This window comes from Stenotrophomonas sp. 05L413 (genome assembly GCF_056397945.1).
The window spans coordinates 54,989-111,958 of the sequence record NZ_JBFTOL010000001.1; the positions used below are offsets into that span (position 1 = coordinate 54,989).

The window sequence follows — 56,970 nt, forward strand, 5'->3', positions numbered from 1 at the left end:
CCGGCACCGGACCGGTGAACGGCACCCTGCGTGCCCAGGTGTGCTTCGAGGAGAGCGGGCTGTGCGAGCTGGTCCAGCACGAGATCGCCGCGCGTTGAGCGCGGCACCGCCATGTCCCGCCCTGTCCGCTCCCTTGCCCTGCTGGCCGCGCTGATCGGCGTTGCGGTACTGGCGCCGGTGTTCTCCGCCGATGCCCCGACCTACGACGGCGATCTCTCCGACAACCCACGCGCCCAGCTGGGCCGCCAGTTGTTCTTCGATCCCATCCTGTCGCGCGACCGCACGGTGTCGTGCGCCAGCTGCCACCAGCCTGCCCGCGCATTCGCCGATGACCGTGCGCTCAGCCTGGGCGTGGAAGGCCGTGTGGGCACCCGCAACACCCCCAGCGTGATGAACAGTGCCGGGCGCACCCGTTTCTTCTGGGATGGCCGCAGCGAAACCCTGGAAGAGCAGGCCCTGGCGCCGATCGCCAACCCGCTGGAAATGGACCTGCCGGTGGACCAGGCAGTGGCCCGGCTGCTTGCAGACCCGGCGTGGGTCGCGCGCTTCCAGGCGACCTACAACGCCGCACCCAGCCCGCGCACGCTGGGCCGGGCGCTGGGCGCCTACCAGAAGACCCTCAATACCGTGGACAGTCCCTACGACCGTTATGCACTCGGCCAGGAAGACGCGATCAGCGACGCGGCCAAGCGCGGCCGCCTGCTGTTCATCACCAAGGCCCAGTGCGTGAGCTGCCACGCCGGCGAGGATTTCACCTCGGACCGTTTCAAGAACATCGGCATCTACAACGGCCGCGAGTTCAATGACGAGGGCCGCGGCGGCATCACCGGCGATCCGACGCAGAAGGGCGAGTTCAAGGTGCCCGGCCTGCGCAACGTCGCACTGACCGCGCCGTACATGCACAACGGCATGTTCAAGACCCTGCGCGAGGTGATCGTGTACTACGACGACCCCGGCAAGGTGATCCCCGATTCGATCGGCCGCGATGCACAGCTGCGCGATCCGCTGCACCTGACCGAAGCGGAGATCGACGATATCGAACAGTTCCTGCACACCTTGACCGATGACCGCTTCGCGTCGCGTGCGACGTCTTCGATGGCCTCCCCTCCATGACCTCTCCTGCTTCGCATCTGCCGGCGCTGCTGGCCAGCGTACTGATGCTCGCGCTGCCCCTGGCATCGCACGCAGCCCCGCCAACACCCCCCGCATCCGCCGGCCAGGCCGCACCCGCCCTGCACTGGACCGATCTGGACGGCGCCCCGGCGGCGCTGGCGCAATGGCGCGGCCGCCCGGTGCTGCTCAACTACTGGGCCAGCTGGTGCGGGCCCTGCCTGAAGGAGCTGCCGGACCTGCAGCATTTCTCGCAGGCGCAGGCACCGCTGCCGAACGGCGTGCAGGTGGTCGGCATCGCACTGGACGACATCGAGGCTGCCAACGCCCTGCGCGCCCAGCTTCAGCTCACCTATCGGCAACTGGTGGAGAGCGACGGCCCGCCCGGCAGCGCCGCCACGTTCGGCAACCGCATCGGCACGCTGCCCTTTTCGGTGTTGATCGATGCGCAGGGTACGGTCCTGCAGGTCCACAACGGACCGCTGCTTCCGGCCGAGCTCGAGCGCTGGGCCGCTGCCGCGAGGGGGGCGCCGTGATCCACGCCCGGCGCATCGCCGCCGCGGCCGAACGCTGTTGTCCGGGTGCGCTGCCTCACCGCGCCTGATCCGGCGCTACCGCCGTTGCCTGCCCGCCGCATGCCCCTGCGCATCGGCCTTTCTTCTCCCTGGGGATCCTCCATGCTGTCCACGCACCATCGCCTGCCGTTGGCCCTTGCCATCGTTTCCGCGCTCTCCCTGCCCCTTGCCGCCCACGCAGCGCCGGAGACGGATGCCAGTGCCATCACCGCTACCAGCACCGCCACGCTCGATACGGTCACCGTGACCGGCACCCGCGCCCAAGGCCGCACCGTGCGCGAAAGCGCAGCACCGATCGATGTGCTGTCGGCCGAAGACATCCGCGCGGCCAACGCGACCAGCCTGCTGGATGTGCTCAACACCACCGTGCCCAGCTTCAACCTGCCGCTGGAAACCGGCGATCTGAACAGCATGGTGCGCGCCGGACAGCTGCGTGGCCTCAACGCCAGCCACGTGCTGGTGCTGGTGGATGGCAAACGCCGCCACGCCACCGCACTGCTGGGCGCCGGTGGTTTCGGCGGCGCCGCACCGGCCGATCTCGCCCTGATCCCCACCGGTGCGATCGAGCGCATCGAAGTGCTGCGCGATGGCGCCTCGGCGATCTACGGCTCGGACGCCATCGCCGGGGTGATCAATATCGTCACCAACAAGGCAGCGCGTGGCGGCAACGTCTCCTACCGCGATGGCACCTACTTCGCCGGCGATGGCCGTTCGCGCGTGGTGCAGGCCGATGTCGGCTTCGGCATCGGCGATGGCGGCTATCTGCATCTGGCCGCACAGCTGGATGATCAGCACGCCACCGACTACACCAGCCCCGCACGCGATACCTTCCTGTATTACTTCCCGCGCAACGCGGCCGGCACGGCGATCCGGCCCGGTGGCAACCAGGCCAGCAACCCGACGCTGCCCGCCGGTGCCACGCCGGATCCGCGCGAAGCCACCCGCGACAACAACGCCTGGCGCAACCGCGGCATCCGCGCGTTCCGCACCAAGACCGCCACCGCCAATGCCAGCCTGCCCCTGGCGGCGACGGTAGAGGCCTACGGGCTGCTGACGCTCGCCCAGCGCGATGCATGGGCACCGCAGAACTTCCGCCAGCCGCTTCGCAACGAAGTGGTGCGGGCCATCGATCCGGATGGCTTCGCACCCACCGAGCACATCGACGAGAACGATGCCGCGCTGACGCTGGGCGTCCGCGGCCAGGCCGGCGAGTGGGATTGGGACCTCAGCAGCGGCTACGGGCGCGATGCGATGGACATCAACCTGCACAACAGCATCAACCCCACTTATGGGCTGGACAGCCAGACCGACTTCTATATCGGCGACCTGCGCTACAGCGCCTGGACCCACAACCTGGATGTGCGCCGCCGGCTGCAGACCGCGTGGCTGGCCGCGCCGCTGGAGCTCAGCGCGGGTGCGGAGTACCGCGATGAGCGCTATCGGATCGGCGCGGGCGATGTGCAGTCCTACACCCATGGCGGGCAGCGGGTGCTGGACGGCCCCTACGCCGGCACGGTGCTGGGCATCGGCCTGGGCGGCTCGCAGGCGCTGCCCGGCTACCGGCCGGAAGACGCGGTGGATGTCAGCCGCAACAGCGGCGCGGTGTACGTCGGCGTCGCGGCCGACCTGGGCGCACGCTGGCGGGTGGACCTGGCGGGCCGGCACGAGCGTTACTCGGATTTCGGCAGCGAGACCACCGGTCGCCTGTCCACCCGCTTTGCCCTGCATCCCCGGCTCGCCCTGCGCGGCACGATCAGCAACGGCTTCCAGGCCCCTTCGCTGGCTGCGCAGGCGTACCGCAACACCTCCAATGGCAATTTCTACACCGACCACATCCTGCAGGCCGGCTCGCCGCAGGCCATCGCGCTGGGCGCGCAGCCGTTGCGCCCGGAAACCTCGCGCAGCCTCAGCCTGGGCGTCGTGGCCGAGCCCTGGCCGGGCGCGTCGCTGACCGTGGATGCCTACCGCATCGATGTGGATGACCGCATCGCACTGTCCACCACCTTCCGCGAGGGGCTGTATCCCGGCTCCGGTGCGCTGGTCACCGCGGTGGGCCTCGGCGCGCAGGATGGGGTGCGCTACTTCATCAATGCCGCCGATACGCGCACCGAAGGTGTGGAGGCCACGCTCGAAGGCCGCTTCGATCTTGGTCGCGGCGGCGCCCTGCGCTGGACCCTGGCCAGCAGCCACACCCGCGCGGAGATCACCGGGCTGGCCCCCACACCCGCGGTGCTGGCCGCCTTCAATGTGCCGGTGTTCAGCACCGGATCGCAGAACGAGTTGCTTTACAAGGCGCCGAAGTCCCGGCAGGTGCTGGGCCTTGACTGGAGCTTGGGCCGCTACCGCGTCGGCCTGCGCCAGAGCCGCTACGGGGACATCCAACGCTATGGATCGCCGACCACGGTGGCCAGCAGTGGGCCTTATGCGGGCCAGGCCGAGATCGCCTACGACATCGGCGGCCTCTGGATCACCGATCTGCAACTGGGCGCCACCCTGCCCGGCGGCTGGGACGTGGCACTGAACGCCAACAACGTGTTCGACCGCAAGGTCACGAAACTGCCCGAGCCGCTGCTGGCGGCGAACGAGTACTACCGCTACGCCAATGGGGGTCCGATCGATGGCTCCGGTGGGCTCTGGTCAGCCACCCTCCGTTACCGCTGGGACTGATCCGCGCGCAGCGCAAGGAACACCGTCGCATCCTCACAAATCAGGACGATCGCCTATGCAAAAATAAGGGAACTGTGGCACACCGCGTCGCAGGTGACGGTGTGTGCTCCTGAAAGACCAGGTGCCGCCGTGCCCTTTGGGCGGTGTCCAGCACTGGTAAAGATCAGGAGTCAATGAATGTCCTCGAGGAATTCCGGCGCAAGCGCCTTGGATCTGTCCAGCTGTGCGCGTGAGCCGATCCGTACCCCCGGCGCGATCCAGCCCTACGGATTGATCTTGGTCCTCGACCACCCGACATTGACCGTCAACGCCCGCGCCGTCGCGCGGCCGGAGCTCATCGAGACGCTCGGCGATCCGCTCGGGCAATCCCTTGACACCGTGCTCGGCGGCACGCTGGCCCACTGCAGGCCGCTGCTGGTGGCGCTGGAGCAAGGTGCTTCGCACTTCCTCGGCGCGCTTCCGGTCGGCATGGCCGGCCACCACCCTACGGTGGCGCACCGCATCGGGGATGACGTCATCATCGAGCTGGAAGCCCCGGTGCCGGGCGAGCCAGGCTCGCTGGAAGACCTCTATCCCTCGATCCGCCGCTTCATGGCCGCGATCGAGCGGGCGCCCACCACGCAGGCCCTAAGTGAGATCGCCGCGGTGCATATCCGCGAGCTGACCGGCTTCGACCGCACGATGATCTACCAGTTCGACCCGGACTGGAACGGCGCGGTCGTGGCCGAGGACCGCAACAGCGTGTTGCCCTCCTACCTGGATCTGCGCTTCCCGGAATCGGACATTCCCGCGCAGGCGCGTGAGCTGTACCGGCAGAACCGGATCCGGCTGATCGCTGACAGCCACTACACCCCGGTACCGCTGGTGCGCGTGCCCGCGATCGCCGAGGCGCCGCCCACCGACCTCGGCCCGGCCATGCTGCGCAGCGTCTCCCCGGTGCACCTGCAGTACATGCGCAACATGGGCACCGGTGCATCGATGTCGGTCTCGGTGCTGTGCGAGGGCGAACTGTGGGGCCTGATCTCCTGCCATAACCGGCGCGCGCGCCGGGTGCCGTACCACGTGCGCACGGCCTGCGAGTTCATTGGCCAGATCCTGTCGCTGCAGATTTCGCTGAAGCAGCGCGCGGTGCAGGTCGAAGAACGCATTGCACGCCGCGCCATCCAGGTGCGGCTGCTCGGCCGGATGGCCGGCGATACCGACTTCATGGCCGCGCTGGGCCGCGATCAACGCAGCCTGCTCGCGCTGACCCAATCGGCCGGTGCGGCGATCGTGCACCGTGGCGAATGCATCCTGCACGGCGACTGCCCGAGCCAGCGCCAGGTGATGCAGCTGGTCCAGTGGTTGACCGCCCAGCCTATCGAGGGCGACATCTTCTGCACCGACACGCTCCCGCAGCAATGGAAGCACGCCGAAGCCTTCGCCGGCGTCGCCAGTGGCGTGCTGGCCATCTCCATCTCGCAGATCCACGACAGCTTCGTGATCTGGTTCCGGCCGGAGGTGGTCCGCACCGTCCGCTGGGGCGGTGATCCGCGCAAGGAAGAAAGCGAGCAGCCGCTGTCGCCGCGCACCTCCTTCGAAGGCTGGAAGCAGACGGTGCGCGAGCAGTCGCTGCCCTGGAACGAGGTCGACCGTGATGCCGCGCTGGAACTGCGCACCGCGATCGTGGACATCGTGCTGCGCAAGGCCGAGGAGATGGCGGCGTTGAATGAACAGTTGCTCCGCAGCAACAAGGAGCTCGAAGCGTTCTCCTATTCGGTCAGTCATGACCTGCGCGCACCATTCCGCCACATCGTGGGCTACTCCGAACTGCTGTGGTCGTCGGCCGGCGAGCGATTGAACGATTCAGAAAAGAGATTCCTCGAGACCATCGTGGAGTCGGCAAAATCGGCAGGGACGCTGGTGGATGATCTGCTCAGCTTCTCGCAGATGGGCCGCTCCACGATGGGCCAGATCGCGATGGACATGACCGCCTTGGCCGACGACGTGCGCCACAAGCTGGACATGGAATACACCGGCCGTGCCATCGCCTGGGAGATCAGGACGCTGCCCAGGGTACTGGCCGACCCCGGCATGCTGCGGCTGGTCTGGCAGAACCTGCTGTCCAACGCGATCAAGTTCACCCGTGACACGCCCGAGCCACGCATCGAGGTGGGCCACCAACGCAATGACACGGAGGACATCTTCTTCGTGAAAGACAACGGCTGCGGTTTCGACATGCGCTATGTGGACAAGCTGTTCGGCGTGTTCCAGCGGCTGCATCACGTCGATGAGTACGAAGGCACCGGCATCGGCCTGGCCAACGTGCACCGCATCATCACCCGCCATGGCGGCCGCACCTGGGCCGAAGGCCAGGTCGGCGCCGGCGCCACCTTCTATTTCACCATTCCCTTTGCTGATGGAGACCACCTATGAGAGATCTGCGACCGATCCTGCTCGTAGAAGACAACCCGAAAGACGCCGAATTGACGATGGCGGCGCTTGCGCGCTGCCAGCTGCTCAACGATGTGACTCATGTGCGCGACGGCGTGGAAGCGCTGGAGTATCTCCGCTGCCAGGGTCCCTATGCAGGCGCCATGCACGGCGGCCCGGTGGTGGTGCTGCTGGATTTGAAACTGCCCAAGCTCAACGGCCTGGAAGTCCTCAAGGAAATCCGCAACGACCGCGCCCTGAGCAGCACCCCGGTGGTGATGCTGACCTCCTCGCGGGAAGAACAGGATCTGATCCGCAGCTACGAACTGGGCGTGAACGCCTTCGTGGTCAAGCCGGTGGATTTCAAGGAGTTCCTCGAGGCGATCCAGGGGCTGGGCATGTTCTGGGGCATCACCAATCAGCCGCCACCGCACGGCACCCTGTTCGGTGGGAAGAGTACAAACGATGGCTGAGGCCGCCACAACAAAGACCATCAGGATCCTGATGGTCGAAGACAGTGCACTGGATGCAGAGCTGATCACCGCGCAGCTGCGCCGCGCCGGGCTCCCGTTCACGGCCGAACGCACCTGGTCGCACCAAGGCATGCTCGATGCCCTGACCACCGCCTCGTTCGATGTGATCCTGGCCGACCACGTGCTGCCAGGCTTCGATGGCGACGCTGCCCTCGCCCTGGCCAGCGAGATCGCCCCCGGGATTCCTTTCATCTTCGTTTCCGGCACGCTTACCGAAGAACTCGCCGTGCAGGCGCTCAAGCGCGGCGCGCGCGACTATGTAGTCAAATCGCGCCTGCAGCGCCTGCCCGATGCCGTGGTCCGGGGCATCCATGAAGCCCAGGAGCGCCGCCGGCTGCTGCGTATCGAGGCCGAACTGCACGACAGCCACCAGCGGCTGAAGCTGATCACCGATTCGCTGCCCGCGCTGATCGCCTACTTCGGCCATGACCACCGCTACCGTTTCGCCAACAACGCCTATGTCGAGTGGCACGGCCGCACGCCGGAGAGCCTGATCGGCCGACATACCCGCGAGGTCGTCGGCGAGGACACCTTCAACAGCATCCAGCAGCACCTGGAGCGGGTCCTGCTCGGCGAAAAGGTGAGCTTCGACCTGCTCTCGCTGCGCAGCGACGGTACGCCCCGCCACGCACAGGTGGACTGCGTGCCCGAGCTGGCGCCGGATGGCGCGGTGCTGGGCTATTACGCCATGGCGCGCGACATCAGCGAGCTCAAGCATGCGCAGTCGCTGCTCAAGGCCAGCAACGAATCCCTGGAACGCCAGGTCGATGAGCGGACGTCCGCGCTGCACCGCAGTGAAAGCCGCCTGCAGGCGCTGTTCGAATCCAGTTTCCAGCACCAGAACCTGCTGACCCTGGATGGCCACATCATCGACACCAATTCGGCGTCGCTGGCGGCCATCCTCGCCGACAAGCAGGACGTGCGCGGCAGCCTTTATTGCGAATCGGCCTGGTTCGCCGACACGCCCGGCGTTCCCGGCGTGGTCTGCACGGCCATCCTGGAGGCTGCGGCGGGCACGGCGTCGCGCCACGAACTGGAACTGCGCCTGCCAACCGGCAAGCGCACGTTCGATTTCTCCTTCCGCCCCCTGTTCGACCATCAGGCACGGATCACCGCCGTCGTCTCCGAGGCCGTGGAAACCACCGCGCGGCGGCAGGCTGAAGAAGCGCTGCGGCACAGCCAGAAAATCGAGGCGGTGGGCCAGCTGACCGGTGGCATCGCGCATGATTTCAACAACATCCTGACCGTCATCGCCGGCAACATCGAGTACGCCAAGATGCTGACCGACCGGCTCGGCGACACGGCAGGCAATTCCTCACGCGCGCTAGACAACGCGATGAAGGGCGTCATGCGTGCGGCCAACGTCACCCAGCGCCTGCTCGCCTTCTCGCGTCGGCAGCCGCTGAAGAACCTGCCGGTGGATCTGAACGAAGAAATGCGCGGCATGCAGGACATGCTCAAACGGTCGCTGGGCGAGCTGGTGCAGATCGACATGGTGCACAGCCCGGATATCTGGTGCGTGGAGATCGATCCGAGCCAGCTGGAAGCCTCGATCCTCAACCTGGCGGTGAATGCACGCGATGCCATGCCCGAGGGCGGCCGCCTGACGATCGAGATGGACAACATCCACCTGGACAAGGATTACGCGGCGCAGCACCCGGACGTTCCGCCCGGCCAGTACGCCATGGTGCGCGTCCGCGACAGCGGCCAGGGCATGCCGCCGGAGGTCATGGCGCGGGTGTTCGAGCCGTTCTTCACCACCAAGGAGGTTGGCCGTGGCACCGGGTTGGGCCTGTCGATGGTGTATGGCTTCGCCAAGCAATCCGGCGGGCACGTTCTGCTCGATTCCACCGAGGGCAGCGGCACCACGATCACTCTGCTGTTCCCGCGCTCGGCCTCCGCCCTGCCGAGCGTGCGCCCGGCCGATGCACAGGCGCTGGACGCCTTCGAGGTCGAGGCGGAAACGACCGTGCTGGTCGCCGAGGACAACGACGATGTGCGCGCTTACACCGTCGATACCCTGCGCCAGCTGGGCTATCGCGTGCTCGAGGCGCATGACGGCCCCTCGGCGCTGCGGCTGCTGGATCGCACCGACGTCAGCGTGGACCTGCTGTTCTCCGACATCGTGATGCCGGGCATGTCCGGCTGGGCCCTGGCCAAGCACGCACTGGTCCGCAAGCCCGGCCTGCGGGTGCTGTTCACCTCGGGTTATCCGCGCGATATCGACGCAAGCGGCACCGTTGGCCGCACCATCGCCCTGTTGGCCAAGCCCTTCACCCGCAGCGATCTGGCGCGGTCCATCCGCACTGCCCTGTTGGATGAAAGCCCCACCCAGAGCGGCAGCGCCTTGAACTGAGGCCATGCCAGGCGGTGCCGTGACGGGCACCCGCCCCCGGTCATGACATGGGGCTGGCACGCGATGCACGGCCGGCTAACACGCACCGTCGCTAAGGTGGAGAGCCGCACCGGTGGCTGCACGCCACGAGGATCTCCACCCGCAATGACTGCCGCACGAACCCACCCACGATGCCGCGTGCTTCTCGTCGAAGACGATGCGCCCATCCGGGAGATGACCAAGGACATCCTCAACGACGATGGCTTCGATGTCCTCGACGTCGGCGATGCCGAGGCCGCACTGGGTTGCCTCAGGCACGACGGCCCGTTCGACCTGCTGGTGTCCGATGTCGGCCTGCCCGGCATGGACGGTCGCGATCTGGCCACGATCGCCACGACCCTGCACCCGGCCATGCCGATCCTGTTGGTGACCGGCTACGCGGGGCCCGCCGGGGCCCGGCCCGACTTCCGCGGCGAGGAGATCAAACTGCTGCGCAAGCCATTCACGCTCAAGCAACTGGTGACCTCGGTCAGGTCCCTGCTCTGACAGCAGCTGGCCTGGCTACGACGGGTTCCTGATCGCCAACAGCGCGCGGGCGCGTCGCTCCAGTTCGGCGGTCGTGAAGGGCTTGGTCAGCACTTCCATGCCGTCCTCCAGCTGGCCCGCGCCCACCGCTGCCGACGCCGCGTAGCCGGTGATGAACAACACCGGCAACGCGGGACGCACCTGGCGGCCGGCGTCAGCGACCTGACGGCCATTGAGCCCACCGGTCAGCCCCACATCGGTGATCAGCAGGTCGATCGTCTCGTCGGAGCGCAGCAGGTCGATGGCCTGGCCTCCTTCCGGTGCCTGCAACACCCTATAACCCGCGCCGCCAAGGACCTCGGTCAACAGCGCGCGGATCGCTTCCTCGTCTTCCACCACCAGAATGGTGCCGACGCTGGGCGCTGAACGCGCCGGCAGATCCTGTGAGGGTTCTTGGGCGGCGTCCGCAGGGGTCTCGCCGACGAAGCGCGGCAAGTAGAGTTCCACCGTGGTGCCGTGGCCAACCTGGGAATCGATCCGCACCTGCCCGCCGGATTGGCGGGTGAAGCCATAGATCATCGACAGCCCCAGGCCGGTCCCCTGCCCGATCGGCTTGGTGGTGAAGAACGGCTCGAATACTTTTTCGATCACCGCCGCCTCCATGCCGGTCCCCGCGTCCTTGACGGCCAGCCGGACGTAATCGCCCGGCGGCGTATCCAGCGCCGCCGCGCCCTCGCCACGCAGGCTCACGTTGGCCGCGCTGATCAGCAGCGGGCCACCCTGAGGCATCGCGTCGCGGGCATTGATGCACAGATTCAGCAGCGCATTTTCCATCTGCGGCACATCCACCAGTACCGCCCAGGGATCGGACGCCAACTGCGTGGAGATCGCGATCGAAGGCCCCAGCGTGCGCGAAATGATATCCAGCATGCCGCGCACCATCGCATCAGCCACCACCGGCGTGGGCGCGAGCGTCTGCCGGCGGGAGAACGCCAGCAAGCGCTGGGTGAGCGCCGTGGCACGCGACGCGCTGGACTGCGCCATCTCCAGGTAGCGGCCGATGTCGTCATACCGCCCCTGATCGATCCGCAGCTCCAGCAGCTCCAGCCCCACCGAGATGGCGGTCAGCAGGTTGTTGAAGTCATGCGCCAGGCCACCGGTCAACTGACCCACGGCCTCCATCTTCTGACTCTGCCGCAGCCGCTCCTCGGCCACCTGCAACGCGGCGCTGCGGGTCTGCACGCGCTCTTCCAGGGTCAAGGTCAACTCGCGCAGCTGCTCTTCGGCCTGACGCCGCTCGGTCACATCCGAGGCGGTGCCGAACCACTCGGTGATCTCACCGGCGCTGTCCAGCAAGGGCACCGCACGCATCTGCACCCAACGCACACTGCCATCGGCCAGCAGGCTGCGGTGCTCCAGTTCCAGCGGCAGCCGCTGCGCCATCGCACGCGCAATGGCCTGCTCAAGCAGGGCACGATCATCGGGGTGTACGTAGCGTTCTCGCCAGTCGGTGACCGCAGGCAGGCTCTCGTCCGGTGCCACCGGCCCGGTCGCCAGGATCTGACGCATCTCGCGCCAGTCCGCGGTGACCGCATACAGCGACTGCGAGGAGGCGCTCACCAGCGCGCCGAGGCGGCGCTCGCTATGGGCCAGTGCATCGCTGGCGCGGCGCTCCTGGGTGCGGTCGCCCAGTACCTTGACGAAGCCCAGCACGGCGCCATCTTCATCGCGCAGCACGGTCATCGCCCCGCTGGCCCAGAAGCGCTCGCCGGACCTGCGCGCCAGCCAGCGCTCACCACTGACCCCACCCGAGGCCATCGAGACGCCCTGGTTGTGCCGCAACCGCTTGGCCTGGATATCGTCAGCGGTGTAGATCACCTCCACGTTCTGACCCAGCATCTCCGCCTCGGTCCAGCCGAAGATGTGCTCGGCCCCGGCATTCCACAGGGTCACCTTGCCCTGCAGGTCCGAGGCGACGATCGCGTAATCGCTGGCACTGTCGATGATCTGGCGATTGCGCGCCTCCACCTGCCGCATCGTGCGCTGCAGCTCGATGTGGGAGGTGACATCCAGGCCCTGAACGAATACGCCTGCCGTGCTGCCATCCTCACCGGCCACAGGCTGGAAGACGATATCCAGCATGCGCCGGGCCGAGGACGGATCGGACGGGAACGGCGCGTCGTACACCACCTCGCTGCCGATATACGGTGTGCCGGTGCGGTACACCTCATCCAACAGCGGCATGAAACCCTGGTCGACGATTTCCGGCAGCGCCTCCCGGATCGACTTGCCCAGCACATGGCGATTGCCCACCAGCCGTTGGTAACCCGGATTGGCCAGCTCGACCCGATGCTCAGGCCCGCTGAGGAAGGCCATGAACATCGGCGACTTGTCGAACAGCGCGATGAGCCGCTCGTTCTCCTTGGCCAGGCGCTGCTGGGCCACGATGATGCTGGTCACCTCGTTGGTCACGCAGAACGCGCCACCGACCCTGCCATCGTCGAGGAAGATCGGCGAAAACGAGAACGTCCACCAGGTCTCTTCAGGCACGCCCTGACGGCTCATCGCCACCGGCAGGTTCTCGTAGCGGGAGGATTCACCGGCAAAGGCGTTCTCGATCGGCGCGCGTACGGCATCCCAGGCATCGCCCCACAGCTCCCTCAACGGCGCGCCGAGCGCGCCCTCCAGGCGGGGCCCCAGAATCGGGCTGTAGGCATCGTTGAAGAAGAACGTCAGGTCATCGCCCCAGACCACGTACATGCTTTCGGGCGAGGCCAGGATCAGATTGACCGCATTGCGCAGCGCGCCCGGCCAGGTCTCGATCGGCCCCACCGGGGTCGCCTGCCAATCCAGTGCACGGACCTGCTCGGCCATCGGCCCGGTGCTGCCGGGAAAGCGCCCCGCCACTGCGCTCATGCGCACCGCTCCAGAACCACCGGGGCGCGCGTGCCGCGCAGCTGCGCGGCAGACCAGGGAAGGATGGACATCATCGGGGCACCGAACCTTGAACTGAAGGCATTGCAGGAGCTGGGGGAACGGCAGGCAGCGGGGGCCAGCCGGAAGGCGGAAAGCAATGTAAGCCAAGCGGGGCAAATCCGTGTCAAGGCCGGCAGGCGGTGCCAGCGCCTGGATCGATGTGCACGCGCCCGGGACGCACCGTTGGCGATGATGCGCGCACCTCCCCACCCCACCACTGCCATGGCCAAGCCAACGGGCTCCCGTCTCGTCATCTATGCCGCCCTCGCCGGCAACCTGGCCATTGCCATCGCCAAGTTCGTCGCCGCCGGCATCTCCGGCAGCTCGGCCATGCTCAGCGAGGGCGTCCACTCGCTGGTGGACACCATCAACGAGTTGCTGCTGTTGTACGGCCTGCGCCGTGCCGAGCAGAAGCCGGATACGCTCCATCCCTTCGGCTACGGGCGCGAGCTGTACTTCTGGAGTTTCATCGTGGCGCTGCTGGTGTTCGCAGCCGGTGCCGGTGTATCGGCCTATGAAGGCATCCAGCACATCCGCACCCCCGAGCCGGCCACCAACCACCTGATCAGTTACGTGGTGCTGGGCATCTCCTTTGTGTTCGAAGGCACCTCGTGGTGGATCGCGCTGCGCGAATTCCGCGCCACCAAGGGGGCGATGGGTTACTTCGAGGCGTTCCGTCGCAGCAAGGACCCCTCCACCTTCACCGTGCTGCTGGAAGATAGCGCCGCCCTGCTCGGCTTGGGTTTTGCGCTGGTCGGCCTGCTTGCCGCGCAGTTGCTGGACATGCCGGTCCTGGATGGCGTGGCGTCGCTGTGCATCGCCGGCGTGCTGGCGGTCACCGCCTTCCTGCTCGCCCGCGAGACCAAGGGCCTGCTGGTCGGTGAGCCCGCGCACCCGGCCGTCGCCAAACGCATTCTTGCCGTCGCCACCCACGATGCGGACCTGCGCCGCGCCAATGGCGTGACCACGATGCAGATGGGCCCGGACCAGGTGGTCGCGATGCTGAGTGCGGAGTTCGAGGACGATCGCACCACCCCGCAGATCGAGGCCTGCATCACGCGCATTGAAAAGGCGGTGAAAGCCGAGTACCCCGAGCTGGTCGCGCTGTTCGTGAAACCGCAGACGCCGGAGGTGTTCCAGGCGCGGCGGGCAGCGTTGGGGGAACCCCATCCCGACACGTGACCCCCGTGCAACGCGTGCAACATCGCAGGCGCTGCGCACGATGCCGTCACGGATGACGTTGGATGCTCAGCTGCCATGCGCCGCTTCGCACAAGCCATCGCGGATAGCGAGTCACTCCCCGCCGGCCTTCCTGCTGAGTTGGCGCGGACGCTGGCGGCCGCGCCGGACCACTACAACATCGCCAAGGGTGGCGTGGCCACGGTGCTCGCGCGCGACCATGACGGCTCCATCGCCGTGGCCGACATGGTGTGGGGCCTGGTGCCGCGTTGGTCCAAGGAGCCGGCCACGCCGTATACCACGGTGACCGCACGGCTTGACCGCGCGCCACGCAGCCGCATCTACGCGCAGGCCTGGGCGCAGCGCCCGTGCGTGCTGCCCATGACCGGCTACTACAAATGGGACCGCGAGCGCCGCCCCCCCTGGCCCCTGTTCGTGCAGCGCAAGGATGGCCTTGCCCTGCTCGCAGCCGGCTTGTGGGAGCACTGGGAAAGCGACGACGGCCAGCAGCTGGACAGCTTCACCGTATTGACCGGCCCCAACAGTGCGATCCCTTCCCCACTCACACCGGACGGGCCGATCTTCATCGCGCCGGCCACCGCACTGGACTGGTTGAGGGCCACCCTCCAGACGCCTGCGGCATTGCGTGCCCGCGCCTCCACCCCGGCGCTGGAAGCCTATCCGGTCAGCCGCGCGTTTCGTGATCCATCGCGTGACGATTACACCCTGTTGGAGCCCGTCGATCCGGATACCGCCGCGGCCATCAACGAACCACAGCCATGGGATGGCGACGGATGGGATGAACGCGATGCGGATGAGTGACGTGCAGCGCACGTGAGCGTCAACCTTTCCGGCGCTTGAACGGATTCCGCGCCCGCGCGCAGATTTCACCTTCGCGCCACCGCGCTGCCGTCAGGGTGGAGATGCCCAGCAACACGGGCCCTCTCTCTAATCAATTGTGGAGTCAACCATGGACAAGAATCGCACTGAAGGCGCCAAGAACCAGGTCAAGGGCACCGTAAAGGAAGTCGTGGGCAAGGTCACCGGCGACAAGACGAAGGAAGTGGAAGGCAAGATCCAGAAGGGTGTTGGCGAAGTCCAAAGCGACGTGGGCAAGGCGCGCGACGACGCTCGCCGCTGAGTCTTGACCCCTCCGCTCTCTGACCCACATCGGGCAGAGAGCAGTGGGAGGCTAGCCGTGTGCATCGCCGGCGTACGCCACCCAACCTCTGAACGAAAGCGCGGTATAGAACAGACTCGGCCGCTCGAATCCTGCCTCCTCCAGCAGCTCGACTTCTTCCTCCGGCGACAGGGTGGGCAATCGGTTGGTGATCGTATCGGCTCGTACAGCGGCCGTCTCACCGCCCAGTCCACGCGCTGTCACGAACGCCGCCCAGCGCTGGAACCACCGGCGTTTCTCTGCCGGATCGCCCGGCACGCTATGGTGCGCGATGATCAGCGGTGCACCGGGCGCGAGCCGACGCCGTAGTGCACGCAGCGTGCGCAGGCGCTCTTCGGCCGAGAGAAAATGCAGCGTCAGCAAGCAGGTGGCGCCATCGAATGCGGTAGCTGGCGCACTGTCGATATAGCCTGCGATGAGTTCCACCCGGGCCGACAGCGTATCCCCGAGCACGCGCTTGGCGAGCCCCAGCATCTCGGCGGAAGGATCCACGCCGGTGAAGTGCCAGGCAGGACTCGCCTCGGCAAAGGCCTTCAACTCCATGCCACCGCCAGCCCCGAGCACCAATACCCGCCCGTGTGGCGGTACGTGTTCGGCCAGCAGAACGTGGGCCATCTGATGCAACGCCTGGACGCCGGGTACCTGGCGGACCAGGTTGTCGGTGTACTGGGCGACGGCATCGGGATCGGAGAAGGACATGCAGGCCACCTTGTTCACAGTGGCGCATAATGTAACATTAATAGTTACATTAAAGATCGCATCACTTCAGCAACCCCATCAATGCGTGGTGCACCGCTACCCCCGCCAGCGCGCCCTCACCCACTGCCAGCGCGATGCTGCCCGCCATCCGGGCCGCATCGCCGCAGGCGAAGACACCCGGCACCGTGGTCTGCTTGGCCGAATCGGTGGTGATGCAGCCGCCGTCCTTCAGCTCACAGCCCAATTGCTCGGCCAGATCACTGGATAGCCGCGAGTGCGGCGAGATGAACAGCGCATCCACCGCCACGTGCCGCCCATCGGCGAGCACCACGGTGGCGGTGTCGTCCACGCGCTGCACCTGGGCCGACTCGATCACGACGCCGCACGCCTCCAGCCGTGCACGCTGCTCGGCACCGATGCTGGCAGATGCCTCGCTGCAGAACAGCGTGATCTGCCCCCAATCGCACAGCAGCAGCGCCTGGGCCGCACCGCCATCCTTCGCGCAGCCAATCACCCCGATGCGCCCCTCAAACACCTCGTAGCCGTGGCAGTACGGGCAATGAAAAACGCTTCGGCCCCAGCGCTCGCCGATGCCTTCGATGTCGGGCAGGTCGTCGGTTACCCCGTGGGCCAGGATCACTCGATCCGCCACGAATGTCTGGCCGTCTTCGACCGTGACCTGGAAGCTTCCGCCGTCATCGATCGGCTGCGCCGCCACCGCCGTACCGGTGAGCCAGGTCAGGGTGGGATAGCGCAGCAGCTCGTCACGCGCCTGGGAGGCGATGTCCGCCGGCGGCAGGCCTTCCCTGCCAAGAAACCCATGGGCGACGCGGGCATTGCGGTTGCGTGGCTTTCCCCCGTCGATGATCAGCACGTTGCGCCGGGCGCGCACCAGCTGCAGCGCTGCGGACATGCCGGCGTAGCTGCCGCCGATGATGATCACGTCGTACTTTCCGTTCTCGGGCGCGGGAGTGGACACGGGGCTTCCAAGGCTGGGCTGAGGGCATCATGCGCCCGCCCATCGGCTACAGCCTGTGAGGCAGCAGGATTCGACGCGCATGCCCCTGACGGCGGGATGAGGGCTTGAACTCCCTGGCAGGTAGCGGCTACGTTTCCTGTACGTCCTGCGTGGAAGAACTGCGATGCGTTCAAGGTTGATACGCTCCTACCCGGCAACCCGGGCAGCAACGCTGACTGTCGCCCTGTTCGCAGCCGCCGCGGCAACCGCCGCTGAGCCGCCCAGCTTCTTCTCCGCGCTGGATCACTACGGCAACGAGGACTACGCCGCCTGCAGCACCACCTTGGGTGAGCTGTACCGCCAGGACCTCCCCTTCCCCGACGGCGGCGAACTCCTGTTGATCGAATGCACAGCCGCTGCGGGCGATCATGCTGCGGCGTTTGCATACGTTGATGCCCTGCTCGCGAGCGGTCGCCTTCCGCTGGGCGACCTGCGCACGAAACAACGGCCCGGGCTGGACGCACTGCGTGCCGATCCGGCGTGGCCGGCGGTGCTGCAGCGCGTGGTCGCCGAAGAGAAGAAGCGCGAGACGCTGCGCGATGCGCCCCTGCGACTTGAACTGTTGGCGCGTGAGGCCAAGGATCAGGCAGCACAACATGCCGCCATCGCGGCAGGCGGCGGAGATGCGTGGGGGCAGACCGCGCCGGTGAAGGAAGCCAATGCGACCTGGCTGAAGGGCATCATCGCCGAGAAGGGCTGGCCGGGTATCGCGCGCGTCGACCGCGATGGGGCCAAGGCCGCATGGGTGATCGTGCAGCATGCCGATCATGATCCCGCGTTCCAGGCGCAGGCACTGGCCTTGATGCAGAAAGCCGCTGAAGCCGGCGATGCCGATGCCGCTGACGTGGCGCTGCTTACGGATCGCGTGTTGCTGGCGCAGGGGAAGCTGCAGCGTTACGGAACGCAGTTCGGGGATGCTGCCGATGGCGCGATGGAACTGCGGCCCACCGAGGATATGGAAACGCTGGATGCACGGCGGCGTGCGGTGGGCTTGCAGCCGTTGGCGGCGTACAAGGCGATGCTGTCGGAGATGTATGGCAAGGCGGTCAGATAGGAGGCTGCCGTTCTCTGCGCTGGCGGGCGTGTGTCCCGATGCCGGTACTGGTCATACACCGTCAACGCGACAGTGGCATCCTGCATGTTCGTGCGGGAGACCAACGATGCGGAAAACGGGAAGTTCCATTGCAGCAAGTGCTGTCACGCTGAAGGTCGGCGTGGTGTTCTGGGTACTGGTGGCTTGGCGGACGCCCGGCGGCGAGCCCTGGGACGCGCCTGCGTTCTGGACCGTCGTCTATCCCCTCGCACTGGCCATTGCCGCAGTGCTAGGCGCGTGTTTTCCCCGTAAGGCCTGGCTATGGGGACTGTTGCTCATGGTGCTGCAGGTGCCGGTGGTGGCCGTGATGTCGGGCGTTGGCCCGTTGTTGCTGGCCGGGCTGGTATATGCCCTGGTACTGGCGTTGCCTGCGATGGCTATCGCGGCAGTGGCGGGCGCGCTGCGTCGCCGCCTGTATGGGAGGGTTTGAGACGCTCAGCGCTTCGCCGGCTGCCACCCTGCGCGCATGGCATCCGCAGGGCTGCAGAACATGCGCTCGCCGTGGCTCAGGTCGATGCGCGTGCGCTCGTAGTCCCGCTGGCCGGGCACATGGTAGATCTTCCTGCCCTCGCGGGAGATGTTGCCCTTGATGCGGCACCCGCCCGACGACGACTGAGCGGCCACCGGGGCTTGTCGTGCCGTCTGGTCACGCTTGCTGCGCCGATAGTCAGCTGGCATCTGGAATGGCCCCTGCCAGAGGTTCCGCTGGTGCTGGCGCGCGTCGGCTTCGTCCGCGATGAATGCCGTGGCGTACTGGCGATACGCGACCGCCCAACCGGCGCGCACCATCCACCGATTGACCGACTGTCCTTGAACAAAGCACTCCGCGACCACCCGGCCGTAGCGGTCGGTGTCCTTGGGCTGACAACGAACGGTCTTGTCCAGCACATAGCCATCCAGCGCAGCAGCGGACCGGCGGCCACAGGGCCAGGCGCGTCCATCGTTGGTGGTGCATTGCTGGGCGCTTTCCGGCGCATCGATCCCCCACAGGCGAATGCGCTGCTTCGCCACCGTAAGCGTGTCCCCGTCCGTGACCGTCGCGCGGCCGACCAGCTCTGCTGCCACACCAGGAGCCGACGCCAACACCAAAAACAACACCACCAGACCTTTCAACACCATCAACAACGACGTCCTCTAAGCGCATGCTCGGGTGCGAGCGCCAGTTCAAACAGGGTCGAACACTTTAGCGGAAGTGGAAGAAGGACGCCGACCACATCGACAGTCTTTCAATCCCGACGCGTGTTCGTGGTGTGGTCGGCTACATATGAAACGCCGGGCCTGCCGAGAACGTCGGCGATCTCACCCTGACCCGCAACGCAATGAGCAGACTGGCGAGGAGCATCACCGCTGCAGCCACAGTGAGGACTGCGACGATGCCGCCCAGTCCGAACACCAGGCCGCCCAAGGCAGCGCCCGCGGCGATGGACGACTGCACGGCAGCGACCACCATCCCGCCCGCACTCTCGGCCTGGTCGGGCACCGCACGTGCGACCCAGCTCGACCACGCTACCGGCACGCCACCGAAGGCCAGGCCCCAGAGCGCGACCAGGAGTGACAGCCCGCCAGCGCCCACCGGCAACAGGAGCATGCCCAGAGCGGCTACGCCAACCACGGCAGGCATGATCACCAACGTGACCTTCAAGCTGCGCTCCATGAGCCAGCCGGCCAGCAGTGTGCCGACAAAGTTCGCCACACCAAAGCCGAGCAGAATCAGCGCCAGTCCATCAGCGCTCATCTGCCCCAAGCTCTCCAACGTTGGGCGGATATAGGTAAAGAGCGAGTACTGACCGGTATGTGCCAGAACGCAACCGAGCATTCCGACTGCAACACCCGGCCGGCGTAGGAGCCCCACCACCGACTCAGGGGTCGCCGCCTTGCGCGGCGCCATTCGGGGCAGCGTGAACCACTGGAACGCAAACGTGAGTCCCCCTACCGCCGTCGCCGCCCAGAAGGCGCTGCGCCAGCCCAGCAACCCGCCGAGGTAGCTCCCCAAAGGAACCGACACCACCGTGCCGACCGCAATCCCGCTGAAGATGATGGACAGCGCGCGAGGCACGCGCTGTGACGGCACCAACCGCATGGCCACGGCCGCTGCCATGCTCCAGAAACCGCCCAGCGCAATGCCCAGAAGGACGCGCATCACCAGGAGGACGCCCATGCTGGAAGACAACGCCACCAAGGCGTTGGAAAGGATCATCAGACCCGTGAAACTCAACAGCACCACGCGCCTGTCGATCGAGCGGGTCAGCCGAGGCACGAGCAGGCCAGCGAACAGCGCCACTACAGCAGTGACCGTCACGGCTTGACCGGCCAGCGCCTCCGACACCCCCAGGTCCGCCGCCATCGGCGTCAACAGGCTGGCGGGCAGATATTCCGCCGTGAGCAGCCCAAAGACCCCCATGGCCAGCGAAAACACGGCCACCCATGCCGATGAAGACGGCTCCGCGCTACCCCTGTCCACAGAATCAGGCGTGTTCGCGGCATCAACTACGTTATTGCTCATCACAGATCCCAGTACATTCGTGCAGCCGAGAGTCTAGGGAGCCAGGCCAGGATGATCTATGATTGTCCAACCTATATTTTTGATCGAAACCCCGGGCCGTCGCAATGAGCCAGGTTCCACCCCAGCCCTCCGACCTGATCAGCGAGCTGCTGACCGGCATGCGACTGCAGGGCGTCCAATACCGACGCATCCAGACCGGGCCGACCTTTGGACTTGGATTTCCCCCGAAGCCAGGCCATGCCTACTTCCATTACCTGGCAGTGGGCAGTGCGATCCTTCGAGGCGCGGATGGCAGCCAACACCTTCTGTCCGCCGGGGATGTCGTGCTTCTTCCCCGCGGAGAAGGCCACGCACTGGTGTCGGGCGAGGACCATCCCGTCCAGTGCCTGGAAACGATAGAGGCCGCCCCACTGGGTGACACGGTGAGCGGGATAGACACGTGCCCGAGTACACATGCCGTGCCAAGCGCAGTGCTTTTCCACGGATGCATGCTGTTCGATCTCGGTGGCATGCAAGGGTTGAGCAAGTTGATGCCGGCCGTGATGTTGGCCGATGGCAACGCCGCTGCGTTCCCTGGGCTGTTGCCGATGGTCGACGCGATGAAGCGCGAGGTGTGCTCCGGACGTATTGGCTATGCAGGCATACTCGCCCGGCTGGCGGATGCCGTCGCCGCCATGATCGTGCGTGACTGGGTCGAGCGCGGTTGCGACGGAGCCGCCGGCCTGGTCATGGCCATGCGCGACCCTCGTTTGTCGCTGTCGTTGCTTGCTCTACACAGAGACCCCGGGCGTGACTGGACCGTCGAAGCGCTGGCTGCGGAATCCAACATTTCACGGTCTGTCTTTGCAGACCGGTTCCAGAGTGTGATTGGAACCGCGCCCCTGCGATATGTGACTGAGCTGCGTATGCAATTGGCCAGTCAATGGCTGACCCAACAAAGTCTGTCCATCGAGGTAGTGGCAGAGCGTCTTGGCTACGCGTCGCAGGCTGCTTTCAGTCGTGCGTACAAGCGCGTCATGGGGCGCTCTCCTGGCGCGACTCGGCGGGGACGCGCCTTGGCCTCTCCGTAGCAGCGCTGCCAGCACTGCCCCGTCCAACGGTTGACGGAAACCCGTTTGGCAGGTTTCCGGTCAATGTTTTCCCGTTCTCAGCCCCTGTAGACGGAACAGGGGCACTATGCAGCTCAAACCAACCGTTTGACGTTATTAGGTTCATTCGACCTAGACTTCGGCAGAGTGTGTCCAAGGGAGTGTCCAACTCTAACCTTACCCTTCCGTCCCCGAAATTGACGGCAACTCGCAACCTCAATCACCGGCGTTCTCACTGATTTTATGGATGTGATCTAGAGCAGCTTCGTCGTTGTCTTCCTCATCCTCGTAGCCGAAGTCCGGGCGTTCGTCCTCGTCCTCGTCCGCGAAATCCTCTTCCTCTTCCACGGCTTTGTCCAGCTCATCCGGGATCTGTTCCGCCCTGCTAGATCCTGGGACGTTGCTCACAAGCAGTGCCCCGACCAACGCATTGACCTTGCAAGCGGCCACGGCCCCTTCCGACTCAAGATCCATCCGACCCTGCTCGGCAGCCGCGTTGATCCGGGCCCAATGACCCACTCCTTCTGGGGGAACCGTCACTCCGTTTCTCTCCAGGCTCTTGCTACCCAGCAAGTTGGCACCCTCGGCACCGTATTCCTCGGATAGCGCTCTGTAGGCCTTCATCTGATGCAGAACGTTCGCGGTTCCGCTGGGCTGATCGTTCTTGTCGGTCATGGCCTTCTGCCTCTATGGACTGCTGATAGCTATAGCACCAAACGGTTTGCGCAGGTGCAGAGAGAAGACATCAGCGACTAAACTACACCAGCTTTAATCAAATCTTAACAATATAGGCTACTGACGTCCGAGCCATCTCATAAAACGCTAGAAGTCCGCTACCCAACAGCCATTAAAACAATGAACAAAAGTGATGGGACGGCAAATCAACAAGCCCTGTCGCATGCGTTCATATGCAAGCGTCTACCAAAGCGCGACCTTCCAGAACAGTAAAGAACGATGGACAAGGTGAGGGAACACCCCGTCCCTAGTCGGTTGATTAGCGAGCTTCGCCAGTGGATCGGGGAAGACTCCGCTCGAATGGATACGAACGCTGGCATTGTCTGGGGCATTGTCGATCACTTCCGCCCAGCCACGACCTCTGCAAATAGATGAACAGTCGGATTGGGCTGCCCATGTGGCAGCGCATGCGCCACGAGGAAATGATTGAGATTGGCTGTCATCCCCGCCTCTCAAGCCTTCGGCTGCCGCCTCGCACCACAGGACTATCGCCTCGCCGCAGCGCCCCATCTTCCTAGTTCCAACCCTAAGCTGGCAGACCTCTGACCTGGCGCTCCGGTGGAACCAACACGCTCTCATATGAGCGTAGTTACTTGGTGTCACCGCCTTTAGAGCCCTCGTTAACCTCATGAGCACTCGCCAAAGCGCTTTGGTGAGTGCTTTCCGCATCAGCGTCCGGACAAGACAAGAAACGTCGCGCGACGCCAGATGAGCGACCTCCAGACGGACCCCAAAGCGCTCTCATCAGTGCTCATGGATGCCGTTGACGGAAAAGACCACCCCTCTGCTATTGTGAACACAGGGGCGGCTCGTCTCAAGCCGTGAGAATCAAGGATGCTAGAACTCGTATTGCACGAAATCGGTTCCGATAGGTCGATCTCAGGCCTATGTGCAGGCTATGAAGGGAAGACGTGGCGGCACTCCGCGCTGGTCGACTATCTAATGGAATCACTTCCAGACTTCTGCCTTACCTACAGTGAGTACAGCCAGATCGGCCACGAGTCGGCGGTGCGAATGATCAGGAAGGCGGCAAAGTCGGTTTACAGCACAGGGAAGTTCAAGAACAGGGGCGAGTTTGGTGAGCTTTTGCTCCACGTCATTCTTAAAACGACGATGGGAACCCTGCCAGCGGTGTCTAAAATTTATTACAAGGACTCCGCAAATGACACGGTGAAGGGATTCGACGCGGTCCATGTTGTTCCCTCTGAGACAGGACTTGAGCTCTGGCTCGGTGAGGTTAAATTTTACGAAGAGATTGGTTCTGCCATTCGCGATGTGACAAAGGAGCTGGAGCAGCACCTGATGGCTGACTACCTACGTAGCGAGTTCGTCGCAATTCTCAACAAGGTTGATAGAGATTGGCCGCATGGGCGGCAACTTCTAGCCTTGCTGAATGAGCGAACGTCGCTAGACCAAGTGTTCGAAGCTTTTTGCATCCCTGTTCTCCTCACCTACGACGGCCAGGCCACCGCCGACCATGACGCATCCTCTGAAGCATACAGACAGGCCTTGGTCTCAGAAATGCGCTCCATCAAGGAAAAGTTCGACAGGCTCGTTGTCAGTGTCCCACACCGCATTCATCTCTTCTTGGTGCCGTTGAAAACGAAGAAGATTCTGGTAGAAGCCCTGCATCAGAAGCTTGAGGCAATGAAAGCCCTATGACATCGGACGTCTTTCAGTTTTCAGATCCCGCCTCCATCCAGGCGGACCCTTTCCGTGCCACCCAGCACCTGGCATCTCTTGTCAGTCGAGCAGAGTTGGGGGAATTCGACGACACTGCGGTCCAAGAGGCTGTTTTGTATGCGCTGGAGAACAAAGCCAGCTTCGGGCAATGCAGTGTCATCGTAGAGAGCTTGGCACGCGCGCGAGGTCTGTTTCCTTATATCGCCAATGAAGAGCTCAGTGTCCGAGAGGAGCTTGCCTTGGAGGCGCATCGCCCCACTGGCATGGAAGACGTGGTGCTACACCGTAAGCAGGCCGAGATTTACCAGAGGTTGGTTGCTGGTCAGAGCATTGTTCTGAGTGCCCCAACGAGCTTCGGAAAGAGTCTACTAATTGATGCGCTAGTCGCTTCGGGGCGCTACCGCAATGTTGCCGTTGTGGTGCCGACTATTGCGCTGATCGATGAGACCAGGCGACGCTTGGCGGAACGCTTCGGAAACACCTTCAAGCTGATCACCCATCCCACGCAGGAACTTTCTTCCAAGAACATCTTTGTGATGACCCAGGAACGTGTCTTAGATGTGGACACGCTCCCTTCAATCGATCTCTTCGTTATCGATGAATTTTACAAACTAGACCCTAAACAAGATCCGGATCGCGCTTTACTGCTAAACCAAGCATTGCATCGCCTACTGAAAACCGGCGCACAGTTTTACATGCTAGGACCCAGCATCAGAGAAATCTCCGCTCAGCTTTCGAGCTTGACAGGGTCTATGTTCGTTGACACTGACTACGCAACCGTAGTGACTGAGCAGATCAATGTCAGCCCGAAGGACGGGGACAACATCAAGGCACTCGTAGAACTCTGCCAAGGGCTTCATGAATCCACCCTCATCTACTGCGCTTCGCCCGCAAGCGCGCGAAGAGTTGCAACGGCCCTAGCGGCAGCTGGATTGGGCACGAGGGAGCCCAAACTCAAAGGCGCCTATGACTGGCTCGCCAAGAACTATCATCCCGACTGGGCAGTTGCTCGCGGTTTCTTGACGGGCGTGGGGGTTCACCACGGCAAGGTCCCGCGCGCCATCGCGCAGTACGCTGTACGTCAATTCAATCACGGTAGACTTCCCTATCTTGTTTGCACCTCAACGCTAATTGAAGGCGTAAACACGAAAGCAAAGAATGTTGTCATTTTTGACAACAAGGTGGCCTTAAAGAAGTTCGACTTCTTTACATTCAACAACATCCGAGGCCGATCAGGACGGATGCTGCGGCACTATGTTGGCCGGGTGTACCTGTTCAACGCTCCGCCTCAGGCGGACTTGCCGCTGGTGGACATTCCTCTGGTCAATCAAGATGACCGTACGCCAGACTCCCTGCTCATTCAGCTGGACCAAGATTTCCTGACGCCAGAATCCCATGCCCGCATGACCGCGCTTCAGAAAAGCTCGCTCTTGCCCATTGACGTTTTGCGGGGAAATTCAGGAATAGACCCTGGCGCGCAAAATGCCCTCGCCAGGCACTTGTTGGCGGCCGGCAACGAAGGATTGGGCATGCTACTTTGGCAGGGCTTTCCAGACTATGGGCAATTGAAGTACGCCTGTGAATTGATATGGAAGTTCTTGATTGGGAAGAAGCGGATCGGAGGGGCAGTTTTATCTGGAAGTCAACTCGCATGGAAGATGAGCCGCCTGGCATCAGCCAAGAGCGTTAGGCGCCTGATCGCTCTTGAGCTTGCCGACCAAGATTCTCCAGATGCCGACCGCGCAGTTGAGGAAGTCTTGGATTTCGTCAGAACTTGGGCTGGCTTCCACTTCCCCCGCTACCTAATGGTGCTCGACCGCATCCAGCGCGCCGTCTACATGAGTCGGAATGGCGAAGCGGGGGACTACTCCGTGTATGCCGCAAAGATTGAGAACATGTTCACGACAAGTGGTTTGGTTGCACTGGATGAGTATGGAATTCCTCTCCAGATCGCAGAGAAATTGCGTCCACACTTCGGTCATCATGACACGGTTGATCAAGCCATTGACCAACTACGACAACTTGATGTTGGACGTGTCGCATCACTAACTGACTTCGAGCGCGAGCTGGTTCAAGACGCACAAGTCGGTCTTGGAACGCGTGCAGTATCGGTGGACTAACGTTTCATTGCGCAAGCTCCCCCGTCAAGCAGACATTTCTAAAGTAGAGCTTCTGGTGTGAGCGTTACGGTACTCGACGGGGCTCATGCCGCTGAGCGAGTCATGTGGACGAAATTCGTTGTAATCGATCATCCACCAATGCGCTGCCTCACGTAGTCCTCAAGGCGTGCGAAGAGGTGCTGGTCCAGCACCTCCTCACGGAACGTGCGGTTGAAGCGTTCGATGAAGGCGTTCTGGTTGGGCTTGCCAGGTTGGATGTATCGCAGCGCCACGCCGCTGAGTTTGGCCCACTGGGCAAATTCTTCGCCCAGGAACTCAGGGCCATTGTCCGACCGTAGAACCTGCGGTAATCCGTGATCACGTTTGAGCTGCTCGAACACGCGCACCAAGCGACCAGAGTTGAGTGATGTATCCACCTCGATATGCAGCACCTCGCGGTTGAAGTCGTCGATCACATTGAACGTTCGGAATCGTTTGCCACAGGCCAACGCGTCACTCATGAAGTCCATGGACCAGACGGTATCTGGATGCTTTGGAACATACAGCGGCACCCGCTCGCGCTTTGGCAGACGGCGCTTGGCCGCTCTTCTCAGGTTGAGCTTCATCGCCTTGTATACCCGATAGATACGCTTCGGATTCCAGTCCGGTCGCTTCTTGCGTAGTTGATCGCTGCACTTCCAGAAACCTCGACTGGGCCGCTCCTCGACCAGCTTGGCCAATGCCGAGATCAACTCCGCATCGCGCACGGTCCAGTCCAGTGGCGGCGCATACCAGGCCGCACGAGACAAACCCACATAATCGCAGGACCGGCTCAGGGGGCGCGCGTGCACCTCGGTGAGGAAACGCACTGCCTCACGCTTCTGACCCGGCCCTACAGTTTTTTTGCGATCAGGTCCTTCAGCGCCGCGTTGTCCAGCGCCATTTCCGCATACGTGCGTTTGAGCTTGGCGTTCTCAGCTTCGAGGTCCTTGACTCGACGAAGCTCGGACGCCTCAAGCCCGCCGTACTCGCTCTTCCACTGGTAATACGTCGCCGTGCTGATGCCGGCCTGGCGACATAGATCCTTCACCGCAAGCCCTGCATCGCCCTGCTTGAGGATCGTGATGATCTGCGTCTCGGTGAATTTTGATGTGCGCATGCAACCTCCTAGCTGGTTAGAGATGCCAGAAAGCTCTACTTATCGGGTGTCTGGCGGCCGGGGGAGCTTACGCTCTGGGTACTCTACTCAGTTGTTGCTGTGGCGAGAAATGCCGAAACGCTTTGGGCCATGACAGACGCTTCATGAACTCCGCATTCGAAGCCGCCGTGTGATTCCGGACGCTGTACTCCCGATTCTTCTGCAGTCCAGAAACCATGATGCACCCGGCGCAACAATCGAAAAAATGCAGTTGCACCCCAACCCGTCGACTTCCGAAAGTCCATTGACTGTTTGGCTGCCTTGGTCGAGTTAGACATCAAAGTCGCGGCATTCGAGTGCGGCCCATTAACCCCACCTACCCCGCACTTGAGTAGGGGGTTGCCGTGGCATCTCTGGCGAACAGTTTTACGACAGCAGCGTTTCATTGGAATCATTGGCGGAGAGAGTGGGATCGGATCACCACCGATCTAACCAATTCTATCCGTTGCAGAAAGCCTCTTCGGCAGGTTTCCTTTGGATGTTTCCTCGATCATATCCGTCATGGCGCGTGGATTTCCAGCCCTCCGACAACTACGCGGGGGCGAGCTGCTCGCGGGTGGCAACCCCCCTGCCTGGCAAGGCGATGGGGCCATTGGTGCAAGGTCCATAGACTTAGAGCTTAAGATTTGGCAATGCGTCGTCAGGGCTGACCTGCATGGCTCGCCTAACGGGGACCCAGGCGGATCCAAGGCTTTGTGATCGGCCGGCCAATGTGGATGGACGAGGACAACTCGGCGCGATGGCAGCAGGGGTCAACCGCGCCCTAGTTTTGGTAGGCATGCCTATCTAGCACCAAAAGCGCGATGCGGAGCGGGTGGCCTGCAGCTTGCCGATGTCGGTGAAGCCCGAGCGGATATCTCGCTGGCTAAAAGCTGCAACTGTGACTTACCACTTAAATAATGGGCTTGTGAAGTTCCTGAGCGGCGCTTAGATGAATGGGTCACTTTTATCTAAGGAACCACCATGCCCCAAGAAACTCAACTTAGAATCGCAAGTCATATCGTCAGCGCGCTTGTCTGCCAAAACCGCGCTCGCCCATGGGCGGAGCGGCTGGAAGATATCCAGGAAGCACTGAACGTGTCAGCTGAACTGATGCGCCGCTTCCACGGCTCAACACCGCCGCGCGCCTCAGCAGCCCCTCGACCCAAGACGATGGAAGCAGTTATCCGACGTGATGTGGTGCCCTCTTTAGACGAATGGCGCGCCAGGCGAAGCGCCCAGGGCGCCACGTCCCCCGACCCGGCCAACCGGTCAGCACCGGCACCACGCAGCCACTAACTCCCACGCTAAGTCATAACGAAAGCGCCCCGGAAGAAGGGGCGCTTCTGCATTTGGCGGCGTCCTTACGGCGCACTTGCCCAAAGAGGTTTGCCGACGCTCACTCTGACTTTGCTATCAGCTTGCTCCAGGCCATCAAAAAGTATGCCGAAGGCCGTGTCGAAGGGACACGACTCAGCCTTCTCTGGGGCGGAGCCCTTCGATCGGAAGCGTAGTCATACCGTGGATCAAACCAATAGGGCAGCCGCTTGGCCCTCAACCAGCCACATACGATGCGCGCCGTGTCCCGGCCCTATCGCAATACTCTGAGCGCTACAACAAATACCGCCAGAGATGGGGCTTGCGCCAGGAGCGTCGGGTGTGAAGCGGCTGGCAACCGTGTGAGCCAGCGCAACCTTAGGGACTTGGAGTGCTTGCCAGATGATGAAGCTAGCGCCGACTTGCTATGACCATTGAAAAGCAGTCAAGAAGATAGAATTTGAGGACAGACTCATTTGAGTCTTGCGTGCGCGACAAGATCTTGAACGATGTTACGAAGATGCCCGGCGAGGCCTTCAATGTCGCGACGATGGGCCGTGTAGAACCGACTATGGGCGGATTTGTCACCCGCCTCCTTCAGCTCGGTGAGTGACCGCTTGGCGGCTCGCCCCAAGCTGAACTTCGGTTCGGCAAGAATCTTCGACACCAAGTCGCGCAGGAACAGGAAATCACCGGCGGCGTCCTTAATCTCAGACGCCATTCCGTTCGCCTCGTAAACCTCAATAATCAGCGTTTCCACCAACCGCCTAATCATCACTGCGGAGGCATCGTACCAGCCGTTCTCGTAAGAGCCATTGATCTGATGGGCAATACGTTCAAGGTAGGGGCGCGTTCCTCGTAGGAGCGCGAAGTTGATGATGTTGTCCTGGGAACTGGTGCCCCCCTCCTCGGGAGGGGGGTTCTTGCCCCGGATCTCACCTTGCAGTGCTCGAATTTCCGAAAGCGCCGACTCAATGTCCATCCCACTCATCCCTTGAGAGGAAGATGCTTTGCCATGCTCTCAAAGATCTTGTCTATCTGCTCCGCCGAGCTGTCAGGTGATATATGGATCTGGATATCCACATGCAGCTTCGGGCTGAAGCCGCCCTTCGGTTGTTGCGCAACCTCCGCCGCTTCCAAATCCGTGGGGTGATTCACAACGGGCTTGGAATTAGTCGCCTGCCGAACGGATTTTCCCGGCGGGGTGAACTTTGGAACAGCTGCCTTCAGGCCGGCCGGCCGTTGCTCGGCGGCACTCGGCTTTCTCACCTTGGTCAGTTCCTTCTTGCTCAAGTCCGCTTCAAGCAGGAGCAAGTACATTGCCGCGTTCGCCTTGGACGCTGCGTCCCCGCCGCGGGTATGCCGACTGAACCAAGTCGCTACCGCTTGAGGTGAAGAATCCGGTTGCGAAAACAGATCACGCAGCTCCTGGGGATAAGTCGCATCCAGCATCCTGTGGCAGGCTTCTGAGTAGGTATCGTCGTGCCTCCAGTCGAAAGCCAGATCAGTAGGCCTGTTGTCCTCACCGATCAATCCCAGTGCTTTGAGAGGGGAGATCAAATTCTTGGCAGAAGGAAGATTGATGCTCAACACGGACGCCAGATACGAAGCCGTCACCTCACCAGGAGGTTTGCTCTTGAAACGCTCCCGAATGGCAAACCAGTTGGCTCGCGGAATCTTCGGGTAGCCCTTCATCCTTTCTTCTGCCATATCCTTTCCCCTGAATCGGACATTCTAGAGGGGGAATAGATCCCCCGGCTTGATTACACCCAGGCACCGCCTAAGCCTGCTTAGTGGAGCATACCCCGCCCGGCACTCAGCGGTATAGGACGCTACTGATGCCCCAGCTCCCGTCTATTCGCGACTCCATATCCGGCCCTCTGCCACCCGCATACGCAGCACGATCGGGTCGGAACAGGGCTATGCTTATTCATAGGGTCCCTGGGTCGCCCTCTCTGGTGTTGCGGAAAAGTGGTGGCGCGTGAGTGCTTCTATGCCCTCCCAACTGGCYGGGATAGGCATCCAATGTCTACGGGCGCCGGCGAAGCAAGCACCTCAGCAACTCATCCAGCTTGGAAATGAGGCTCCACTCCAGGGAGTCCCCAGCATGGCCTTCAGTGGAAACGTGGAGAAGGGCGCGAGCCGGGCGGTCTGACGGTGAAATCGACGCCTGTCATATCCGTCGCGACTCCTTCGTTGGGAGGCAGAGCCTCAACTAAGCCATCCCTGGCCAAGGCATCGCTGCAAGCCTCCAGCCGCGCCTGGCTCTCAAGAACCGATGCGTCACACGCAGCCCTCTCTTCCGGCGTAGTGAGTTTGCGGGCCTTCTCCAGCTCAGCCGACCGCTTCTCCAGAGCGACCAATCGCCGCGCTCTCCGTGCCCTCCACTCGTGCTCGGGCCATGGGCAACCGGGCCTGGGGTGGTTCGTATTGAACTCCTCCCAAGACTGCTCAGCCATGTGCACCAGCCGGATGGCGCGCCGCTCTGCCTGCTGGCGCCGGCTGTAGGCGGAGAGTCGGTGCTTCAGTTGCTTCATCGAGCGCAGCACCTCACGCAGCTTGGTCCACACGGCGCTGGAGTCCGTAAAGGCGCTCGCTCCTGCTGCCGCGTGCTCGACCACCCTCCGCGTCCACGTCAGAGCCGCCTCGGCGCCGGCGCTGACCAGCTCACGCCACGTCTCGACTATGCCCTCGAGAAGCTCTTGGCTCGTCACGCGCTGTGGCAACGGGGGCTGGTCAGCCGGATCTGAGCCGAACAATCCATAGTCCCTCGCCTTCGCCAGCATCCTTGGCGACAGTTCCACCTCACCGCCGCCGTTTGCCAGATCGAATCGAAGCCGCTTGCCCTTCCGTGGGCCACTAGGCTGCTCACCGTAGCCCTCGGCTGCAATCCCTTGGCCTTGGAACCACGCCTCCTTGTCGAACTCTCGCGCGATCCGCTCCAAGCCGTGGAGGTTATCCAATGCAATTTGCTCGTTGATCTCGCCCCGCCCAGACTCCAAGCCTCGGCGCAACATGGCGGCGGCGCTCTTCCCCAAGTGACGAGTTGGCTGACGCGAGAGGAGCGCTGCCGCCGCAAGGTCGCCTCGGGCCAACGCCTCTTCTGCTTGGACCTTCAAAGTGCGATGGTCCACTCGAGCGTCAATGCCTGCCGCCTCGAGGTGCGCATTCACGCTCGAGGCGACCAGGGCTCGCACCCACTCCACCTCTTCCCGACCGGTAGGCCCGCCGTCCAGCTCGCGGGTCTTGTCTGTGAGGCCATCGGGGCCGATGCGGCGTGTTGTGGCGAGGATATGGACGTGATGGTTCAGCCCGCCCTTCGATCCAGGGCTGTGGATACTGGCCTGTGCGGCGAAGCCGTAGCGTTCAACAAGGGCGCGAGTCACGTCAGTGGCCAAGCTGGACCGCTGGTCTTCATCCAGCTCATGCGGCAATGCGAACTCGAACTCCCTGGCAACAGTCGAGTCTTTGCGCCGCTCTGCCCTCTCGGCCTCTACCCAAAGCTGATGTGGATCCAGGGCCCACGCGGGCGACCCGACTGGCGCCATGCACCGGGTTTCGACAACGCCATCGCGGCGGCGGTAGTCGTGCCGCTGCCCGGTGCGCTCGTCGGAGAGCAGCAAGCCAGCCCTGTAGGCAGCCGCGGCAATGGACGAATGTCCTTTTGACCGGCTGATCGTTTTGATGTTTGCGTGATAGATAGCCATAAGGCGCTCCAAGAAGTGGATATGCCCGGCTCTTTATGCGCTCGCTTTCGACTTTGGCAAGCGCGAAGCGATTGGGGTCCAAGGGGCGACAGCCCTTTGCGCACGCGTTGCCAACGGCAACGCATAGGTGCGCTCTTGCTTCATTCTTTTGAGTCTAATTCTCACGGAGAAAACAGAAATTCAGCACAACGTACAGGAGGCACTCAGGCTGTGCTTGACGAGCGCATTTTCTTTGATTGACTTGATTCAACAGACTGAGGAAAGGAACCCCATATGATCAAAACCAATCCCTACCACGAGCGCATCCAGCGGGCGACGGCGCGTCTGGCGCAGCTGCAGGCACGCGAACTACTGGCAACTCATCGCCAAGCAACCAAGGCCAAGCAAGCCGAACGCAGGGAACACGCCCGCCGCCGCCAACGTGTCGCGGAGCTTGTCTTCGTTGCCGGTGCGGAGGCTCTGGACGATGCGGAACTGGCTGGCGCGCTCTTGATCCACCTACAGAGCCGCACCGATAGCGACGTGCGGCAGGATGCGCGCTCTATCGGCCAAGCGAAATTAGATGCTGTTATCGCAGCAGCCTGAGGTCAATAGTCTAGGTGCTGGCCATCCAGGTTGGACGGCCAGCCTGGTGGCTACTTCTTCTTGCCCTTGTCCGGGGCCTGACTGAGAGCCGAGCCAGCGGCGGTTTTGGAGTTCTTGCCTGTGCTGCCGCTCTTCAGAACCTTGCTGGCAGCGGTCGCTGCCTTCGGACTGGTTTTTTCGTTCTTGGCCATATTCCTCTCTCCAGGTCAGTCACCGGCTGGTGACGGCCATAAACTGCGCTCGAACTCGCAGCGAAGCAAGTAGTCCAAACGCCCCCCTCACGGCTACACACCGCCTTTTCCACTCGCCGGCCAGACCAGCGCCACCTTGCCCGCGCCTCGACGCGCATTCAGTTGCCCGTCCCAAGATGGGCGCTTGTCAAACATCCACCCCAGGTGCAGAGTTACGCGATCCACAGGGGGATGGGCAATGGAACGCTCGGAGTTTGTTATTGATCGCAGTTTGTATAGCGACGAGGTGGTCACCAGGGCCGCCCACCGCCATACCAAAAGCTGTGCCGTCGAGGTTTTTGTCCGAGGCAATGACTTGGTGGTTGCTCTGCAGCCGCGGCAAAGTCCGGTGTCGGCGGAAGAACTGCGCGCACAATTCTTCAACGACCTTTTGGATGAGCGCCTTCGCGCCCTGGTGCGTGTTGAGACTCAAGGCCTCCAGCAAGAGCTGGTTCGCGCCGCACTGACCCAAGCGATGCCGTCCGGCGCGGTGGTGTCGTGAGATTCAGGCCAAGGGAGGCTTTCAGCCCTTCACCGGGCTATCAACTGCTGCCGATGCGCTTCAGGCGGCTGCCTTGGGACCCTCAGAAGGCGTTCGTCTCCTCAATGGCGGGCGATTGGCTGCTCATGGGTATGGAAGACCTGCAGCGCTTCGTTTCCCACGAACTTCCGGCCCACTCGCCGTTGCTCGCCGACTTGCAGGCCCGGCACCTTGCCGTTGCGGAGACGAGCCGAAGCTCACTCGCCCCGCTGCTCAGCCAATACCGAAGCCGAAAGTCCTACTTGGTGGGCGGACCCGCCCTGCACATCTTTGTGGTGTCCTTGCGCTGCCACCACACCTGCAGTTATTGCCAGGTGTCCCGCCAGCAGACGACCGCCACCGAGTTCGACATGGCGGGAACACATGCTCGTCAGGCGGTTGAGAGGCTGTTCGAGTGGCCAAGCCAGGAACTGACGATTGAGTTCCAAGGGGGCGAGCCTCTGCTTAACTTCGAGCAGGTGAAGGCCATCACGCTGCTTATCGTCGAGCGCAATCGGTTTGAGAACCGGAGCCTGCGTTTCGTTCTGGCGTCCACTCTCCACGACTTGACCGAAGCCCAGCTGGATTTCTTAGAGGAGCACCGATTCAAGCTCTCTACGTCTTTGGATGGCCCGGAGTGGCTCCACAACGCCAACAGGCCCAGACCAGGCCGCGACAGCTACGCGAGGACCATCCAAGGGATCGATCTGGGTCGGCGTCGGCTGGGCGAAGACGCGGTGTCGGCCCTGACGACCCTGACCAAGCGAAGCCTGGAGGTCCCCGAAGCCATCATCGATGAGTATCGGAAGCTCGGCCTGCACTCCATCTCGCTCAGGCCTTTGAGCCCCTATGGCTTTGCTACTAAAAGTGCCCCGAGAACCGGCTACACAACCGAAGACTATTTAGTCTTCTACAAGCGGGCATTCGAGCACCTCATGGCGGTCAACCGAGGGGGCTATGCCATCGATGAGACTTACGCCTCTCTGCTGCTCTCGCAACTGCTCTCGCCGTTCGGCCATGGTTACGTGGACCTGAGGTCCCCGTCGGGCGCCGGCCTGGGTGCCATCATCTACGACTACGACGGCCGCGTTTATCCGTCGGACGAGGCCCGGATGCTTGCGGCCATGGGCGATCGCACATTCTGTATCGGCAGCGTATCCCAACCCGTCAGCACCTGGCTGTCCTCTCCAGCAATGACGAGCCTGCTCGATGACGGCGTTGCCGAGGCACTGCCAACGTGCTCCGACTGCGCCTACGTTCCCCTATGCGGCGCCGATCCGATCGAGCATTACGCCCGTCAGGGCGATCCGATGGGTCACCGACCCACCAGTGATTTCTGTAGGAGGAACATGGGTCTGCTCGACTTCCTTCTGGAGCGTTACGAGAAGGCAGATCGGGACACGAAACGACTGATGGAAAGCTGGGCAATTCCCAAGACCGAGCCAGAGGAGACGCAGGATGCTGCCGCTTGATACGAAAGCGCGGGTTCCAGTCACTCCCGGGTCCCCGCTACTGAAGGTTGTGGACTTAAGCGATTTTTCAACTTCAGGTCTGCCGGTCTCAAGGATGGCACTCGATCTGCGGGCGACACCAGACTTTGCCGCCGCTACAGAGCTGCTCGATCTCCCTTGGGGTGCCCTGCTCCCGCCGGATGGCCACAAGTGGCCTGCCACGGTTCCCTGGGTGAGTCTCGAGGGCGACTCGCGCATTACCAAAAGTGGTGACGTCATAGAGCTGGACCCGATTCGGCAACGGGTCGCTGTCCGATATCGCCGCGGCGACAATGGCAACGTCCTCTTTGCCACCGAGCGGTGCAACAGCTACTGCCTGATGTGCTCGCAGCCGCCCCGAGACGTGGAGGACGGCTGGCGAGTCAGGCAATTGCTTGACCTTATTGAGCTGGTGGACCCTGACGAGCCGTCGCTGGCCATCAGCGGGGGCGAGCCCACCCTTCTTGGAGATGGCTTGGTCGACGTCGTTAAGCGGTGCTCCGAGACCCTGCCGGATACCCACGTCCACATCCTCTCAAACGGGCGCCTTCGCGACCCTTCGCTCCACGCCAAGTTCGATGGGCTGCATCCAAACCTCAGCTGGGGGATCCCGCTGTACGGTGACCACTACGGACTGCACGATTACGTGGTCCAAAGCGAGGGGGCGTTTGCAGAGACGTTGAGGGGCCTCTACGCCCTCCAGGCCGCCCGGCAACGCGTGGAGATACGCGTGGTGCTGGTTCGGCCTACGTTTGAGCGTCTGGCCCAGCTGGCTCGCTTCATTTGGCGGAACCTGCCTTTCGTGGAGCACGTGGCCCTCATGGGGATTGAGCCTGTTGGGTTCGCGAAAGCGCACCAACGCGATCTATGGGCCGACCCTACGGACTACTCCGAAATACTGAGGGATGCCGTCGACATCCTGGACATGGCCGGCATTCCGGTGTCCCTCTACAACCTGCCCCTCTGCACCATCGAACGAAGCCTCTGGGGCCACGCCGCGAAGAGCATTTCGACCTGGAAGAACGACTACCTGCCCGCCTGCAGCACTTGCAGCGTGAAAGATCGCTGCGGCGGGTTCTTCTCTTGGGTGACGCCGGCTTGGACGAGCCGCGCTGTAGCCCCCATCCTGGACGCCTGACCGATGTCGAACGCACTCATGATTGTGGGAGCCACCCTTGGCGCCCTTGCAACCGAGCCGCCCAAAGGCCCGTCAGACCTGTCGACCTTGGCGCATATGGACAGCAAGTATGCGACCGTGCTCAGCACCTCGCTCAATGCGGGCCGGCATAACCTGTATGCCGGTCATCGCAGCCACAGTTCGCATCGATCCCATAGCTCCCATCGGTCGCACTCCTCAGGCTCTGGAAGCTCGTATAGGTCTTACACGCCGCCGGCGACCTATACACCACCACCATCCACCTACACCCCGCCGCCCTCGACTTACACAGCTCCAGCGTCTCGGACTCGGTCGGGCGCGACCTCGAGTGGCTCCTCGGTTACGCACCAAAGCTTGCAGTCGACACCTTCCGTGACCAGCGACGACATGCACAAGGCCCAGACGCTTCAACCGAGCACCCTGGCCGCGCCCGACAGCGAGCGACGAGATGCAGATCAGCTGAAGCTGCTCATCATGAGAGTCCAAGCCGCGCTGTATTCAAAGGGCTACGACCCTGGTGCGATTGATGGGGCCCTATCGCCCCAGACCCAGTCTGCGCTTCGCATGTTCCAGCTGACCTACGGCATCAAGGTCACGGGGACCATGACCACGCCAACTCTCGACGCCTTGGGCGTGAGGCTCTAGCTGTTGCTACTTGATGGGGTGCTACACCACCTAAGAACCACCACGTCGCGCAGCAGCATGAGGGCACCTTGATCTGTCGCGACTCGCCGCGAGCGACCATATACCCTGATCATCGACCCTACCGGGCTCAAGCTTGTGCTGAAGGGCCGAGAAACGGATTGGAGCCGGGTTGGAATGGGCTGGAATGGGCTGGAATGGGCTGGTGAACGGCGACGCCRCTTTGGCGGCGGCACTCCCCGCACAACTCGGCGCCAGGTAGGTCCGGCCTGCGGCCCACGAGCCGAACTTCGCGTTTCTGCAGCTGTCGCGCGGGCGAAAGGGGTAATGACTGCCGTGTTTCTACTCCGGCGAGCGAATTTCAAGACCTGCAGCTAGGCGTCGCACCATTAGCAATTGACGGAGCAGCCGACAAACACCGAAGAACCCTAACAACACACCACTTAATTTATCTTCCATTCAGTTTAAAATAGCCCTTTGTTAGCTCGTTTAGGGCTGTTCCAAGCAATAATAGTACACTAATGACTGATTTTGCACCCGCAAATAACCTTTTAAATCAATAATTTAAGAAGGTAACGGGAATGACGGTAGTTGCGCACGTTTTTCGGTAGGAACGCAACGCATAGAGCAATGACCGATCGGATAGATTTTTCCTCAAATCGATTGACGATTTACTTCGATGACTTATTGGTACTTCCATTGAAATCAATGGAAGTGAAGCATGTCCGATACGAATATTCCCGCTGACCCCCGTTTCTCGAATGGCCTCATTGTTTTTGAGGGAGTCAAAGCGGGAGACTTTCATGTCGATAGGGTGACGCTCGGCTGTAGGCAGGCCGCAATCAATTTTCACGAGTGCATCGTTGCTGGCCTCGAAAATGCCGCGAACAAGCGGGCATATAAAAGCGGCTCTCGCAGGCCCCAACCTCTGCCAATGGGTTCACCGGCGAGGCCGCTGGAGACCGAAATCTCCGACTACCTGAGGGATATGGAGCGAAGGAACCTTAACCCAAAGACCGTTGAAGTAACCGCGCGCACGCTCAAATTGCTCGTGCTTACCTGCGGAAACATTTCTGCCGCCCGCATCGACTACAAAGACATCCATAAGATGTGGGAACTGTTGCGCTGGGCTCCGAAGAACGTCACCACAGATCCGCTCCTATCCAAACTCACCTTCGACGAAGTGATTGAAGCTGGAAGAAAGATGGGCACCGAGCCACTCGCCCCAGCCACCCTGGAGCGCCACCGCCGCTTCCTGGTGTCCTTCTTCAGGCACCTCGAGGACTCCTTAGCCATCCCTTCATCACCGATGCGAGCGTTTAAGAAGCCGGCCGAGGACGATATGGTGCGGCGCTCGAACCCAGCTCGCTACTTTGAAGATGAAAACCTTCAGTCGATCTTCAACTGGGCGACATTCATTCCATGGGCAACGAAACCACAGCTGTGGTGGGCACCCATGATCGGGCTCTTCACCGGGGCCCGAGTCAACGAAGTATGCCAACTCAAGATCATCGATATAGTAGACCTCGCCGGACAGTGGTGCTTTTCTCTTCAAAAGACTGAGGACGAGGATTTGGCCAAGAACCCTCGCTTGAAGCGGACCAGTCGTCAAAGCATGAAGGGCAAGGGATGCACCCGCATCATCCCCATCGCACAGCCGCTGTTGGACGCTGGAATACTTGACTACGTCGACGACGTGAGAGCGACAGGCCACCATCGTCTATTCCCTCATCTATCTGCTGGGACGAACCGCAAAACCGGTGAGACAAACGCACACTACAGCCAGACTCTGGTTGCTGAGTTCGGTCGATATATGAAGACCTTAGGATTTGGAAGAGGCATCGGATTCCATGCGTTTAGGCACACACTGGTAACCAACTTGAGTGCGAGCGGAGCTTCTCATAGCGACATCGCCTTACTTACAGGTCACGCACCACGACAAATTGACGTAGTGCCTGTTCTCGATAAGTTCTACCAGCACCGCGAAGCGATCGCCCATCTGCGCGGGAAGGCCAGCACACTCGCTCGCTACCAACCTCCGGTGCAACTGCCCTTGTATCAGCGCGGCCAGTTTGGCGATTTGCTAGCTGACCCAAGCAAGTTTCACCCGTGAGCAACGCCTTTTTACGGGTGCCCCTAGTGGGTGAACCTCAGTGGCCCGAATCCGTTTGATGGTTGTTGGCTGCGCTCGGAATGCTGAGCCTACGAGTGGCGCCGTCGCCGGCGAACAGCCAAGATTTGGCCAACCACGGCGGTGATGAGGATCAGGGTGTTGGTGACTACGAAGACCGTGGACCCCATCAGAGCACTGTAGGCGATGAAAAGCACCGAGGCGGTCATCTGACCTACGAAAAGCCACGTCGATACCGCCTCCATCGAGCCGGCCTGCTGCTGCTTGTAGATCTGTCGAGACAGCGTCGCAATCAGCACTGCCGTGGCTGCCCACCCCAGCAAGTCAGCCGGCATCGTCGTCATCGCGCCAGTTCCCGCGATGGCAACAACCCCGCACCTGCTTCGAGCACTTCGCGCTCCAAGGCACGCAGGAAGCCACTGAACCCGTGGGGTGCCCTGGCTGACCGGCGGGCACTTGTGGTAACCACTGGTCGAGCTCGCCAAGCGATCATTGCGCCTGAGCGCTGAAGTGCCTGAACCAGCGCCACATCCTCGCCCGTGACCAGCGGTGGGAAGCCGCCCACCTCCCGATAGGCCGCAGCACTGACACCCATGTTGGCACCGTGGATATGGCGATGGCCTTCGCGCGCATGCTCGCGCCCTGCGAATGCTTGGCGCACGGCAGCCGGGTAATCAAGCCAGTCACGCACCTCCACTACCCCGCAAAACGCATCGGCCCCAAAGTTCGCTTGTTTCCAGAGCCAGTCAGACGGGACATGCGTATCGGCGTCAGTGCTGGCTATCCAGCGCGCGCCCAAGCCCAGCGCATGGTTGGCAGCCGCCGCACGTGCCACGCCCACGCACCGTGCCTCAATCGAGATGGCCACGGCACCGTGGTGCAAACACACGTCAGGCGTTTTATCGGTGCAGGCATCCAGCGCCACGACTGCAACTACGGGCTCGCCTCGAAGTCCAGGATGCCTGGCAGCCACGGTGATTGATTCCAGGCAGCGGCCAATGTCTGCTGCCTCGTTGTGGGCCGGCACTATCACTGCGATCACCGCAGGCCCTCCCTGGTCGATCCGTGCATCGTAAGGTCCTCCGCCCGTAACGACGAACAGATACCCGCGTGGACGTAGCCAGGCGGTGACCGCAGCGTGGTGAAAATGTGGAGCCCGCCCAAACGCCGTTCTCATGGCGGCGGGAGCAGCATAGAGGGCGACACCAACACGGAGCGACCCATGAGCAAACTCCCCCTCAATCCCGGCGCCGATGTGGATGACCAGGACAAAGCGCACACCCCGGACAAGCTCCGAAACGATGACGCCACGTGGAAAGACAAGGACATGCCTGAGGCGGAGCACACCGCCAAACCGGAAGATTACGAGCGTCCGGCAAAGCCCTGAGGGCCAGCTCCGGCGATTCCACCCTATTCAGGAGAGCCAGATGGCCTTGATCCATTCGATTTTGATGGGAGCCGTCGCGGGAATGCGCGCGATGACCCCTTTGGCCGCAGTGACGAATGCCGCGCGGAGCGGTAACTTGCCCGCCGACAACGGTGCCCCTCGCCTTCTGGCCAACAAGCTTGCCTCCGCAGGGATGCTCGCATTGGCAGGCGGAGAGCTCGTTGGTGACAAGATGAAAACGGCCCCGGACCGCATCGTTCCGGCAGGCATGGTTGCGCGCGTCGCTACCGGGATGATTGCAGGTGCGGCGCTCGCTCCCCATCGGCAGCGAAAGCTGGGCGCGCTTCTGGGTGCTGGCGCCGCCGTTGGTATGGCCTACGTGACCTTCAACCTGCGCATGCGGGCGATCGCCCGCTACGGTCAAAGCAGCACAGGAGCCGTGGAAGACGCCATTGCCGTCGGCAGTGCTGCCCTCATCACACAATGGGCTGCCGGGGGCGCCAAGCCAAGAGGACGTCGCGGATGAGCCTCAGTGAGCCGACGTCCCTCGGTCGGCGGTGCTGGGCTATCGCCGAGGGCTACATCCCTGCGTGGAGCAACGGGCCGGAACCAGAGCTGCAAAGCCACGAGACCTGCTGCATCCTCAACGCCGGTTCCACCGATGCGGCGATCACCCTGACCCTGTATTTCGAGGATCGCGACCCGCAGGGCCCTTACCGCTTCACCGTCCCCGCCCGGCGCACGTGTCACAAACGCTTCAACGATCTTGAGGTGCCTGCCCCGGTGCCCCGTGGCGTGGGTTTTTCGTGCGTCATCGAATCCGATGTTCCGGTCGTCGTCCAGCACACCCGGCTTGATTCACGCCAAGCCGAGAACAGCATCATGACGACCATCGCCTACCCGCTCTGACCCTCCGGTCGGTCCGGCCCCTGCACATCGCATCGACACCACTGGGCCGCAACGTTTACCAGGGCGTCCGCACACTGACCTTTCCTCAACCCCATAGAGGCTCAGCCAATGCCCGTGCCCAACTACCCGAAGCCCCCGTTCAAGGCGCAGCAGCAGTCGTTTCCCGGCAAAACCGACAAGCTCGACCCTCGGCCAGACCACGGTGAGGACAGCTACGTTGGTCACGGCTTGCTGAAAGGCAAGAAAGCCCTGATTACCGGCGGCGACAGCGGCATTGGCGCGGCAGTAGCCATCGCCTACGCCCGGGAAGGCGCCGATGTGGCGATCGCGTTCCTTGAGGGCGAGGAGATGGATGCCGCCAGCATTGGGGCCCTCATAGAAGAGGCGGGCCAGAAGGCCGTCCTGTGCCCCTGCGACATCAGCGACGACGCCCAGGCTGAAGGGCTTATCGAGCAGGTCACTCGCGAACTTGGGGGCCTGGACATTCTGGTCAACAACGCCGCGTATCAGCGCTACTACGAATCCTTCGACGACATCACCCTGGACGACTGGCGAAAGACGTTCGATACCAATGTGCATGCCGTCTTCAACCTGACCCGCCTGTGCGTGCCGCACCTGCAGGACGGCGGCTCGGTCATCAACACCGCCTCGGTCAACTCCAAGAAGCCGACCCCCAACATCCTGCCCTACTCGGCCACCAAGGGCGCGGTGGCCAACCTCACCATCGGCCTGGCCGGTCTTCTCGCCGAGAAGGGCATCCGTGTCAACGCGGTATTGCCCGGTCCGATCTGGACGCCCTTCATTCCCGCCGGCATGGCCGCAGAGGAAGTTGAGCAGTTCGGCAGCCAGACCCCGTTCGGTCGTCCCGGCCAGCCGGCCGAGCTCGCCTCGGCCTACGTGATGCTCGCTGCCGACAGCGCGAGCTACACCTCCGGCGCACTGCTTACCGTCTCCGGCGGCGCGGTCACCCTGTAAGGCCTGTTCTCCCTCCTCCCCCCAAGGATTCCTATGACGTCCCGCAACCAATACGACATGCAGAACCCGCTGACCCAGTTCCCACAGCCGACCTACCCGGCCCAGGTTCAAACCCCGCCCGGCACTGTTCATGAGCTCAAGCCGGCGGCCGACCATGGCGAGGAAAGCTACGTAGGCCTGGGGCGCATGAAGGGTCGCAAGGCGCTGGTGACCGGCGCCGATTCCGGCATCGGCCGCGCAGTGGCCATTGCCTTCGCGCGCGAGGGCGCCGACGTGGCACTGAGCTACCTACCCGAAGAAGAAGACGACGCTGCCGAAGTGGTGGCGCTGATTGAAGCCGAAGGCCGCAAGGCGATCGCCATCCCGGGTGACCTCCAGGAGGAGCAGTTCTGCGGCGACTTGGTGGCGCAGGCGGTCAAGGCGCTGGGCGGGCTGGACGTGGTCGCCAACATCGCCGGCAAACAATTGGCCGTGGAAAAGATCGAAGACCTCACCACCGAGCAATTCGACGCCACCTTCCGCACCAACGTGCATGCGCTGTTCTGGGTGTGCAAGGCTGCCCTGCCGCATTTGCCCGCCGGCGCGACTATCATCAACACCGCGTCCATTCAGGCCTATCAGCCATCGCCCAACCTGCTGGACTACGCCCCCACCAAGGCGGCGATCGTGAACTTCACCAAGGCCCTGGCCCAGCAGGTGGCCGAGCGCGGCATCCGCGTGAACGCGGTTGCTCCGGGTCCGATCTGGACGCCCTTGCAGCCTGCCGGCGGCCAACCGCCTGAGGCCATTCCGGAGTTCGGCTCGCAGACGCCGCTGAAGCGGGCGGGCCAGCCGGTGGAAATGGCGTCGGCCTACGTGCTGCTGGCCACCCAGGAATCGAGCTACATCACCGGTGAGGTGATCGGCGCCACCGGCGGCATGCTGCTGCCGTGACCGCTAGCTCCAGCGATGCCGATAGCGTGCCTGCCGAGCGCGACGCGGACGGGTATGCGCCCATCCACTCCTACGCCGCCATTGGCGATGGGCGCTCCAGTGCGCTCATCGCGCCGGATGGCAGCATCGACTGGTGGTGCGCCCCGTGCATGGACGCACCGCCCTTGCTCGACCGCCTGCTCGATGCCCCGGCCGGCGGTCGTTTTGTGCTCCAAGCCCGCGACGTTCAGCAGGTGCAGCGGCGCTACCGCGACAACAGCAATGTGTTGGAGACCGACGTTCGCACCAGCACCGGCCTGGCCCGCGTGACCGAGTCGCTCAACAGCGGTCCCGCCGGGCGGCTGCCCTGGTCCGAGCTGGCTCGCCGGATGGAAGGCGTCGAGGGAGAGGTCAGCTTCGATCTGCTCTACCAGCCCGGCACGCGCGCCGGGGCCTGCACGCCGTGGATGAGCGACACCCCAAACGGGTGCGTGCATCACGCCGGCCCGGTCATGACGATGCTGCGCTATTCCGAACGCGTGCAGATCGGCAATTGCGATGACCGGGAACTCCGCGGCACCGTGACCCTTACGCCCGGCGACCGGGAGATTATCGCGCTGCTGGCCTCGCAGGACGAAGTGCTCCCGGTTCCGCCCTTGGTCGATATCGATACCCGCATCGACCGCTCTGATCGGGAATGGCGCCAGTGGGTGGACGACCTTCACTGCGACGCCAGCCGACGCGACGAGGTCATCCGCTCGGCCTTGGCGCTCAAATTCCTCTGGTTCGCCCCCACCGGCGCCATCGCCGCCGCCGTGAGCACCTCTCTGCCGGAGCGCATCGGCGGGGACAAGAACTGGGACTACCGCTACGCCTGGGTGCGGGATGCTGCATACGTCATCAAAACCTTCCTGCGCGTCGGTGCCCTGCCCGACGCCAAGGCCGGCTTCAGCTGGCTGATGACCACGATCGGCCGCCACCGCCCCGGGCTCGCGCCTTGCTACACGCTGCGCGGCGAACGGGTCGAAAAAGAGCGCTGCATCGACGTGCCGGGCTACCGCAACAGCCAACCGGTCCGCGTGGGCAACGCCGCCGCCGAGCAATTGCAGACCTGCGCCTACGGTGACGTGCTGGAAATGGCCAGCCGGATGATCGAAGCAGGCCACATCCTCGATCCCACCACCGCCCGGCTGCTGTTCGAGCTCGCCGACGAATGCGCCGACAACTGGATGCGCAAGGACAGCGGCTTCTGGGAACTGGGCGACGCGCAGCACTACACAATGTCCAAGGTGGAATGCTGGATGGCGTTGCGACGGGCCTGTGAGCTGGCTGAGGCCGGTCACATCACCACCGCTCGCCTGCCGCGCTGGCAGCGCGAGAAGGAACGCATCCTCGACTGGGTGGACGCGCACTGCTGGAATGAGGCAAAGCAGAGCTACGTGATGCACGCCGGCAGCGATCGTCTGGATGCGAGCCTGATGCTGGCCTCGCGCTTCGGCCTGGGCGACGTGCGTCGGGAGCGCTTCATCTCAACGCGAGAGGCCATGCGGCGCGAACTGTCCGATGACAGCGGCGATCTGCTGTGGCGCTACAGCGGCATGCAGGACTGCGAAAGCACGTTCATCAGTTGCGCGTTCTGGATGGTGGAGGCCTACGGCCTGCTGGGCGAGAAGGAAGAAGCCAATCGCTTGTTCGGCGCGCTGCTGGCCCGGGTCCAGAACGACGTAGGCCTGATGCCGGAGATGTGGGATCCCCACCAGGAACAGGGGCTAGGCAACACGCCACAAGGACTGAGTCACTTGGCCTTGGTGCACGCTGCTTATGCGGTGGATGGCGAGTAGCGCTGCGCACCCACCTGGGCCGATGTTCCTCGGGGCGCTGAAAGGGCCGGCGAGAGTTGGCTCTATCCCAAGTTGCTATCGCTTCGGGTATGCACCTGCCCCTGTCCGTACTCGCCTAGCCCCTATCCAGCCGTTTGTGGCTGGCCTCGCCCCGCCTCCTCTAGGTAATTTGCGAAGGGCCAGTCTCCCAATTGCTGCGCCAACGAGAGGGCATCCCCTTCCTCCACATCCGCGCCATATCGAATCAGGACGGACGCAACAGATATCTTCGCGTCAATTTTCATCTCTTCTGCCATCACCAGCCAAACCAGAGGCGGCTCATCGCCTTCGTCTTCCGTGAAAGGATAGCTGTTAGGCCCTACACCTCGACTTAGCAACGCTTCGACCAGCTCGATGTCGCCCTGAACACAAGCGTGATGCAACTGCGGGTAGGCCAAAGCCCTGCCGCGTTCAATGACGGCCTTAGGGAGCTGCTCGACCGCTTGGCACATTTGTCTAAAAGCTTCTCGAAACTCAGGGAGGGTCACATAGAGTTTGCCCCGCCCGTCAGCTATCGCCTTCGGCAGCAGTTCCATGGGTATCTCCTTTTCAGTCCGGGCTGGCGTGCTCGGGCCCGCGCCCAACCATCCTATACCCACCGGCTTCCCAGTCACGAAAGAAAAGGCCAGGTCGCGGCGCGCAATGCCCGCATCCAAGCATCAAAGCGTTTGCCGATATAAACCGAGTATTGAGCCCCATGCCTGGGGCGCTCTTGTCAGTTCGAACATCCGCCCACCGTAGCTATTTGAGCACTTTGGCGCTCTTCCCTACAGGCAGGTCCAGTGCAGGCCTGCCCTCCTCATCCCAATGCACGGGCTGCACGCGCGGCGAACGTTCGGATGTACAGCCCATTTCAGGGCCCGGATTGGCGTGATACACGATCCATGGCGTTCCGTCACTCATCTGGAAGAACCCGTTATGCCCCGGCGCATATACATTGCCGGCCGGGTTCTTCGCCAAGATCGGGCGCTTTTCCTTGGACCACGCCTTTGCATCCAAGGGATCTGCGCCTGCTTTGGCGTGCAGCAGGCCAATGGCGTAATCATCGGACCAGCAGGCGCTGCCTGAGTAGGTCAGAAACAGGTCCCCGTTCGGGCCCTGGAGGAATTCGGGCCCTTCTAGGATCTGCCTGCCGCCCCGCCGCTCCCAGGTCTGGTCGGGGCGCGCGATGATGGTTTCCGCTCCCGTCAGTGTCCATGGGTTGGACATGGCCACGATGGCCAGCACACTGTCCGGCCCGATATACGGGGAGTAAACGAAATAGCGCTTTCCTCCCGTGCTGAAAGTCGTGCCATCGATCCCAGGATGAGCGGTGGCCAAACGACCGCGGTCGCGCCATTCGCCGGTGGTGGGGTCGGCGCTGCTGTTTTCGAGCACGAACACGCCGCGGTGTGAGTCTTCCTGCCCTTCGGCAATGCCGCTGGCGGCAGCCGTGTAGTAGATGTACCACTTGCCCTCGATGCGGTGCAGTTCCGGGGCCCAGATCGAGGTGGCATTGGGACCGGTCGCCGGTGGCCGCCACACCGTGATTTCCTGTGCAGCATCCAGCTTGGCGAGATCGGTGGTGACGCGGATGGCCAGCCGGTCACCGTGGGTGCCCATGTAGTAGAAGATCTGGCCCTCGCGGGTGATCCACGGGTCTGGCCCGGACAGTAGAAGTGGATTGTCCGTTGCCGGCGTTATGGCGGATACGCCGCCCGATGCCTGCAGGAGCGCCATGACCACCAGCGTACGAAGCGTGCCATTGAACATCTTCCCCTCCCGTGGAATGTCGCACTGACAGGCTTGCCAGCGCCGCACAACCAAATCATATAATCGGACAATAGGCAACACTCCGTCCACCTTGAGGATCCGCTATGCACCAGCGTCACACGGACAGCATCATTGGCATCAACTGGGGCAGCTCCAATCTGCGGGCCTACCTGATCGGGATCGATGGACGACGGCTGGACGCATACGAAACGCCCGCCGGAGTGGCACTGCTGCAGCGCGAAGGCATGGCCGCCGCCGCTGATGCGATCCGGGCACGGTGGCCCGACGCCGGCCATGCCTATGCCGCCGGCATGATCGGCTCCAACGTTGGTTGGATCGATGCGGGCTATGTGGATTGTCCTGCGGGCGTGGAGGCGGTCGCGCTGAGCCTGGTACCCACCCGCATCGGTACGCTGGATGTGAGCATCGTGCCTGGCATGGCATGCGTGCGCCCGGTCGACGGTGCGCCCGACGTCCTGCGCGGTGAGGAGACCGAGTTGCTGGGCTTGCTCAGTGGCGGAAACATCGACCTGGGTGCCATCGTCGCCCTGCCTGGTACGCACACGAAGTGGATACAGCTCATTGATGGGCGTGTGGACAGTTTCATGACCTCAATGTCGGGTGAGCTGTTCGACCGTTTGGCCAGCGCCGGCCTGCTGGCATCCGTGCTTGAGGGGCCCGGCACACCCGGGGCGGCCTTTGCCGAAGGTGTGCGCGCGGCGGCAAACGGCCCCCTCGGGTTGGGCGCCCTGCTCTTCGGCGTTCGCGCGAGGATGATCCGGGGTGCACTGCCTCGCGACCAGACAAGTTCCTACCTGCGCGGCCTGCTGGTCGGCGCGGAGATCGCCGACGCGTTGGCGCTGTTTCCTTCCTTGAAAAATGCCTCAGTGCCCTTGGTCGGTTCCGGTCCGGTCAACCGGCTTTACCAGGCGGCATTGGCCGAACTCGGCATCGCAGCGTGGCCGACCGCGTCGCCGGACGCCGTGGTGCGCGGATTTTCGGCCATCCATGCGATGGCTGCCGCGGCGCACTGACCGTCCACATTGAACGCTTGTTGCGTCGCAACGTGCGTATTGTCTGATTATATGTTTTTGTACGCTCCACGACATCGAGAGGGGTCTTGAGCAATGCGTGCTGGCAAGGGGAAAACGGCGGGATTGATCGGCGTACTGGCACTTTCCGCAGTGGGCGTCGCTGAGGGCCAGGAGCGGACGGTGGTGGGCAAGTTGCCGGATGGAACCCAAGTGGAATCCATCTTGCTGCGCGATGGCAGCGGCATGCAGGCGCGGGTCCTGACCTTGGGCGCCGCACTGCATTCGCTGGAAGTGCCAGACCGCGAGGGTGTGTTCGCCGACGTGCTGCTGGGCGACAAAGACCTGCAAGCCACGCTCGACAAGCCGCAGTACTTCGGCACCATCGTCGGCCGGTTCGCCAACCGCATTGCCAAGGGCCGCTTCACCCTCGATGGGAAGAGCTACCAGGTGCCCGTCAACAACGGTCCCAACAGCCTGCACGGTGGAACCCGGGGATTCGACAAGGTGGTCTGGCAGGTCGTCGACGTCACCCCGGACCACGCTACCTTGCGGCACGTCAGTCCGGATGGCGACATGGGCTTCCCCGGCACGCTCACGGTCACCGCGACCTACGCCTTGAAGGGCAATGGCCGGCTGGAGATCGACTACAGCGCCACCACCGACGCGCCCACCATCGTCAACCTCAGCAACCATTCCTACTGGAATCTCTCCGGTGAGGGATCGGGCTCGGCGATGGAGCACGAGCTGACCATTCCGGCCAGCGCCTATACGCCGGTGGATGCGACCTTGATTCCCACTGGGATGCTGCAACCAGTAGCAGGGACCGCGTTCGATTTCCGCACGCCTAAGGCGATCGGCCGCGACCTGCGCCGGGGCGACGAACCGCAGTTGCTGCACGGCCAAGGCTACGACCACAACTGGGTCATCAGCACGGCACCGGTGCGTGAACTGCGCGAAGTCGCCCGCGTCCACGACCCGCGCTCGGGTCGCGTGATGACGCTGCTCTCCACCCAGCCAGGGCTGCAGTTCTATTCGGGCAACTTCCTGGATGGCAGCACGGTGGGCAAGAGTGGCCGCGTGTATCGCCAGGGCGATGCGATCGCGCTGGAACCGCAGTTGTTCCCCGATACCCCGAATCAACCGGCGTTCGGATCGGCGCGTCTGGCACCGGGTGAGACCTATCTGAACCGGATCGTCTACGACTTCACTACGGACCGCGCTGCCAAGCAACGCCGCTGATCCCGCGCCCTGCGCACCTTCCGGTCTCTGCGCCGGCACCACCACCACGTAGCGCCCGCCTCCCGGTTTCGGCCAGGACGGGCAGCTCATGATCCAAGGAGATGCATCTCATGCGAAAGTGGCCTTCCCTCCTGCTGGCGACCTTGCTCGCCGTTGCGCCGATGGCGCATGCGACCGAAGCCGTACGCTGGACGCCGGCGCAGGCTGAAAGCTGGTATGCGAAGCAGGAATGGCTGGTGGGGGCGAACTACACCACCTCCAACGCCATCAACCAGCTTGAGATGTTCCAGGCCGACACCTTCGACCCGGAGGCCATCGACCGCGAGCTTCGCTGGGCACACGAGCAGTTCGGCATGAACACCATGCGCGTGTACCTCCACGATCTGCTCTGGCAGCAGGACCCGCAGGGGTTCCTCAAGCGGGTCGATACCTTCCTGAGCATCGCCGACAAGCACGGCATCCGCCCGATGCTGGTCCTGTTCGACAGCTGCTGGGACCCGGATCCGGTGCTGGGACCGCAACGTCGCCCGATTCCCGGCGTGCACAACTCCGGCTGGGTGCAGAGCCCAAGCCGCCACATGCTGGTGGACCCGGCCAATGACGCGCACTTCCGTGATTATGTGGAGGGTGTTGTCGGCGCGTTCGCCAACGACAAGCGCGTGCTCGCCTGGGACCTGTGGAACGAGCCGGACAACCCGGGTGGCGGCAACTACATGGACAAGCAGTTGAAGGGCGAGCAGGAACGCATCGCCGAGCTGCTGCCGCAGATCTTCGATTGGGCGCGTGCCAAAAAGCCAGTGCAGCCGCTCAGCAGCGGCGTGTGGATCGGTGATGACTGGTCACCGGGCGCCGCCTCGCTCACCTCGATCCAGCGCACGCAGCTGGAGCGCTCGGACGTGATCACCTTCCACAACTACGAGCAGCCTGAAGCATTTGTGTCCCGCATCGAGCAACTGCGCAAGTATGGCCGCCCGCTCATCTGCACCGAGTGGCTTGCCCGCGGCGCCGGCTCCAATGTGGACACGATCCTGCCGATCGCCCGCCGCGAGAACATCGGGATGATCAACTGGGGCTTCGTTGACGGCGCGATCCAGACCCGCTTCCCTTGGGACAGCTGGCAGCGCCCGTACACGATGGAGGCACCCACCGTGTGGTTCCACGACCTGCTCAACGCCGATGGCACGCCGTATCGCGCTCGAGAGGCGGAGCTGTTCCGCACCCTGGCAAAAACGCCGCGCAAGTCCGTTCCTGCCTTCTGACACCTGACGGCCCGCCATCGACCGATGGCGGGCCACCCGCCGCGCTCGCTTTCCGGAATCCGGAGATACCGCCATGACTCGCCATTCCTCCCGCACCCTGCTCTCCCTGGCCATCCTGTCAGCCCTTGCCCTGCCTGCCCTGGTACAGGCGCAGACTACGGGTGCGGTAAATGTGGCCACGCCTGACCCGGCTGCGCAGCCCACCGCCGTTGACTTGGATACCGTCACGGTTACCGCGCTGCGCCAGAGCCTGCAGACCGCCCAGACGATCAAACAGGAGGCGGCGATGGTGGTCGACTCGATCGTCGCCGAGGACATCGGCAAGCTGCCCGACAACAGTGTGGCCGATGCGCTACAACGCGTAACTGGGGTGCAGATCGCCCAAGGCAGCCAAGGCGAAACCACCGGCGTTGTGATCCGCGGACTTCCCAACGTGATCAGCACGTTAAACGGCCGCGAGATTTTCAGCAGTTCCGGTCGTGGGTACGCGTTCCAGAACCTGCCGGCCACCGCCATCAAGAGTCTGAACGTCTACAAGAGCAGCGAGGCCAGTTTGCCGCTCGGCGGCATCGCCGGCCTGGTGGATATCCAGCTGCGCCGGCCACTCGACTTCGATGGCGCTGAAATTGCTGGCACTGTCACCGGCACCCACAGTAAGTACGCCGGCGACATCGATCCTTCGGCCAGCCTTCTGCTGAGTAATCGCTGGGACACCGACGCCGGTGAGATCGGTGCGATGGTCAACTTTGGCTACATCGGCAAGCGTTACGCCTACGACGCAGTCTGGGGCGACTTCCCGAAGGTGCTGGAGAATCCGGACGGCTCGCCGATGCGGACCGATGACGGCAACCTGATCGCTGCGCCCAATGGCTGGGGCACCAACTACAACCATGGCGACCGGAAGCGCAGCGCTTTCAACTATGCCTTGCAGTGGAAACCGAGCGAGAACACCGAGGTCTACGTTGAAGGTCTGTACGACTACGTGCGCGACGACTATGACCAGGCATTCCTTTTCAGCTTCCCGGTCGGGGTGGTGCCGCCCACCGGGCTGCAGGTAGGTGGCAACTGCTATCCCAACCAGCTGGCGGGCCCGCTCTCGGGTCAGACCATCTGCGATGCCACTAATGGTTCCTGGACCGGTGATACCTACGCGGCCAGCAGTACCCAGGCTCACAAGCAGCGCGGCCAGGACATTCAGAACGCGCTCGGCTTCAAGTGGAATGGCGACCAGCTGCACCTCTCCACCGAGGTCGCGCGCACGTCCGGCTATTACCGCGATGAGAACTTCATCATCGATACGTTCTTGAGCGGTCCGATCACAACGGTGTGGGATGGCACGGCGGGCAATCATCAGAATTGGCACCTGGCGGGCGACCCGGCCATGGATCCGTCACGGTTCTATATGAATGGTCTCTTCCAGACTTGGGGCGAATCCCGCGGTGAAGAGAACAGCTGGCGAGGAGATGGCAAGTTCGATTTCCTGGACGGCCCGATCGCATTCCTGCAATTCGGCCTCCGCTACGCAGACCGCAACGCCAGCGCCAAGGGCAGCGTGGAAATCAGCACGCCGCCGCCGGGTGGCGCAGGCACCGGCAACATCACCGCGAACCCGAACCCTGCCAACCAGGTGGTGGGGCTGTTCCCGGCGAACAGCTTCTTCTGCAGCAAGCGTGGCAACTCGGCACTGAGCCAGTCCTTCCTCACGCCCTGCTACGACTACCTGATCAACAACGCGGATGAACTGCGTGCTTATTACGGCCTGCCGGATGGCCTGGCTGCCGAAAACCCCGGTCGCTTCTTCGACATCCAAGAACGCAAGTCGGCTGGCTACGTGCAAGCCAAGTACGATTTTGATGTATTCGGCCTGCGTGTCGATGGCTTGGTGGGCGTGCGCGCAGAGAAGATCAAGCGCGACCTCAATGCCTTCTCGTTCGATGCCAGCACCGGCGTCTACAGCGCTATCACGCGGAATACGCAGGACACCAATACGCTGCCCAATGCCAGCTTGAATTTGCACTTCAATGATGCCTGGCAGTTGCGCGTGCTGGCCGCGAAGACGCTGAGTTACCCGGACTTCGGTGCGCTGAACCCGTCGATCTCGCTGAACCCTGGCACTGTCAATCGTGCGGGTGTGGCCAGCAGCGGCAACCCGGACCTGAGCCCGATCAAGTCGACCAACTACGACATGTCGCTGGAGTGGTACTTCTCGCCGGTGGGTTATGCCAGTGCGGGCGTGTTCTATCGCGATATCGATGGCTACATCCAGAACTACATCACCAATGTGGTCATCGCCGGTGAGGACTATGAGCTCTCCTCGCCCCAGAGCGCCGGCAGCGGCCATCTGCAGGGCGTGGAACTGGCGTATCAGCAGACCTTCGACTTCCTGCCCGGTGCATGGAGCGGCCTGGGTGCGCAGCTGAACTACACCTACATCGAGGGCGACACCAAATCGCCGGAGTTCATCGGTGGCCCGGTGATTTCCCGCCCGCTTCAGAACGTATCCAAGAACAACTACAACGCCGTGCTGTTCTACGAGAACTTCGGTCTGTCGGCTCGCTTGGCCTACGGCTATCGCAGCCGCTACATCGACTTCTTCACCCAGCCGACCGTGGCCGGAACCGAAGACCAGGTCGAGCCGGCCAGCTCGCTGGACTTCTCGATCAGCTACGACGTGACCCCTCGCGCCACCGTGGTGTTCTCGGCGACCAATCTGCTGGGTAACAATCTGCACCAGTTCTGGGGCAGTGGCGATACGCGACCGCGCGACATCCGCTACCAGGATAAGACTGTGGCCATGGGCTTCCGGTTCAAACTGTGATGACGCCCTCCCCCATGTCAATGCAAGCCAACCTGCCGCATCCCTTTTGTCGGATAATAGGAGCGACCGCAGTCTGCGGAGCACCAAGCCAAAGGGGCCTCTGTGAAACGGATCGAGCTACGCAACCTTCACGATCAGGTTACTCAGGAGATCGGGCAGCGCATCGTCAGTGGCACGATCAAGCCGGGCGAGTACCTGCCCAAGGAAGAGCTCTTGGCACAAACCTTGTCGGTGAGCCGCTCGGCCCTTCGCGAAGGGTTGAAGGTGCTCGGCTCCAAGGGGCTTATCGAAACGAAGCAGAAGACCGGTTCACGGGTGCGCGAGCCCCGATTCTGGAAGCAGCTGGACAGCGACATCCTGGCGTGGCGCTGCGCGCTGATGCCAACCCAGGACTTCGTGGACAAACTGGTGGAAATGCGCGAAGTGATCGAACCTGCGGCGGCCGCCTCGGCAGCGCAGCGGCGTTCGCCTGCGCAACTGGCCAAGATCAAGGCGGCCTACCAGGCGATGGCCGACGCGCCGGACCAGGACGCGTGGGCCAAGGCGGATCTCTCCTTCCACGAGAGTGTGCTGGAGGCCACCAACAACGAGCTGCTGAGCTCGTTGTTCTCGGTGATCGACGCCGCGCTGGGCACGTTCTTCCTGCTCTCGGCGCAGACTGCCAAGGACTTCAAGTACTCGCTGCCGCGCCACTTCGACGTGTACGACGCGATCCGGCTGAAGCAGCCGGACGCAGCGCGCGCGGCCATGTTGGACATGATTGCCGATTCCCGCGCCAACCTGAAGGGAATTCGCGCCCCACGCAAACCCCCTCGCTGAAGGATTTCCCATGAGCACCGCCTGGATGCAACCCCTCCCATTGGTTGCCATCCTGCGCGGGCTCACCCCGCAGGAGGCCCCCGCGATCGGTGCCGCACTTGCCGATGCCGGGTTTCATATCCTGGAAGTGCCGCTGAACTCTCCACAGCCACTGGAGAGCATCGAATTGCTGGCCAGGCAGCTCGGTGACCGCTGCCTGGTCGGGGCGGGCACCGTGCTCACCACCGCCCAAGTGGATGACGTGGCCAATGCAGGCGGCCGCATCATCGTGATGCCGCATGCCGACGTTGAGGTCATCGCTGCCGCGCACGCCAAGGGCATGCGCTGCACCCCCGGCGTGGCCACGCCCACCGAGGCGTTCGCTGCATTGCGTGCCGGTGCTGATGCATTGAAGCTGTTCCCTGCCGAGCAGTTGCCGCCGCCTGTGCTGAAAGCCTGGTCCAGCGTACTGCCCGCCGGCACCGCGCTGCTGCCCGTGGGCGGCATCACCCCCGAACGCATGGCGGCCTACCGCCAAGCGGGCGCGGCCGGGTTCGGCATCGGCTCGGCCCTGTACGCCCCCAAGACCCCGCCAGCAGAAGTGGCGCGCCGCGCGCGCGCGTTCATCGACGCTTGGAGCAGCACCAACACGGACCCCCATGCATGAAGATCACTGCCATCACCACCTACCTGGTGCCCCCGCGCTGGCTGTTTGTCCGGATCGAAACCGATGCCGGCATCATCGGCTGGGGCGAGCCAATCGTAGAGGGCCGCGCGCATACCGTGGCCGCTGCGGTGGAAGAGCTTTCCGATTACCTGATCGGCAAGGATCCCCGGCACATCGAAGACCACTGGAACGTGCTCTATCGCGGCGGATTCTACCGTGGCGGCCCGATCCTGATGAGCGCGCTGGCCGGCATCGACCAAGCGCTGTGGGACATCCATGGCAAGGCGCTAGGCGTTCCCGTGCACGCCCTGCTGGGCGGCCCCGTGCGCGACCGCATCCGCGTGTATTCGTGGATCGGCGGTGACCGCCCTGCCGATACCGCACGTGCGGCCAGCGAAGCGGTGGCACGCGGTTTCACTGCGGTGAAGATGAATGGCACCGAAGAAATGCAGATCGTCGACACCCATGACAAGGTCACGCGGGTGCTGGAAAACGTACAGGCCGTGCGCGATGCGGTCGGCCCCGATATCGGCCTGGCCGTGGACTTCCACGGCCGCGTGCACAAGCCGATGGCGAAGGTGCTCATGCGTGAGCTGTCGCCGTTTGGTCTGATGTTCATCGAAGAACCGGTGTTGTCCGAACACTTGGAGGCGATTCCGGAACTGGCGGCCCTCTCCCCCGCCCCGATCGCACTGGGGGAGCGCCTGTACTCCAGGTACGATTTCAAGCGGGTGCTGCAGGCGGGCGGGGTGGACATCCTGCAGCCTGACCCCTCGCATTCGGGCGGCATTACCGAAACCCGCAAGATCGCAGCTATGGCAGAAGCGTATGACGTTGCCATCGCCCTGCACTGTCCCCTCGGCCCGATTGCTCTGGCCGCCAATCTTCAGCTGGATGCGGTCTGCTACAACGCCTTTATCCAGGAGCAGAGCCTGGGCATCCACTACAACGCCAGCAACGACCTGCTCGATTACCTGGTTGACCGCTCGCCCTTCGATTACAACGAGGGGTTCGTCAAGATTCCCAATGGCCCCGGCCTGGGCATCGAGATCAACCAGGTTTACGTCGACGAGCGAGCCGCTGAAGGCCACCGCTGGCGCAACCCGATCTGGCGCCATGCCGATGGCAGCGTGGCCGAGTGGTGAGCGCGGTGAAGACCATGACCCATTACCCCAGTTTAAAGGGCCGCGCGGTATTGATCACCGGCGGCGCTACCGGCATTGGTGCCGCTTTCGTGGAGCATTTCGCCCGGCAGGGCGCAAAGGTGGCGTTCCTGGACATCGATGAAAGCGGCGCCCAAGCACTGCTCGATGAGCTGCGTGACGTTGAGCCGGTACCGCATTACCTGCGCTGCGACATCACGGATATCGAGGCCTTCCGAGCCACGATCGCCGAGGCCCGTGGCTTGGTGGGGCCGTTTTCAGTGCTCATCAACAACGCGGCCAACGACGCACGCCATGCCTTGGCCGACACCGACGTGGCCGATTTCGAGCGCAGCGTGGCGGTCAATCTGCGCCACCAGTACTTCGCGATCCAGGCCGTGGCGCCGGACATGCGGTCGCTGGGCGGTGGCTCGATCATCTGTCTGGGGTCGACCGGCTGGATGATCAAGAACAGTGGTTACCCGCTGTACGCCATGGCCAAATCCGCGGTACACGGGCTGGTGAACGGGCTGGCCCGCGAGCTGGGCCAGGACCGTATCCGCATCAACGCGCTGGTCCCCGGCTGGGTGATCACCGAGAAACAGCAGCGGCTGTGGCTGGATGCGGAGGGTGAAGCGCAGCTGCGGCGCTCGCAATGCCTGCCGGGCTACCTGCGTGCGGACGATCTTGCCCGTGCCGCACTGTTCCTGGCCGCCGACGACAGCCGCATGTGCACCGGCCAGGACTTCATCGTGGACGGAGGCTGGGTGTGACCGCCGCGATGAGCGTGGCGGTTCCCTCGGGAAACACCCTGGGCGAAGGCGTGCTGTGGT

General features: G+C 63.2%; 51 protein-coding genes and 1 pseudogene (2 of these 52 only partly in view). 37 read left to right on the top strand and 15 right to left on the bottom strand.

Annotated elements, in window-relative coordinates:
• From AC1DIQ_RS00285 to AC1DIQ_RS00320, 8 genes are all read left to right on the top strand, one after another.
• Positions 1–98, top strand: the 3' portion of a protein-coding gene (locus tag AC1DIQ_RS00285) for a protein-disulfide reductase DsbD domain-containing protein (RefSeq protein ID WP_478049227.1). 352 nt of this gene lie to the left of the window's left edge; only the last 98 of its 450 coding nucleotides appear in the window; its start codon lies off the left edge, out of view; it ends in the stop codon at positions 96–98.
• 13 nt (positions 99–111) lie between these two features.
• The gene (locus tag AC1DIQ_RS00290; RefSeq protein ID WP_121037440.1) at positions 112–1,113 is read left to right on the top strand and encodes a cytochrome-c peroxidase; all 1,002 of its coding nucleotides are present in this window, start codon (positions 112–114) and stop codon (positions 1,111–1,113) included.
• Entirely contained in the window at positions 1,110–1,646 is a 537-nt protein-coding gene (locus AC1DIQ_RS00295; RefSeq protein WP_478049228.1) for a TlpA family protein disulfide reductase, read from the top strand. The genes AC1DIQ_RS00290 and AC1DIQ_RS00295 overlap by 4 nt, the downstream gene beginning before the upstream one ends.
• 141 nt (positions 1,647–1,787) lie before the next feature.
• Positions 1,788–4,352, top strand: coding sequence for a TonB-dependent receptor plug domain-containing protein (locus AC1DIQ_RS00300; protein ID WP_478049229.1), 2,565 nt, complete (start codon positions 1,788–1,790; stop codon positions 4,350–4,352).
• A 177-nt stretch (positions 4,353–4,529) separates the two neighbouring features.
• Positions 4,530–6,767: an ATP-binding protein gene (locus AC1DIQ_RS00305; protein WP_121037449.1), complete on the top strand. Its 2,238-nt coding sequence runs from the start codon at positions 4,530–4,532 to the stop codon at positions 6,765–6,767.
• Complete coding sequence (locus tag AC1DIQ_RS00310) at positions 6,764–7,237, top strand: response regulator (protein WP_152151195.1); 474 nt, start codon at positions 6,764–6,766, stop codon at positions 7,235–7,237. The genes AC1DIQ_RS00305 and AC1DIQ_RS00310 overlap by 4 nt, the downstream gene beginning before the upstream one ends.
• Positions 7,230–9,653 (top strand): hybrid sensor histidine kinase/response regulator, encoded by a 2,424-nt coding sequence (locus AC1DIQ_RS00315; protein ID WP_478049230.1) that lies wholly within the window; start codon positions 7,230–7,232, stop codon positions 9,651–9,653. The genes AC1DIQ_RS00310 and AC1DIQ_RS00315 overlap by 8 nt, the downstream gene beginning before the upstream one ends.
• A gap of 144 nt (positions 9,654–9,797) precedes the next feature.
• Complete coding sequence (locus tag AC1DIQ_RS00320; RefSeq protein WP_183073659.1) at positions 9,798–10,178, top strand: response regulator; 381 nt, start codon at positions 9,798–9,800, stop codon at positions 10,176–10,178.
• A gap of 15 nt (positions 10,179–10,193) precedes the next feature.
• Here the strand turns inward: AC1DIQ_RS00320 and AC1DIQ_RS00325 are convergent, their stop codons facing one another.
• Positions 10,194–13,073: a hybrid sensor histidine kinase/response regulator gene (locus AC1DIQ_RS00325; protein ID WP_478049231.1), complete on the bottom strand. Its 2,880-nt coding sequence runs from the start codon at positions 13,071–13,073 to the stop codon at positions 10,194–10,196.
• 282 nt (positions 13,074–13,355) lie between these two features.
• Between AC1DIQ_RS00325 and AC1DIQ_RS00330 the strand changes: the two genes are divergently transcribed.
• From AC1DIQ_RS00330 to AC1DIQ_RS00340, 3 genes are all read left to right on the top strand, one after another.
• The gene (locus AC1DIQ_RS00330; RefSeq protein ID WP_152151190.1) at positions 13,356–14,315 is read left to right on the top strand and encodes a cation diffusion facilitator family transporter; all 960 of its coding nucleotides are present in this window, start codon (positions 13,356–13,358) and stop codon (positions 14,313–14,315) included.
• Between the two features lie 75 nt (positions 14,316–14,390).
• On the top strand, positions 14,391–15,134 hold the full coding sequence (locus AC1DIQ_RS00335; protein WP_282257453.1) for an SOS response-associated peptidase: 744 nt from the start codon (positions 14,391–14,393) through the stop codon (positions 15,132–15,134).
• A gap of 148 nt (positions 15,135–15,282) precedes the next feature.
• On the top strand, positions 15,283–15,453 hold the full coding sequence (locus AC1DIQ_RS00340) for a CsbD family protein (protein ID WP_019184192.1): 171 nt from the start codon (positions 15,283–15,285) through the stop codon (positions 15,451–15,453).
• A gap of 51 nt (positions 15,454–15,504) precedes the next feature.
• Here AC1DIQ_RS00340 and AC1DIQ_RS00345 read toward each other — a convergent pair whose 3' ends face one another.
• On the bottom strand, positions 15,505–16,191 hold the full coding sequence (locus AC1DIQ_RS00345) for a class I SAM-dependent methyltransferase (RefSeq protein WP_282257443.1): 687 nt from the start codon (positions 16,189–16,191) through the stop codon (positions 15,505–15,507).
• 61 nt (positions 16,192–16,252) lie between these two features.
• A complete protein-coding gene (locus AC1DIQ_RS00350) occupies positions 16,253–17,170 on the bottom strand; it encodes an NAD(P)/FAD-dependent oxidoreductase (protein WP_478049232.1) in 918 nt (305 codons plus the stop codon).
• Between the two features lie 163 nt (positions 17,171–17,333).
• On the opposite strand from AC1DIQ_RS00350, the gene AC1DIQ_RS00355 reads away from it, so the two are divergent.
• The gene (locus AC1DIQ_RS00355) at positions 17,334–18,263 is read left to right on the top strand and encodes a DUF6624 domain-containing protein (RefSeq protein WP_478049233.1); all 930 of its coding nucleotides are present in this window, start codon (positions 17,334–17,336) and stop codon (positions 18,261–18,263) included.
• Positions 18,264–18,369: 106 nt separating this feature from the next.
• Positions 18,370–18,732 (top strand): hypothetical protein, encoded by a 363-nt coding sequence (locus tag AC1DIQ_RS00360; RefSeq protein WP_478049234.1) that lies wholly within the window; start codon positions 18,370–18,372, stop codon positions 18,730–18,732.
• Positions 18,733–18,737: 5 nt separating this feature from the next.
• Here AC1DIQ_RS00360 and AC1DIQ_RS00365 read toward each other — a convergent pair whose 3' ends face one another.
• Together AC1DIQ_RS00365 and AC1DIQ_RS00370 are read right to left on the bottom strand one after the other, a co-directional pair.
• On the bottom strand, positions 18,738–19,421 hold the full coding sequence (locus AC1DIQ_RS00365; protein WP_478049499.1) for a thermonuclease family protein: 684 nt from the start codon (positions 19,419–19,421) through the stop codon (positions 18,738–18,740).
• Positions 19,422–19,560: 139 nt separating this feature from the next.
• A complete protein-coding gene (locus AC1DIQ_RS00370) occupies positions 19,561–20,805 on the bottom strand; it encodes an MFS transporter (protein WP_478049235.1) in 1,245 nt (414 codons plus the stop codon).
• Positions 20,806–20,909: 104 nt separating this feature from the next.
• On the opposite strand from AC1DIQ_RS00370, the gene AC1DIQ_RS00375 reads away from it, so the two are divergent.
• The gene (locus AC1DIQ_RS00375) at positions 20,910–21,875 is read left to right on the top strand and encodes an AraC family transcriptional regulator (RefSeq protein ID WP_478049236.1); all 966 of its coding nucleotides are present in this window, start codon (positions 20,910–20,912) and stop codon (positions 21,873–21,875) included.
• Positions 21,876–22,109: 234 nt separating this feature from the next.
• Here the strand turns inward: AC1DIQ_RS00375 and AC1DIQ_RS00380 are convergent, their stop codons facing one another.
• Positions 22,110–22,568 (bottom strand): hypothetical protein, encoded by a 459-nt coding sequence (locus AC1DIQ_RS00380; RefSeq protein ID WP_478049237.1) that lies wholly within the window; start codon positions 22,566–22,568, stop codon positions 22,110–22,112.
• Between the two features lie 894 nt (positions 22,569–23,462).
• On the opposite strand from AC1DIQ_RS00380, the gene AC1DIQ_RS00385 reads away from it, so the two are divergent.
• Entirely contained in the window at positions 23,463–24,290 is an 828-nt protein-coding gene (locus AC1DIQ_RS00385; protein WP_478049238.1) for a HamA C-terminal domain-containing protein, read from the top strand.
• Positions 24,287–26,431, top strand: coding sequence for a DEAD/DEAH box helicase (locus AC1DIQ_RS00390; protein WP_478049239.1), 2,145 nt, complete (start codon positions 24,287–24,289; stop codon positions 26,429–26,431). The genes AC1DIQ_RS00385 and AC1DIQ_RS00390 overlap by 4 nt, the downstream gene beginning before the upstream one ends.
• A 24-nt stretch (positions 26,432–26,455) precedes the next feature.
• On the opposite strand, the pseudogene AC1DIQ_RS00395 reads toward AC1DIQ_RS00390, so the two are convergent.
• The 4 genes and pseudogenes from AC1DIQ_RS00395 to mobQ form a co-directional block, all read right to left on the bottom strand.
• Positions 26,456–27,569: pseudogene (locus tag AC1DIQ_RS00395) on the bottom strand (IS3 family transposase).
• 1,807 nt (positions 27,570–29,376) lie between these two features.
• The gene (locus AC1DIQ_RS00400) at positions 29,377–29,886 is read right to left on the bottom strand and encodes a DUF4145 domain-containing protein (RefSeq protein WP_478049240.1); all 510 of its coding nucleotides are present in this window, start codon (positions 29,884–29,886) and stop codon (positions 29,377–29,379) included.
• Positions 29,887–29,891: 5 nt separating this feature from the next.
• Positions 29,892–30,599, bottom strand: coding sequence for a DUF5343 domain-containing protein (locus AC1DIQ_RS00405; protein ID WP_313159605.1), 708 nt, complete (start codon positions 30,597–30,599; stop codon positions 29,892–29,894).
• Positions 30,600–31,018: 419 nt separating this feature from the next.
• Positions 31,019–32,611 (bottom strand): MobQ family relaxase, encoded by a 1,593-nt coding sequence (gene mobQ, locus AC1DIQ_RS00410; protein ID WP_478049241.1) that lies wholly within the window; start codon positions 32,609–32,611, stop codon positions 31,019–31,021.
• A gap of 273 nt (positions 32,612–32,884) precedes the next feature.
• On the opposite strand from mobQ, the gene traD reads away from it, so the two are divergent.
• Positions 32,885–33,196, top strand: a complete 312-nt coding sequence (gene traD, locus AC1DIQ_RS00415; protein WP_478049242.1) for a conjugal transfer protein TraD — start codon at positions 32,885–32,887, stop codon at positions 33,194–33,196.
• A 50-nt stretch (positions 33,197–33,246) separates the two neighbouring features.
• Here traD and AC1DIQ_RS00420 read toward each other — a convergent pair whose 3' ends face one another.
• A complete protein-coding gene (locus tag AC1DIQ_RS00420) occupies positions 33,247–33,387 on the bottom strand; it encodes a hypothetical protein (RefSeq protein ID WP_293983431.1) in 141 nt (46 codons plus the stop codon).
• Positions 33,388–33,625: 238 nt separating this feature from the next.
• Between AC1DIQ_RS00420 and AC1DIQ_RS00425 the strand changes: the two genes are divergently transcribed.
• The 5 genes from AC1DIQ_RS00425 to AC1DIQ_RS00445 all read left to right on the top strand — a co-directional run bounded on the left by AC1DIQ_RS00425 (position 33,626) and on the right by AC1DIQ_RS00445 (position 39,347).
• On the top strand, positions 33,626–33,928 hold the full coding sequence (locus AC1DIQ_RS00425; protein ID WP_478049243.1) for a hypothetical protein: 303 nt from the start codon (positions 33,626–33,628) through the stop codon (positions 33,926–33,928).
• A 53-nt stretch (positions 33,929–33,981) separates the two neighbouring features.
• The gene (hxsB, locus tag AC1DIQ_RS00430) at positions 33,982–35,418 is read left to right on the top strand and encodes a His-Xaa-Ser system radical SAM maturase HxsB (RefSeq protein ID WP_478049500.1); all 1,437 of its coding nucleotides are present in this window, start codon (positions 33,982–33,984) and stop codon (positions 35,416–35,418) included.
• A 94-nt stretch (positions 35,419–35,512) separates the two neighbouring features.
• The gene (gene hxsC, locus AC1DIQ_RS00435) at positions 35,513–36,574 is read left to right on the top strand and encodes a His-Xaa-Ser system radical SAM maturase HxsC (RefSeq protein WP_478049244.1); all 1,062 of its coding nucleotides are present in this window, start codon (positions 35,513–35,515) and stop codon (positions 36,572–36,574) included.
• Positions 36,575–36,670: 96 nt separating this feature from the next.
• Complete coding sequence (locus AC1DIQ_RS00440; protein WP_478049501.1) at positions 36,671–37,237, top strand: peptidoglycan-binding protein; 567 nt, start codon at positions 36,671–36,673, stop codon at positions 37,235–37,237.
• 718 nt (positions 37,238–37,955) lie between these two features.
• Complete coding sequence (locus tag AC1DIQ_RS00445) at positions 37,956–39,347, top strand: site-specific integrase (RefSeq protein WP_478049245.1); 1,392 nt, start codon at positions 37,956–37,958, stop codon at positions 39,345–39,347.
• Positions 39,348–39,436: 89 nt separating this feature from the next.
• Here the strand turns inward: AC1DIQ_RS00445 and AC1DIQ_RS00450 are convergent, their stop codons facing one another.
• Both AC1DIQ_RS00450 and AC1DIQ_RS00455 read right to left on the bottom strand, forming a co-directional pair.
• Positions 39,437–39,700: a PQ-loop domain-containing transporter gene (locus AC1DIQ_RS00450; RefSeq protein WP_478049502.1), complete on the bottom strand. Its 264-nt coding sequence runs from the start codon at positions 39,698–39,700 to the stop codon at positions 39,437–39,439.
• 5 nt (positions 39,701–39,705) lie between these two features.
• Entirely contained in the window at positions 39,706–40,407 is a 702-nt protein-coding gene (locus AC1DIQ_RS00455) for a glycosyltransferase family 2 protein (RefSeq protein WP_350463479.1), read from the bottom strand.
• Between the two features lie 180 nt (positions 40,408–40,587).
• Here AC1DIQ_RS00455 and AC1DIQ_RS00460 point away from each other — a divergent pair, with 180 nt between their 5' ends.
• From AC1DIQ_RS00460 to AC1DIQ_RS00485, 6 genes are all read left to right on the top strand, one after another.
• Positions 40,588–40,752, top strand: coding sequence for a hypothetical protein (locus tag AC1DIQ_RS00460; RefSeq protein ID WP_282261698.1), 165 nt, complete (start codon positions 40,588–40,590; stop codon positions 40,750–40,752).
• A 40-nt stretch (positions 40,753–40,792) separates the two neighbouring features.
• Positions 40,793–41,278 (top strand): DUF4126 domain-containing protein, encoded by a 486-nt coding sequence (locus AC1DIQ_RS00465; RefSeq protein WP_282261699.1) that lies wholly within the window; start codon positions 40,793–40,795, stop codon positions 41,276–41,278.
• On the top strand, positions 41,275–41,661 hold the full coding sequence (locus tag AC1DIQ_RS00470) for a sensory rhodopsin transducer (protein ID WP_350469448.1): 387 nt from the start codon (positions 41,275–41,277) through the stop codon (positions 41,659–41,661). The genes AC1DIQ_RS00465 and AC1DIQ_RS00470 overlap by 4 nt, the downstream gene beginning before the upstream one ends.
• Before the next feature lie 108 nt (positions 41,662–41,769).
• On the top strand, positions 41,770–42,636 hold the full coding sequence (locus tag AC1DIQ_RS00475; RefSeq protein WP_478049246.1) for an SDR family oxidoreductase: 867 nt from the start codon (positions 41,770–41,772) through the stop codon (positions 42,634–42,636).
• A 33-nt stretch (positions 42,637–42,669) separates the two neighbouring features.
• On the top strand, positions 42,670–43,569 hold the full coding sequence (locus AC1DIQ_RS00480) for an SDR family oxidoreductase (RefSeq protein ID WP_478049247.1): 900 nt from the start codon (positions 42,670–42,672) through the stop codon (positions 43,567–43,569).
• 26 nt (positions 43,570–43,595) lie between these two features.
• The gene (locus AC1DIQ_RS00485; RefSeq protein WP_478049248.1) at positions 43,596–45,389 is read left to right on the top strand and encodes a glycoside hydrolase family 15 protein; all 1,794 of its coding nucleotides are present in this window, start codon (positions 43,596–43,598) and stop codon (positions 45,387–45,389) included.
• Between the two features lie 122 nt (positions 45,390–45,511).
• Here the strand turns inward: AC1DIQ_RS00485 and AC1DIQ_RS00490 are convergent, their stop codons facing one another.
• Together AC1DIQ_RS00490 and AC1DIQ_RS00495 are read right to left on the bottom strand one after the other, a co-directional pair.
• Positions 45,512–45,964: an ankyrin repeat domain-containing protein gene (locus AC1DIQ_RS00490; RefSeq protein WP_088434070.1), complete on the bottom strand. Its 453-nt coding sequence runs from the start codon at positions 45,962–45,964 to the stop codon at positions 45,512–45,514.
• A gap of 205 nt (positions 45,965–46,169) precedes the next feature.
• The gene (locus tag AC1DIQ_RS00495) at positions 46,170–47,180 is read right to left on the bottom strand and encodes a glycoside hydrolase family 43 protein (RefSeq protein WP_313159581.1); all 1,011 of its coding nucleotides are present in this window, start codon (positions 47,178–47,180) and stop codon (positions 46,170–46,172) included.
• 104 nt (positions 47,181–47,284) lie between these two features.
• On the opposite strand from AC1DIQ_RS00495, the gene AC1DIQ_RS00500 reads away from it, so the two are divergent.
• From AC1DIQ_RS00500 to AC1DIQ_RS00540, 9 genes are all read left to right on the top strand, one after another.
• Entirely contained in the window at positions 47,285–48,214 is a 930-nt protein-coding gene (locus tag AC1DIQ_RS00500) for a 2-dehydro-3-deoxygalactonokinase (RefSeq protein ID WP_478049249.1), read from the top strand.
• A 93-nt stretch (positions 48,215–48,307) separates the two neighbouring features.
• The gene (locus AC1DIQ_RS00505) at positions 48,308–49,453 is read left to right on the top strand and encodes an aldose epimerase family protein (protein WP_088434067.1); all 1,146 of its coding nucleotides are present in this window, start codon (positions 48,308–48,310) and stop codon (positions 49,451–49,453) included.
• Between the two features lie 110 nt (positions 49,454–49,563).
• Positions 49,564–50,712 carry a cellulase family glycosylhydrolase gene (locus AC1DIQ_RS00510; RefSeq protein ID WP_478049250.1) on the top strand — a complete coding sequence of 383 codons (1,149 nt, stop codon included), beginning with the start codon at positions 49,564–49,566 and terminating at the stop codon, positions 50,710–50,712.
• A gap of 73 nt (positions 50,713–50,785) precedes the next feature.
• Positions 50,786–53,530, top strand: a complete 2,745-nt coding sequence (locus tag AC1DIQ_RS00515; RefSeq protein WP_478049251.1) for a TonB-dependent receptor — start codon at positions 50,786–50,788, stop codon at positions 53,528–53,530.
• 102 nt (positions 53,531–53,632) lie between these two features.
• Positions 53,633–54,349 carry a FadR/GntR family transcriptional regulator gene (locus AC1DIQ_RS00520; RefSeq protein ID WP_350463488.1) on the top strand — a complete coding sequence of 239 codons (717 nt, stop codon included), beginning with the start codon at positions 53,633–53,635 and terminating at the stop codon, positions 54,347–54,349.
• Between the two features lie 10 nt (positions 54,350–54,359).
• Complete coding sequence (locus AC1DIQ_RS00525) at positions 54,360–54,995, top strand: 2-dehydro-3-deoxy-6-phosphogalactonate aldolase (RefSeq protein WP_350463489.1); 636 nt, start codon at positions 54,360–54,362, stop codon at positions 54,993–54,995.
• Positions 54,992–56,140, top strand: a complete 1,149-nt coding sequence (dgoD, locus tag AC1DIQ_RS00530) for a galactonate dehydratase (protein ID WP_159496169.1) — start codon at positions 54,992–54,994, stop codon at positions 56,138–56,140. Before AC1DIQ_RS00525 ends, dgoD begins: the two co-directional genes overlap by 4 nt.
• A 14-nt stretch (positions 56,141–56,154) precedes the next feature.
• Positions 56,155–56,910: an SDR family NAD(P)-dependent oxidoreductase gene (locus AC1DIQ_RS00535; protein ID WP_478049252.1), complete on the top strand. Its 756-nt coding sequence runs from the start codon at positions 56,155–56,157 to the stop codon at positions 56,908–56,910.
• A gap of 8 nt (positions 56,911–56,918) precedes the next feature.
• Positions 56,919–56,970: the beginning of an SMP-30/gluconolactonase/LRE family protein gene (locus AC1DIQ_RS00540; protein ID WP_478049503.1), read on the top strand. Its footprint extends 878 nt past the window's final position; 52 of the gene's 930 nt are visible here — the first part of the coding sequence; it begins with the start codon at positions 56,919–56,921; the stop codon falls past the right edge of the window.

Bases quoted from the DNA above. Each gene is read 5' to 3' on its own strand.
- AC1DIQ_RS00475 (WP_478049246.1), top strand. From the start codon at position 41,770: ATGCCCGTGCCCAACTACCCGAAGCCCCCGTTCAAGGCGCAGCAGCAG.
- AC1DIQ_RS00390 (WP_478049239.1), top strand. From the start codon at position 24,287: ATGACATCGGACGTCTTTCAGTTTTCAGATCCCGCCTCCATCCAGGCG.
- AC1DIQ_RS00385 (WP_478049238.1), top strand. From the start codon at position 23,463: ATGCTAGAACTCGTATTGCACGAAATCGGTTCCGATAGGTCGATCTCA.
- hxsC (WP_478049244.1), top strand. From the start codon at position 35,513: ATGGCACTCGATCTGCGGGCGACACCAGACTTTGCCGCCGCTACAGAG.
- dgoD (WP_159496169.1), top strand. From the start codon at position 54,992: ATGAAGATCACTGCCATCACCACCTACCTGGTGCCCCCGCGCTGGCTG.
- AC1DIQ_RS00505 (WP_088434067.1), top strand. From the start codon at position 48,308: ATGCGTGCTGGCAAGGGGAAAACGGCGGGATTGATCGGCGTACTGGCA.
- AC1DIQ_RS00425 (WP_478049243.1), top strand. From the start codon at position 33,626: ATGGAACGCTCGGAGTTTGTTATTGATCGCAGTTTGTATAGCGACGAG.
- AC1DIQ_RS00525 (WP_350463489.1), top strand. From the start codon at position 54,360: ATGAGCACCGCCTGGATGCAACCCCTCCCATTGGTTGCCATCCTGCGC.
- AC1DIQ_RS00510 (WP_478049250.1), top strand. From the start codon at position 49,564: ATGCGAAAGTGGCCTTCCCTCCTGCTGGCGACCTTGCTCGCCGTTGCG.
- AC1DIQ_RS00450 (WP_478049502.1), bottom strand. From the start codon at position 39,700: ATGCCGGCTGACTTGCTGGGGTGGGCAGCCACGGCAGTGCTGATTGCG.
- AC1DIQ_RS00315 (WP_478049230.1), top strand. From the start codon at position 7,230: ATGGCTGAGGCCGCCACAACAAAGACCATCAGGATCCTGATGGTCGAA.
- AC1DIQ_RS00370 (WP_478049235.1), bottom strand. From the start codon at position 20,805: ATGAGCAATAACGTAGTTGATGCCGCGAACACGCCTGATTCTGTGGAC.
- AC1DIQ_RS00290 (WP_121037440.1), top strand. From the start codon at position 112: ATGTCCCGCCCTGTCCGCTCCCTTGCCCTGCTGGCCGCGCTGATCGGC.
- AC1DIQ_RS00405 (WP_313159605.1), bottom strand. From the start codon at position 30,599: ATGAAGGGCTACCCGAAGATTCCGCGAGCCAACTGGTTTGCCATTCGG.
- AC1DIQ_RS00480 (WP_478049247.1), top strand. From the start codon at position 42,670: ATGACGTCCCGCAACCAATACGACATGCAGAACCCGCTGACCCAGTTC.
- AC1DIQ_RS00300 (WP_478049229.1), top strand. From the start codon at position 1,788: ATGCTGTCCACGCACCATCGCCTGCCGTTGGCCCTTGCCATCGTTTCC.
- AC1DIQ_RS00380 (WP_478049237.1), bottom strand. From the start codon at position 22,568: ATGACCGACAAGAACGATCAGCCCAGCGGAACCGCGAACGTTCTGCAT.
- AC1DIQ_RS00535 (WP_478049252.1), top strand. From the start codon at position 56,155: ATGACCCATTACCCCAGTTTAAAGGGCCGCGCGGTATTGATCACCGGC.
- AC1DIQ_RS00375 (WP_478049236.1), top strand. From the start codon at position 20,910: ATGAGCCAGGTTCCACCCCAGCCCTCCGACCTGATCAGCGAGCTGCTG.
- AC1DIQ_RS00355 (WP_478049233.1), top strand. From the start codon at position 17,334: ATGCGTTCAAGGTTGATACGCTCCTACCCGGCAACCCGGGCAGCAACG.
- AC1DIQ_RS00495 (WP_313159581.1), bottom strand. From the start codon at position 47,180: ATGTTCAATGGCACGCTTCGTACGCTGGTGGTCATGGCGCTCCTGCAG.
- AC1DIQ_RS00515 (WP_478049251.1), top strand. From the start codon at position 50,786: ATGACTCGCCATTCCTCCCGCACCCTGCTCTCCCTGGCCATCCTGTCA.
- AC1DIQ_RS00445 (WP_478049245.1), top strand. From the start codon at position 37,956: ATGTCCGATACGAATATTCCCGCTGACCCCCGTTTCTCGAATGGCCTC.
- AC1DIQ_RS00440 (WP_478049501.1), top strand. From the start codon at position 36,671: ATGGACAGCAAGTATGCGACCGTGCTCAGCACCTCGCTCAATGCGGGC.
- AC1DIQ_RS00320 (WP_183073659.1), top strand. From the start codon at position 9,798: ATGACTGCCGCACGAACCCACCCACGATGCCGCGTGCTTCTCGTCGAA.
- AC1DIQ_RS00345 (WP_282257443.1), bottom strand. From the start codon at position 16,191: ATGTCCTTCTCCGATCCCGATGCCGTCGCCCAGTACACCGACAACCTG.
- AC1DIQ_RS00325 (WP_478049231.1), bottom strand. From the start codon at position 13,073: ATGAGCGCAGTGGCGGGGCGCTTTCCCGGCAGCACCGGGCCGATGGCC.
- AC1DIQ_RS00330 (WP_152151190.1), top strand. From the start codon at position 13,356: ATGGCCAAGCCAACGGGCTCCCGTCTCGTCATCTATGCCGCCCTCGCC.
- AC1DIQ_RS00465 (WP_282261699.1), top strand. From the start codon at position 40,793: ATGGCCTTGATCCATTCGATTTTGATGGGAGCCGTCGCGGGAATGCGC.
- AC1DIQ_RS00470 (WP_350469448.1), top strand. From the start codon at position 41,275: ATGAGCCTCAGTGAGCCGACGTCCCTCGGTCGGCGGTGCTGGGCTATC.
- AC1DIQ_RS00500 (WP_478049249.1), top strand. From the start codon at position 47,285: ATGCACCAGCGTCACACGGACAGCATCATTGGCATCAACTGGGGCAGC.
- AC1DIQ_RS00400 (WP_478049240.1), bottom strand. From the start codon at position 29,886: ATGGACATTGAGTCGGCGCTTTCGGAAATTCGAGCACTGCAAGGTGAG.
- AC1DIQ_RS00420 (WP_293983431.1), bottom strand. From the start codon at position 33,387: ATGGCCAAGAACGAAAAAACCAGTCCGAAGGCAGCGACCGCTGCCAGC.
- AC1DIQ_RS00305 (WP_121037449.1), top strand. From the start codon at position 4,530: ATGTCCTCGAGGAATTCCGGCGCAAGCGCCTTGGATCTGTCCAGCTGT.
- mobQ (WP_478049241.1), bottom strand. From the start codon at position 32,611: ATGGCTATCTATCACGCAAACATCAAAACGATCAGCCGGTCAAAAGGA.
- AC1DIQ_RS00460 (WP_282261698.1), top strand. From the start codon at position 40,588: ATGAGCAAACTCCCCCTCAATCCCGGCGCCGATGTGGATGACCAGGAC.
- AC1DIQ_RS00365 (WP_478049499.1), bottom strand. From the start codon at position 19,421: ATGGTGTTGAAAGGTCTGGTGGTGTTGTTTTTGGTGTTGGCGTCGGCT.
- AC1DIQ_RS00490 (WP_088434070.1), bottom strand. From the start codon at position 45,964: ATGGAACTGCTGCCGAAGGCGATAGCTGACGGGCGGGGCAAACTCTAT.
- AC1DIQ_RS00360 (WP_478049234.1), top strand. From the start codon at position 18,370: ATGCGGAAAACGGGAAGTTCCATTGCAGCAAGTGCTGTCACGCTGAAG.
- AC1DIQ_RS00340 (WP_019184192.1), top strand. From the start codon at position 15,283: ATGGACAAGAATCGCACTGAAGGCGCCAAGAACCAGGTCAAGGGCACC.
- traD (WP_478049242.1), top strand. From the start codon at position 32,885: ATGATCAAAACCAATCCCTACCACGAGCGCATCCAGCGGGCGACGGCG.
- hxsB (WP_478049500.1), top strand. From the start codon at position 33,982: ATGCGCTTCAGGCGGCTGCCTTGGGACCCTCAGAAGGCGTTCGTCTCC.
- AC1DIQ_RS00295 (WP_478049228.1), top strand. From the start codon at position 1,110: ATGACCTCTCCTGCTTCGCATCTGCCGGCGCTGCTGGCCAGCGTACTG.
- AC1DIQ_RS00335 (WP_282257453.1), top strand. From the start codon at position 14,391: ATGCGCCGCTTCGCACAAGCCATCGCGGATAGCGAGTCACTCCCCGCC.
- AC1DIQ_RS00310 (WP_152151195.1), top strand. From the start codon at position 6,764: ATGAGAGATCTGCGACCGATCCTGCTCGTAGAAGACAACCCGAAAGAC.